Here is a 57,671-nt window from a genome sequence, read left to right as displayed (position 1 = left end):
GCCAGAAACCCGGGCGCTGCAAATAGTCGCCGGGATTGCCGATGGCTTGGGCTTCCGCGCCTTCGAACAACACTTCGACGCTGCCGGTGGCGCCCATGCCCACGGCATGCCAGCCGTCAGCGGTGATGTTCACCCCCGGTTGATCCAGCGCCACCGCCACCAATTGCTGGCGGTCCTGACCATCCCACGCGGTAAGCAACGCATGGCTGAGCACGGCTGCGCCGGAGCACCAGGCCTTGCGTCCATTGAGCAACACCATGTGCCCCGAAGGGCTGACCCGAACCTTGGCCTGCGGCGGTTCGGCGGCCCACATGCCCCAGGTGCTGGCGGGCGTTGGCGAGCCGCCGAGTTGCTGGATGATCGCCAGCGCGTCGGTGTGCCCTTCGTATAATTTGCACAACCCGAGGTCGTGACCACCGACCTCGGCCAGGCGCTGGAAACGTTCCAGCGTCTCGCCGCTGCCGGGCAGCGGAAGCCGGTCGAGACCAGCCTCCACCAGCGCCCGCAGGCATCGGCCTAACGCCTGAGTGTCGGCGTAGTCCGTGGGTTGCTGTTGCAGAAACGTCTGAAGGTCCATCTCACTCGTCTTCCTCATGCTGCAATTCGAACAGCAGCAGCGAGCGGCCGGTGACCGAATATTCGTGACCGAACTCGAAGCGTTCCTGGCCGCGAATCGACGGCTGGTTGGTGTCGATCATGCAAGTCCAGTGACCGCCGTCCGGCACTTCCGGCAAGGTGAAGTTGACGATGTCGTGGTGGGCGTTGACCACCAGCAGCAGCGTCGCATCGCCACCCTTGCGGCGGATACCGGTTTCCTGGGCGCGACCGTCGAGCAACATGCCCAGGCAACGACCGTGGGCTTCCTGCCATTGTTCGGTGCTCATCTCGCTGCCGTCCGGGGCCAGCCAGGTGACGTCCTTGACGCCGATGTCTTCGTTGTAATTGCCGACCAGGAAGCGACCGCGACGCAGGATCGGGTAGGCCAGACGCAACTTGATCAGGCGTTTGACGAACTTGAGCAGGGCCTTGCCGTCTTCGCTGAGGTCCCAATTGACCCAGCCGATGTCGCTGTCCTGGCAGTAGGCGTTGTTGTTGCCGTCCTGGGTGCGGGCGAACTCGTCACCGGCCACCAGCATCGGCGTCCCCTGGGATAGCAGCAATGTGGCGAAGAAGTTGCGCATCTGGCGCTGGCGCAGTTCGTTGATCTCGGGATCGTCGGTCGGGCCTTCGACACCATGGTTCCAGGACAGGTTGTTGTTGCTGCCGTCCTGATTGTTTTCGTCGTTGGCTTCGTTGTGCTTGTCGTTGTACGACACCAGGTCGTTGAGGGTGAAACCGTCGTGGGCGGTGATGAAGTTCACCGACGCATACGGCCGCCGTCCACGCTGGTTGAACATTTCGCCGGACGCGGTCATGCGGCTGGCAAAATCCGCCAGTTGGTTGTCATCGCCTTTCCAGAAGGCGCGCACGGTGTCGCGGAACTTGTCGTTCCACTCGACCCAGCCCGGCGGGAAGCCACCGACCTGATAACCACCGGGGCCGCAATCCCAAGGCTCGGCGATCATTTTCACCTGGCGCAACACCGGATCCTGGCGGCAAGCAACGAGGAAGCTGTGGCGCTCGTCGAAACCGTCGTGGTAGCGCCCGAGAATGGTCGCGAGGTCGAAGCGGAAACCGTCCACGTGCATTTCCGTGGCCCAGTAGCGCAAAGAGTCGGTGACCATTTGCAGTACGCACGGGTGACTCAAATCCAGGGTGTTGCCGGTGCCGGAATCGTTGATGTAGTAGCGTTTGTCATCGGGCATCAAGCGGTAGTACGAGGCGTTGTCGATACCGCGCATCGACAGGGTCGGGCCTTGTTCGTTGCCCTCGGCGGTGTGGTTGTAGACCACGTCGAGGATCACTTCCAGATTCGCTTCATGCAGGTGCGCAACCATCTCCTTGAACTCGGCGATCTTGCCGCTGGCCAGGTAGCGCGGGTCCGGGGCGAAGAACGCGATGCTGTTGTAGCCCCAGTAATTGGTCATGCCTTTGTGCAACAAGTGCTGGTCGTTGACGAACGCGTGGATCGGCAGCAATTCCACGGTCGAGACGCCGAGCTTGCGGATGTGTTCGAGTACGTCATCGACCATCAACCCGCCGAAGGTGCCACGCAGATTCTCGGGGACGGAAGGGTGACGCATGCTGATGCCGCGCACGTGAGTCTCATAAATGATCGTCTTGTCCCACGGCACGCTGACCCGATGGTCGTTGCCCCAGGTGTGCGCCGGGTCGATGACTTTGCATTTCGGCACGAACGGTGCGCTGTCGCGTTCATCGAAGCTGAGGTCGGCGTCGGGGTGGCCGATGGTGTAGCCGAACAGCGCTTCAGACCATTTCAACTCGCCAACCAATTGTTTGGCATACGGGTCGATCAGCAATTTGTTGTGGTTGAAACGATGGCCGTTGGCCGGGTCGTAGGCACCGTAGACGCGGTAACCGTAGATCAGCCCCGGATGGGCGTCGGGCAGGTAGCCGTGGTAGATCTCGTCGGTGTATTCCGGAAGCTCGATGCGTTCCAGTTCGACTTCGCCGGCGTCGTCGAAGATGCACAGTTCAACCTTGGTGGCGTTGGCGGAAAACAGTGCGAAGTTAACCCCCAAACCATCCCAGGTCGCGCCTAGCGGGAAGGGCAAGCCTTCACGGATTCGCGAGGCCTCGGCTTGAGGTTCTGGCGCGGCTTTCTTTGGATTGGTCATAGATGCTCCTGCAAAAAAGGGGTACGAGTACGGTGATGTCAGTCGGTCTGGTGCAGACCCTGTGGGAGCGAGCCTGCTCGCGAAAGCGGTATGTCAGCACCATCAATGCCGGCTGACAGGTCGCTTTCCCGAGCAGGCTCGCTCCCACAGGGATTGCAGTGTTTCGGTTCACGAAGCTCTTTATTCCGGGCGAATGCGCCCACAGTGGCGAGCGAACTCGCCACGAGATCAATCAGGACAAGGCGTGAAGCGTTAAACCGTTGGCGGTTTTTTCGCGGCGCGAGGTTTTTTCTCGGGGGCCTTTTCACCCGGCGGGGTGACTTTGGCGGCCGCAGCAGGTTTGGCCTTGGCTTTCGACGCCGCAGCCTTGCCATCGGCCTGACCATTGAGTTTGCTGTCAGCCTTGACGGCAGCCGGTTTGGCCGCAGCACCCTTGCTGCCGGCAGCTTTCGGCGATTTTTTCGGCGCCAGGGCTTCGGCTTCGGCCAGCTTGCGCGCCATCTCCCAGTGGCGTTCTTCCTGGCCTTCGGGTTTCCCTTCCGACTCCCAGATTTGATAGGCAAATTCGCGAACGCGTTTATCTTCGGTACTCATCGCAATGCTCCTGAACTGAACTCAAGTGTCGATAGTTTGGATAAAGAGATTGACCGGGAAGTCCCCCAGCGCGGCGCTGATTTCCAGCTCCATGTTTTTTGTGACTGCGGCGTTTGAAAAAAGTCCCTTCAGGTTTTCGTTCGGGGTGGTGAACGGTAATTTCACCCGCGTATCGCCCCATCGCGGCGCGTCGACTTGAGGCGTGGCACTGTTTTCCAGCAAACCTGCACAGCGTATCGGGACGATCACGATGGCGCGTTCTCCTTCCAGCGAGCGGGTAAACGCCAACACGCGATGAGCCTCACTGCCGACCACTTCAAGGGCCTCATAGGTCCCTTGGCGAAACAGCTCGGCGTGCTCGGCCCGACGGTTCAACGTGTGGGCGATCAGCCGTTGCTTGATGCGCCCGTCACGCCAGTTCTCCAGCAGCCCGGACAGGTCGAGTGGCGCCTGCAAAGCCTGTTGTCGAGCGGCGTAATCCACCGGCCGGCGGTTGTCCGGATCGACCAGGGTAAAGTCCCAGAAGTCGTTGCCCTGATACAGATCCGGCACCCCCGGCACCGTCATGCGCAGCAAGGTTTGCGCCAAGCCATTCAACGCGCCGGGCGCGGCAATCGACTGCGCTGCTTCGCCAAGGGCGGAACGCAAGGGCAGACCTTCGGGGTCCAGCAGCAAGCGATTGAGAAAGGCTTCAGTGGCCTGTTCGTAAGCGTCGTTCGGCGCGCTCCAGCTACTTTGCAACTTGGCTTCGCGCAGCGCTTTTTGCTGCCATTGCCACAGGCGTTTGGCGTAGTCCTCCAGCGCCGGTTGATCGTCGCTGCGCAGGTCCAGTGGCCAACTGCCGAGGATCGCTTGATAGAGAATCAGCTCATCACCCGCCGATGGCGAGAGGTCGTCAGTGCGCAGTTCCCGCGCCAGGTTTCGCCAGTGCTCGACCTGTTCGGCGTACCAGCCGCCGCGTTCGCTCAACACCGCGAGCCGCGCCCGAGTGTCTTCGCCGCGCTTGTGGTCGTGGGTCGCGGTGGCCAGCAGGTTGTTGGGGAACGCTTCCAGGCGTTGCAGGCAGGCGTCGTGGAAATCGCTGACCGGCGCGCTGAACTGTTCAGTGCTGAAGCCCACGTCATTGCGCGACAACAACACCGCCGAGCGATAGAACGCCGTGTCTTCAACAGCCTTGGCCGCCGCCGGTGACGTCAGTTGCTGAAAGCGTACGCAGGCATGCTTGAGGATCTTGCGCTGACGGCCCACCGGGCGTTTGCGCCAGGGTTCGCCACCGAGCCAGCCGGCCAGGCAATCGAGCACCGGCCAGTCGGCCTCGCCCAAGGTCTGCCGCGCACCCTCCATGGCCTGTTGGAAAAACACGTCGTCTTCCGCCGAGCGCCCACGGGGGCTGATGTAGGTGCGGTACACCGGGAAGTGCACGATCAATTCCTGCAACGCACGGCGGATCGCGCCGAGGGTCAGGTCGCGGGTCATCACGTCATCCCGGGCCACTTGCAGCAGGGCCTGGGCGACGCTTTCGAAATCCCCGGCCAGCGAACCGTTGAGGATCTGCTGGCGCGCCAGTTGCGCTTCCTGGATGAACTCGGCGGGGCGTTCGCTGTGACGATTCCACAGTTCACCGAGGGTTTCGGCGCCGGCGGGATCGTGTTGCAGCAACGACAACTGGTTCATGAATTCGTAACCGGTGGTGCCATCCACCGACCAGTCGCGGTGCAGGGTTTCACCTTCGCCGAGAATCTTCTCGACGTAGATCGGCAGGTGCCGCTGCGGTGACAGGCTATCGACCCGGCGCCGCAGTTTGCGGCAGTAACCCCGAGGGTCGGCGAGGCCGTCGATATGGTCGATGCGCAAGCCGTCCACCAGACCTTCGGAAATCAGTTCGAAGATCTTCGCGTGGGTTTCCTCGAACACCGCCGGGCGTTCAACCCTCAGACCGCCGAGTTCATTCACATCGAAGAAGCGCCGCCAGTTGATGTCGTCCGCCGCCGTGCGCCAACTGGCCAGCCGATAACTCTGGCGTTCCAGCAGGTTGTGCAGGTTTTGAAAGCCTGCTGTCGTCAGCGAGTCATAACTGCTGATTTGCTGTTGGATGGCGTGCAGAACGGCCGGGTCGCACGCCAGCTCACGCAATTCCTCTTGCAGGGGAATCGCCAGGCTGTGGGCGTCGGTCTGGTAGCTCAGGGCCGCAAAACGATCCGCGAGAAACTTCAGTTGCTCGGTTTGTTCGGCATTCAGTCGATCATCGGGCTTGAGCAGATCGCCGTAACCGGTCGGGCAGATTGGAAAGTGATGGTCGTAGTGCTGGACATAAAACCCACCGTGGGCGGCATCGAAGTGCAGGGGCAGGGTGCCGTCCTGCAACGCCACGCCGTAGTCACTGCCCAAAAACGGCAGCAGCAACTGGCCTTCCATCAACGGGTCGGGGGAATGCCACTGGATGTCGAAGAACTCGCCGTAAGGACTCAGGCGTCCCCATTCCAGCAAGTCCAGCCACCATGGGTTATCGCCGCCGCCAACCGCCATGTGGTTGGAGACGATGTCGAGGATCAGCCCCATTTTCTGCTGGCGCAACGCATCGACCAGACGGCGCAGTGCCGCTTCGCCGCCGAGTTCCGGGTTGACCGTGGTCGGGTCCACCACGTCGTAGCCGTGCATCGAACCGGCGCGGGCGCTGAGCAGCGGCGACGCATAGACATGGCTGATGCCCAGGCTGGCGAAGTACGGCACCAGCGGCACCGCGTCGTCGAGGGTAAAGCCTTTATGAAATTGCAGCCGCAGGGTTGCCCGCAGCGGTTGGATCAAGGCCTGGTTCATTGGTCACGCTCGGCCGCCTGGAGTCGCGCACAGGCGAGCAGTTCAAGACGTCGAGCGGCATCCAGGTCATCGAGCAAGGCTTCACTGTCACCGGGCAGGCGCCGGGACCAGTTGGGGTGGGTGTCGATGGTGCCGGGCAGGTTGGCTTGCTGTTCGATGCCCAGGGCATCTTCCATCGGCAGCAACACCAGCGGCGCACGGGTATGACCGAGGAAACGGATCGCGGCGTCGAGCACCTGATCGGATTCGTGGGACTCTTCGCGGAAGTTCTGCGGGTCCTCGCTCAACACCCGACGAAGGCCTTCGCGCTCACGTTCGCGGTGATGGCGCCAGTCGATCTCGCCATTCGCATCCACCAGCCCGAGCCGGGCATTCCAGTCGATATCGTGACCATGCCACCAGCCGTTGAGCGTGGGCAGGTCATGGGTGCTGGTGGTTGCCAGGGCGTTGTCCGGCCATTCAAGTGTCGACTTGAAGTGGCTGTTGTCCTGTTCGAACAGCAAAACGCGCATGCCGAGGATGGAACGGGCGATGAGTTTTTCCCGCAGGCCGTCGGCCACGGTGCCCAGGTCTTCGCCGAGGACGATGGCTTGATGTCGATGGGATTCGAGGGCCAGCAAACGCAGCATGTCGTCCACCGGGTAATACAGATAAGCGCCGTCGGCCGGCGGTGCATCGTTGGGGATCACCCACAAGCGTTGCAGGCCCATCACATGGTCGATGCGCAGGCCACCGGCGTGGGCGAAGTTGGCCCGCAGCATTTCAATGAATGCACGGAAACCGTTACGCACCAGACCTTCCGGGGAGAATGCGGAAATCCCCCAGCCCTGACCGGAACGGTTAAGGATGTCGGGTGGTGCACCGACGGTCAGGGACGCGAGCAATTCGTCCTGGCGACTCCAGGCCTGGCTGCCACCGCCATCGGCGCCGACGGCCAGGTCAGCCACCAGCCCAATGCCCATGCCAGCACCCAGCGCGGCGCTTTGCGCCCGGGCCAGGCAGCGGTCGATCAGCCATTGGCAGAAGGCGAAGAAGCCGATGCGTCCGGCGTTTTCTTCGGCGAAGTCGGCGAGGGCGGCGCTGCGCGGGTCTTGCCATTGTTCCGGCCAGTGACGCCAGTCCAGGTCTTCATCGCGAGCGGCGCGGGCTTCCTGGATGGCTTCGAAGCGACAGTGGTTTTCCAGGGCTTCGCCGCCGGCATGGCGGAAGCTGCTGAAGTCTTCATGCAAGGGATGTTCACCCTGGACGAAACCTTCGTAGAGCGCCTGCAACAGCCGATGTTTGGCTTCGGCCGCGACCGGCCAGTTGATCAGCGGCAGGGCTTCCAATTTTTGCAGTTGCTCGGCCAGCCCGGTGGCGTCAATCGCATCGCGCAAGGCGCGCTCGCCAAGGATCGCTCCCGGCGCGGCGTAGAGGCTGTTGAGGAACAAGCGGCTGGACGGCGAATACGGGCTGTAGCGGTGGGTGTCGCTGCTGAACATCGCGTGCATCGGGCTGATCGCCAGCGCCTCGGCACCGCGTTCACCGGCCACCCGCGCCAGGTCTTCCAGGGCTTGGGTATCGCCGAAGCCGCCGTCACCGGGGCGCCGCAGGGAATACAACTGCACGCTCAAACCCCAGGTGCGCGGGATCGGACTGTCCACGGCGTCGCCGACGCTGTAGCAGCGCTCGGGGGCCACGGCCAGCGTGAAGGATTGGCCGTCGATGCTGACGTGTTGATAGCCGACCGGAATGATGCCGGGCAGGATCGAGTGGGCATCGAGTTTCAGGTGCAGGCGTGAACCGTCTTCGAGGTGCACCTCGCACGGGGTTTCAGGCTCGAAGTAACGCGTCAGGTCGAGGCCCTTGCCCACGTCGGCGGTGATCAGCGGCGGCAGGTGGCGGGTCTGTTGCACTTGCTGCAATTGCAGCAGGCTGGCGTCGATTTCCTGAGTCGTGCTGGCCGGGTGGCCGAGCCCGATCAGCACCGCGCGCAGCACGGCCGGGGCGACTTTCTGTGGGCGTCCGTTGGCATCGATCCAGTCGACTGCCAGGCCAGCACGGCTGGCCAGTATTTCCAGTTGCGCATCGCTCATAGGCGCTCTCCATCAGGTAGCAAAGGGTTTGCAGCCGTGAGGCTGACGAGCACGCAAAACGGGGCGAGGCTGCTCTGGTTCAACAGGCCGGACGCGGGTGGGTGTTCGAACAACAACGAAGCATCGGCCTGTGGAGGGTGGACCACGGGCGTGTCGCTGAGGTTCAGGTCAATACGCAGCAGGTTGCCGTTGCCGAGCCGCCAGCGCGCGCTCACCGCGCCTTCGGCCAGCACTTCGGCACCCAGGGCCTGGGCGCCGGGCAGGTGCGGGATGATGTGCTCGTGACGCAGTTTCAGCAGTTGCCGATACAGGTCGTGAATCGCCTGCTGCGCCGGTTCGCCGGCAAGTTTGGGCTGCGACGCTTCGAAGGTTTGCGGCGCATTCGGGTCGGGAATCTTCTCGCGTTTGTGCGGATCCTTGAACGCGCTGAAGGCTTTGAATTCATTACGTCGGCCTTCGCGCACCAGCTCTGCCAGTTCGCCGTGGTGGCTGGTGAAAAACAGGAAAGGTTGCTCGGCGGCGAACTCGTCGCCCATGAACATCAGCGGAATCATCGGCGACAACAGCAACAGCGCAGTCGCCGCTTTCAACGCGTCCGTCGGGGCCAGTTGATGCAGGCGTTCGCCAAAGGCGCGATTGCCGATCTGGTCGTGGTTTTGCAGAAACAGCACAAACGAACTGGGCGGCAGGTGACCGCTGGGCTCGCCCCGTGACTCGCCGTGGCGATTGATATGGCCCTGAAACACAAAACCTTCGCTCAGGCAGCGCGCCAGTTGTTCGGTGGGGTTCTCGGCATAATCGGCGTAGTAAGCGTCGGTTTCGCCGGTCAGCAGCACGTGCAGGGCGTTATGCCCGTCGTCGTTCCACTGCGCATCGAAACCTTGCTCCAGCAGGCTGGCCTGGTTGTGCTCGTTTTCCACGTTCAGCCACACGTGACGGTCCGGCGCGGTCTGCCGGCGTACCCGTTGTGCCAGTTCCTGGAGGAAGTCCGGGTCTTCGATGGCGTGCACCGCGTCCAGGCGCAAACCGTCGAAGCGGTATTCCAGCAACCACATCAAGGCGTTTTCGATAAAGAAGTCCCGCACCTCGCGGCGGCGGAAGTCGATGGCCGCACCCCATGGGGTGTGTTTGTCTTCGCGAAAGAAGCCCTTGGCGTAGCGATGCAGGTAGTTGCCGTCGGGGCCGAAGTGGTTGTAGACCACGTCGAGAATCACCGCCAGGCCATGGCCGTGGGCGGTGTCGATCAGGTGTTTGAGTTGGTCGGGCGAGCCGTAGGAGGCTTGGGGCGCGTAGGGCAGGACCCCGTCGTAGCCCCAATTGCGTTCGCCGGGGAATTGCGCCAGGGGCATCAGTTCGATCGCGGTGATGCCCAATTCAACCAGACGCGCCAGGTGCTGCTCGACTTCACTGAAACCGCCGAGGGTGCCGACGTGCAATTCGTAAATCACCGCTTCATTCCACGGCCGCCCTTGCCAGGCGTTGTGTTGCCACTGATAGGCGAGGGGGTCGACCACCACGCTGTGGCGATCGAGGTCCCCGGCCTGGGCGCGGGAGGCCGGGTCTGGCACCTGCAGTTCGGCGTCGATGTTGTAGCGGTATCGCGTGCCGGCCGGGCAGCGGGTCTTGATCACAAACCAGCCGTCGGCCTGGGGCAGTAGCGGTATTGATTGTCCATCATCCAGTTCGAGACTGACGTTTAACGCATCTGGCGCCCACAAGGCAAAACGCGTGTGTTCAGCGTCCAGCATGATTGCGCCGTGGGGCCAGGTCTCAAGGGTCCGTAACGGCATTGTTGAAAGCCTCTGATTTATTTGTGGCCCGATTTGCCCAAGGCTTTGCCCACCAGTTTTTCGTAGAGTTCGGCGTAGGGTTCGACCGCCTTGCACCAGTTGAACGGTGCGGCCATCGCGCGGCAGCGCATTGCGTTAAGCAGATCGGGGAAAGCAAAAACCTTGAACGCGCGGCTCAAGGCTTCGCGGTAGCTTTCGACGGTGGATTCGTCGAACAGGAAACCCGTCACACCGTTTTCAATGGTGTCGGCCAGGCCCCCGGTATTGCGTGCCACCGGCAACGAGCCGAAGCGCTGGGCGTACATCTGGCTCAGGCCGCAGGGTTCGTAACGCGAAGGCATCAGCAGGAAATCACTGCCGGCGAACATGCGCCGGGCATCGGTTTCGTTGAAGCCGATGCGTACGCCCACCTGGCCCGGGAAACGCAGGGCCAGTTCGCGCATGGCTTGTTCTTCTTCCGGTTCGCCACGGCCGATGATTGCAATCTGGCCGCCGTGCTCAACGATGAATTCAGCCACGGCTTCGGTGAGGTCCAGGCCTTTCTGGTAGACCAGACGCGAGACCACGGCGAACAGCGGGCCTTCGGACTCTTCAAGGCAGAACAGTTCACGGACATGGGCGGCGTTGACCGCTTTACCGTCCCAGTCACCAATGGTGAATGGGCAGAACAGGTGCGGGTCGGTGGCCGCGTCCCAGCTCTCGTCGATGCCGTTGGGAATCCCGCTGAGCAGGCCTTGCTGGGTCTTGGCGGCGAGGAAGCCGTCGAGGCCGCAGCCGAAGTCCGGGGTGGTGATTTCCTGGGCGTAGGTGGCGCTGACTGTGGTGATGTGGCTCGAATAGGCCATGCCGGCCTTGAGGAACGACATCTTGCCGTAGAACTCCATGCCTTCCTGTTGCAGCGCGTGCATCGGAATGCCCAGCTCCGGGCAAGAGCCGAGACTGGTCACGCCTTGATAGGCGAGGTTATGGATGGTGAACAGAGTCGGGGTGCGCTGCCCACGCCAGTGCATGTAGGCAGGGGCCAGGCCCGCTGGCCAGTCATGGGCGTGCACCAGGTCCGGGCACCAGTGGATCTGTGCGAGGTTGGCGGCGATGTCGGCAGCGGCCAGGCCCAGGCGGGCGAAACGAATATGGTTGTCCGGCCAGTCGCGACCGTTGTTGGCGCCGTAGGGTGAACCTTCGCGCTCGTAGAGTTCGGGGCAGATCAACACGTAAATGACCAGGCCATCCGGCATGTCCATGCGCCCGATCTTGCAGGGCGGCAAGGCAGCATGACCGCCGAGTTCACCAATAATGTGGATCGGGTTTTCGCTGTGCAGCACTTGCGGATAACCGGGGATCAGCACACGCACGTCGTGCAGGTGGGCCATGGCCCGTGGCAGGGCTGCGGAGACGTCACCCAGACCGCCGGTCTTTACCAGGTCGGCGATTTCCGAAGTGACGAATAAAACCTTCTTCCGGTTGGGGTTCTGACTGGCGACCGGTGCCAGCGTCTTGGTGCCGGGGACGCTGATTGTCTTGCTGCTCGGGGCATTCACGGCGCTCGATTCGCCGACCTGCTGATGAGCACGTTCTCCCTGAATATCTAAAGCCGCACTGATCATATGAATCTCCCGTGTTGTTGATCTAATTCTAGGCCTGGCACAAACGGTGTTCGTGGCCAAATCCTGTGGCCGGGCGCAAACGCGCTACGCATCGGTGAGCAATGGCTGCCCAATACGCTAAAGCACAAAGGGTGACGCGGCTCATACAAGGGCTGTTGCAAGGATTGCACCAGTCGGAACGCACCTGTCTAAGAGAGGACTCTGCACAAGAGGTAAAAGTTTCGAGTTTTTTCCCGCTTTGTGACCGACCGGTTTCGACCCGCGAAAATCAGTCTAGGCCAGAAGTTAGAGCGGCACAGACCAAATGGCAAAATTGTTCGACAATCGGTTTAAAGAGGTACGGACGTGCAAATACGGGGGGCAAACGCACCGACGAAGGGCATGTTTTTTTGAAATGACGGGCCAAAATGTCACGGGGGAGTCACATGGATGTGCGAGGGGGAAAGGGGTTTTGCACTGTTGTGGTGCGCTATGTTTTGAAGAGGTTGTTGTTGCGGAGGGCCTCTTCGCGAGCAAGCCCGCTCCCACAATGGATTGTGAATACCACAGATCCAATGTGGGAGCGGGCTTGCTCGCGAAGAACGATAACGCGGTATTAGCTCAACAACCGAACCGGAGCCCTCGCTGCCCAAGCCTGGATGTCTTCGATCATCTGGGAAAAGAACTGCTGGTAATTCTGCCGGCTGACGTACCCGACATGCGGTGTCGCCAGCACATTGTCCAGGGTACGGAACGGATGAAGTTCGGGCAGCGGCTCTTCATCGAACACATCCAGCGCCACCCCTGCCAGACGATTTTTTTGCAACGCCTTGATCAGCGCTGCTTCATCGACAATCGGCCCGCGAGCGGTGTTGACCAGCAGGGCGGTGGGTTTCATCCAGTCCAGCGCCTGGGCGTCGACGATCCCGCGACTGCGGTCGCTGAGCACCAGGTGCACCGAGAGCACGTCGGCCTGTTCGAACAATTCCTGTTTGCTGACGTACGTCACGCCGACTGCAGCGGCGCGTTCGGCGGTGAGGTTTTCGCTCCAGGCGATTACGCGCATGCCGAACACCTGACCGAATTGCGCCACGCGCTGGCCGATGCTGCCCAGGCCGAGGATCGCCAGAGTCTTGCCATGCAGGTCGCCGCCCAGGCTTTGTTGCCATTGGCCGGCGCGCAACGCGTTGGCTTCGGCCACCAGGTTGCGGGTCGCGGCCATGATCAGTGCCCAGGTCAGTTCCGGCGCCGCGTGTTTGTAGCTGTCGGTGCCGCTGACTTGGATGCCCAGCGCTGCGGCGGCTTTCAAATCCAGGGCGGCGTTGCGCATGCCGCCGGTCACCAGCAGTTTCAGTTTCGGCAAGCGACGCAGCAGGTCTTCGTCGAACCGTGTGCGTTCGCGCATCACGCAGATCACCTCGAACCCGGCCAGGCGCTCGGCCAGCGTGTCGTTGTCCGCCGGGTAGTCATGCAGAAAACTCACCTCGCCGATGCTTTCCAGCACCGACCAATCCACCACACCGCTGGCCACGTCCTGCCAGTCATCGATCACCGCAATCTGCACTGCCATCAGCCTTACCTCATCCGCGAACAGGGTTGTATTGAGTCAGCCAGCCAAGCAAGGCCTGGTGGAATTTTGCCGGTTCTTCCATCTGTGGCGCATGGCCCAGGCCTGGAAATTCGATCAGCGTCGATTGTGGAACGAGCTGGGCAACCTGCTTGCCGAGCACTTCGTAATGACCAATCTTCGCCTTGACCGCCGGTGGCGCGATGTCCTTGCCGATGGCCGTGGTGTCGGAGGTGCCGATCAGCAACAGCGTCGGCACTTTCAAGTCCTTGAACTCGTAGTACACCGGTTGGGTGAAGATCATGTCGTAGATCAACGCCGAGTTCCATGCCACCTGAGTCTTGCCCGGACCTTTGCTGAGCCCCGCGAGCATGTCGACCCAACGGTCGAACTCAGGCTTCCAGTGCCCGGCGTAATAGGTGCTGCGTTCGTATTCGCGGATGCCGTCGGCGCTGACTTTCAGCTCTCGTTCATACCATTGATCGACGGTGCGGTACGGCACGCCGAGAGCTTTCCAGTCTTCCAGGCCGATGGGATTGACCAGCGCCAGTTGCTCGACTTGTTCCGGGTATTGCAACGCATAACGGGTGGCGAGCATGCCGCCGGTGGAGTGCCCGAGCAACGTGGCTTTCTGGATGCCCAGGGCCTTGAGCAACTGCTGGGTATTGGTCGCCAGTTGCTGGAAGCTGTACTGATAGTTGTCCGGTTTGCTGGAAGTACAGAAGCCGATCTGGTCCGGGGCGATCACCCGGTAACCGGCCTCACTCAGGGCCTTGATCGAACTGTCCCAGGTGGCGCCGCAGAAATTCTTGCCATGCATCAGCACCACGCTGCGCCCGTTGGCCTTGCCATGGGCGGCGACGTCCATGTAACCCATTTGCAGGGATTTACCCTGGGACTGGAAGGCAAAATGCTTGACCGTGTAGGGATAGTCGAAACCCTGGAGCTCCGGGCCGTACTCCGGACCTTCGGCGTGAGCCAGCAGGGGCAGGGCGGCGGTCAACAGCAGGCTGGGCAGCCAGCGGGTAGGGGACATAGGTGGACTCCATGGGAAATTCGTCGATGCTGGATGGGCATGATTAGGGCGAGATTAAATACAACCAATGCAATCCATGTGGGAGCGGGCTTGCTCGCGAAGGCGGTGTGTCAGTCAATATAAATGCTGAATGACACTCCGCTTTCGCGAGCAAGCCCGCTCCCACAGGTTTCACTCAACTTATCCAGCCGAGTGTTATGAGGGCCAACACCGCATAACGCGCGCCTTTGGCCAGGCTGACAATCAACAGAAATCGCCCCAGCGGTTCGCGCATGACCCCGGCCACCAGGGTCAGCGGATCACCGATCACCGGCACCCAACTGAGCAGCAACGACCAGTGACCATAGCGCTGATAATGTTTTCGCGCCGTTTCCAGATGCCGGGGCTTGACCGGAAACCAGCGCCGCTCACGAAAGCGTTCGATGCCGCGTCCCAGCCACCAGTTCACCAGCGAGCCAAGGACATTGCCCACAGTCGCGACCGCCAGCAGCGACCACAGCCAATCACGATTGCTGAGCAACAGCCCGACCAGCACCGCTTCGGACTGCAACGGCAATAACGTCGCGGCACCGAACGCCGCCAGAAACAGCCCGATCAATGCGCCGGACATCAATGGGCGGGATAGTCCGCCACCACCGTGTCAGTCCCGTCCTTTTTCAGGCCGATCACTTGATAGGCATCGCTCATGCCATCCATTTCCATGCCCGGCGAACCCATCGGCATGCCTGGCGCGGCCACCCCCAGCAGATCGTCACGTTTGCTCAGCGCCAGCACTTGCTCGGCCGGCACATGGCCTTCGACGAACTTGCCGTTGATCAGTGCTGTATGGCAGGACGCCAGGCGTGGCGGCACGCCGTGCTGTTGCTTGAACTGGCTCATGTCGGCTTCGACGTGGTCCTCGACCTTGAAGCCGTTGGCTTCCAGGTGGCTGATCCATTTTTTGCAGCAGCCGCAGTTGGCGTCACGGTGGACTTCGATGGGGATCGGGGCGGCAGCCTGGGCCAGGGAGGAGAGGAACAGGGCGCTCAGGGCGACCAGACGCAGGTGGGTTCGCATGGCAGGATCTCGACTCGGGTGGCGGTCAAAAAAAGAGGCATTTTGACGACTTTAGCCGACCGCGCGGGGCGAGAGTGTTTCCAGGTAATACGAGAACGACACGAAACCTATGTGGGAGCGGGCTTGCTCACGAATGAGGGAGTGCCAGTCGCCATTAATGTCGACTGATACACCGCATTCGCGAGCAAGCCCGCTCCCACAGGGGATCTCTCACAAGGCGAGGGTTTGGATCAGCGAACCTTGAACCGCCCCATGATCGCGCTCACCCGGCTATTCGCTTCCAGCAGTTGCTGGGTATTGAGTTCGCTGGCATGACCGCTTTTCACCAGCTCATCCACCATATGGCGGATCTGCACCATGCTGCGGTTGATCTCTTCGGTCACTGCGCTTTGCTGTTCGGCAGCAGTGGCAATCTGCGTGCTGAGGCTGTTGATGTGGCTGACGGAGCCGGCCATTTCATCCAGGCCGGAGTTGACCCGCGCGGTCGCATCAGCGGCGGACTGGCAACTGGCCTGGGTGTTTTCCATCGCAGCCACCGAGGAACTCACGCCCTGGGTCAGGCGCTTGAGCATTTCGTTGATTTCCGAGGTGCTGGCCTGGGTCCGGGCGGCGAGGGCGCGGACTTCATCAGCCACCACCGCAAAGCCACGACCCTGTTCACCGGCACGCGCCGCTTCAATCGCTGCGTTGAGCGCCAACAGGTTGGTTTGCCCGGCAATCGCACCGATCACGCCGAGAATCTCGGTAATCCGCTGCGCGTCCTGCTGCATGTTTTCGACTTTATGGGTGGCGCTGGCCACTTCTTCGATCAACGCCACCACACTGCTGGAGGCTTCACCGACCACTACTTGCGAGCGATCCGCGTGTTCGCTGGCACGCTGGGTGAACGACGCGGTTTCGGCGGCGTTCTGCGCCACGCTGTCGGCGGTGGAGCTCATTTCGGTGATGGCAGTGACGGTCTGATCGGTTTCCGAAGCGTGACGCACCAGGATTTGACTGGTGTGCGCCGAGGTCCGTTGCAGGTTGTCGAGGCTCGACGCCATGGCGCCGGTGGCTTGGGTCACTTCGCCGATCATGTTCTGCAAATAGATAATGAAGGCGTTGACCGAGTGGCCGATGGCCCCCAGTTCGTCCTCGGCGCGAATGGTGATGCGCTTGGTCAGGTCAGCGTCGCCAGCCGATAGCGCGTCGATGTTGCCCTTGAGGATTTTCATGCGGTGGATCAGTTGGCGGATCGCGTAGATCTGCAGCAGCACCAACAGGATCACCATCGGAATCTGCAACAGGCTCAAGGTGTTCAATACATCGTCACGCTGGGCGGTGATCAGTTTGGTCGGCAGGGCGGTGGCGAGGTACCACGGCGTGCCTTCGATCGGGCGCATGAAGAAGGTGCTGGCTTCGCCGTTGTTGTCGAATTCGACGCGCTGGGCCTTGTCGCGGTTTTGCAGGCCGGCCTTGACCTGGCTGGCGAATGGCGAGTTACCGGCCAGTTCGCTGATGTTCTTCAGCACCACCGGACCGCTGATGCGCGAACTGTTGCTGATGATTTTGCCGTCGGACTCGACGATCAGCATTTCGGCGCCGAGGTCTTTTTCCTTGCGCGCGATCAGGTCGTTGAAGAAGCCCAGGGTCACGTCGATGGTCGACACGCCGTAAGCCGCGCCATTTTTCTGGATGGCCATGGCGCAGTTGGTGCGCGGCTCGGCACTCGCGTCATCTTTATAGGCCGCAGCCCAAGCGCACTGGCCGCGTGGGGTGGCCATGCCGCCCTTGTACCAGGTCTGGTCGTAATAGTTGGGCGCCGCGTCGCTGTTCCAGAAGGTATTCACCGCCAGTTTGCCGGAGCTGTCGCGGTGCCAGAAGGTACTGAACTTGTTGCGGCCCGCTTCACGCTGGCCGGGCAATGGCCAGATCCCGCCACCGAACACCTTCAGCTCACCGTACTGGTCCACCAAACCGGGCAGCACCGTATCGATGGCGGCGCTGTCGAGCAGGGGAATCGTCTGGGTGATGCTGCGTTGCTGAGCTTGCACCTTGTTCAGTTCGCCCTGGATTTGCTCGGCGACTTCAGCGATGCGGTTGAGGGCCACCTGTTCTTCGGTGTGGCGCAGTTTCGGCGCGACCAACTGGCTGATGCCCACCACCGTGAGCACCGAAAGCAGCAGGATGAACAGGACCAGAAACAGCGTGTAGCGAGCCTGAATGGTACGGAATGCGGGCATGGGACCGGTCCTTGTGCTGCGTTTTTATTGTTGGTGTCTGGAAGTGGGGCTATCCAAGGCTTATCGGCCCGCTCGCGACGAGCTTTAGTACGGACGTACAAGAAAGAGGCCTGGGGGACAGACGGTCACACGAGCGTAAGTATCGCAACCGGTACAAACACACTGACTTTGTGAAAAGTGACAATCAGTGCAGCGCTTATACCAAGATTAAAAATTTCATATAGGCCAATGAAACCGGGCACTTGGCGATTTGTATCGAAAATGTACGAAATTTGTAAAAAGGCGAAATATTAGTAGGTGGAGCGTCGTTTCGCGCCGATACTTCCCCGCAATCATCTCGCTCAAAACAAGGATTTTTTATGTTCCAGTCGACAGGCGTGCGGTCATGACTATTGGTGTGGTCGGCAGCTGGACTGCTAAATCGGGCTTGCTGGTTCGCCAGGGTTCGCCCAATGCCAAGCCGGTTTCCCAGAGCGCCAAGGTGCGGGAAATCCTGACCATGGTCGGCACCAACCCGACGATCCTTGATCGGACTAAAATGGATAGCCTGCAGCTGTTCAAGCAGATCAAGGGCTTTGATCCGACGAACATCTCGGCCAAGCAACTGGGCAACATGAGCACCTTTCTCAAGCAGAACGGCATCATCGGCGATGTGACCGCGCTGACCTTGCTCAACGCTGGCGACAAGTTCGACAAGTTCGGCATCCCGAACGACCCCGAGGCCAAGTTCAATGCGCTGGATTACTTTGCCACGCAGCTGGACTCCATCCAGAACAACAACCTCAAGGGCAACAAGTACGCCAACTACCTGGTGCCCGAGTTCAAGAAAGCCATTTACGTGCTGCAGAACTTGAAGACCTACGGCGAAGGCAACGGCACCACGGTCAAGAAAAAGGACAAATGATGTTCTGCCCCGCTCACTACGCTGAGCGGGGCAGAGTTCGATGGATCAGCGGTCGAGCAGTTGCATCACCGCTTCCGGGTAACGCAGACCGGCGGTGGCGTCCGCCGGGAAGATCGCTTCCAGCGCCTGCAACTCGCCGGCGCTCAGCTTCACCTCCAGTGCAGCGACATTTTCCTCCAGGTATTTACGTTGCTTGGTCCCGGGAATCGGGATCAGGTAGTCGCCTTGCGCCAGCACCCAGGCCAGCGCCAGTTGCCCGGCGGTCACGCCCTTGTCGGCGGCCAGCGCCTGTACTTGCTGGACCAGCAGCAGGTTTTTCGCGAAATTCTCCCCTTGAAAACGCGGGCTGAAGCGGCGGTAATCGTCCGCGGCAAAGTCGTCCGGGTTTTTCAGTGCGCCGGTCAGAAAGCCACGGCCCAACGGGCTGTAAGGCACAAACGCGATACCCAGGCGCTGGCACGCCGCCAGGCAACCGTTGTCTTCCTGATCACGGCTCCACAGTGAGTATTCACTTTGCAGCGCGCTGATCGGATGCACCTTGTTCGCCCGTTCCAGCGTCGCCGCCGAAGCTTCGCTCAACCCCAGGTAACGCACCTTGCCGGCCTTCACCAGTTCGGCCATGGCGCCGACGGTTTCTTCGATGGCGACTTGCGGGTCGATCCGGTGCTGGTAGTACAAGTCCAGGGTGTCCACGCCGAGGCGCTTGAGGGTGCCGTCGATGGCCTCGCGGATGTATTCCGGACGGCCATTGACGCCCCGCGCGGTCGGGTTGGCCGGGTCGCGCACGATCCCGAATTTGCTGGCCAGGAACACCTGGTCACGCTTGCCGGCAATGGCTTTGCCGATCAGCTCTTCGTTGGTGTGCGGTCCGTACATGTCGGCGGTGTCGAGCAGGTTGATGCCCAGCTCCAGCGCGCGGTGCAGGGTGGCGGTGGCTTCGCGGGTATCGGTGCCGGTGGTGTAGAAATCGGTCATGCCCATGCAGCCCAAACCGATGGCGCTCACTGGTGGTCCGTTCTTGCCCAGTTGACGTGTTTGCATGAGTTCAGCTCCTTGAAAATGTGAGCCGCCATTGTTCTCCTCGACAGAAACAAGATAAACCGGCTAAAAATGCTATCAGTATTCGTAATATCTAAATAATCAGCAGGTATGGCAGAACCATGGACCGTCTCAACGCCATGCGCGTGTTTACCCGGATCGTCGAACTCGGCGGCTTTGCCAAGGCGGCGGACAGCCTGCAAATGCCCCGTGCCTCGGTGACCATTCTGATCAAGCAGCTGGAGGCGCACCTGGGTGTGCAACTGTTGCAGCGCACCACCCGGCACATCAGCCTGACCCTCGACGGTGCGGCCTATTACCCCCGATGCGTGCAATTGCTCGCGGACCTTGAGGAAACCGAAGCGGTGTTTTCTGCCGCCCGACACAATCCCAAGGGTTTGCTGCGGGTGGACATGCCGGCGGGAATCGGACGCTTGATCGTTATTCCGGCATTGCCGCAATTCACCGCCCACTACCCGCAGATCGAACTGGAAATCAGCTTGAACGACCGCACCGTGGACCTGATTCGCGAAGGCGTGGATTGCGTGTTGCGCGGTGGCTCGCCGCTGGATGATTCACTGGTGGCGCGACCGCTGGTGATGCTTGATCAGGTGACCTGCGCCAGCCCCGAGTACTTGCAGCGTCACGGCGTGCCCGAGCGTCCATCGGAGCTGCAGGGCCATCAGATGGTGGAGTATTTCTCCGCGACCACCGGCACGCGTTTCGGGCTTGAGTTTGTGGTGGAGGGGCAGGTGCAGGCGGTCAATCTGCCCAAGCAGGTGTCGGTCAACAGCGCCGACGGCTACATGGCTGCGTGCGAGGCCGGCTATGGTTTGGTCCAAGCACCGTATTATCACGTTGCGCGGCAACTGAGCGAAGGGCGTTTGTGCGAGGTGCTCACGAATGCGCCGCCACCGGGTATGCCGTTGACGGCGCTATACCCGCCACACCGCCAGTTATCCCGGCGGGTGAGGGTGTTTGTCGATTGGCTCGTGGAGTTATGTGCGAAGCCGGGGAATGACTTCTACCGGAAAAATGCAGGTGACTGATCGGGTACTACCGATGCTGGTAATAACCCGGTCCGCCACGATCGTAATGGTGGTCACCGTGCCAGCCGCCGTGGGGGAAAATGATACAGCCGCTCAGGGAAAGCAGAGCGATCAGGGGAATCAGCAGTGTGATTCGACGGAGCATTTCAAAATCCTCATGGTTAGCGCCGCAATGAAGCCAAATCTCTTCATCGGCTGTAACATGAGACTGCGTTTGCTGGCGTTTATCCCCGTCCGAAGGTAGGGGCTTGGCATGCAAACGGATACAAACCGGATACATTTCAAGATTCAGGAACCCGCAATGACCCAGTCGCAACGTTTGAAATACTCGATTCTGATCTCCCTCGTGGTCCTGGGGATCATGTTCGGCCTTTCGTATCTGCAAAACGCAGGGATCATCAGCGAGAAGCTGTTTCAGTACATCGCCATCGGCGTGGCCGTGATCGTCGTGGTCGTCAATGGCGTGATGCGCCGCAAGGTCAAGCCTTGAGCGACGCGCCCGAGGCTGATTCGCTGTAGAGAATGGCAATGGCCTGCGGATGCAGGCTGTAGCTTTTGTCCGGATTGAGCGTGATCACGCCCTCGCTGCATAACCGCTTCAACACCTCCCGCACACTCAGGAAGGACAGGGGAATATCCAGGTCCAGCAAATAGGTGTGCACGCCGCGCACGCCCAGGTTGCGCTCGCTTTCGGCGGCGTTCAGCAAGGCGTCGATGACTTTCAGGCGAATCAGGCTGGTGCGCAGGCCAAAGCTCTTGAGCAAGACCCTGATTCGTTCGTTTCCGTGGCGTTCAGCCTTTTGTTCAAAGATCCCGGCGCTCGGGCTCATGGAAATACCTTGTGGCGCACGGCTACCGTCCGTTGGCAGTTGCGAGTTGTACATGCAAAAACTCCTTTTCAGAGCCTGATCAGGAAAATAGTGATGGTGCTCTCAATCATTAAGACGAACGAGCACGGCAAATCATGAAGGCTTTGATGTAGAAAATTTGTCGATGGCATGTGATCGCCATGTGATTCAGCACCGGCAAACCGTTGCGCCGCCTAAATTTTCTGATGATTGTTTCGTTCCTGAGGACAGGCACATTCCGTGTAGAACGCGGGTGTGATTTTCCCAGGTCATGTCCATCAGGAGCGAGCGTGATTATTAGCAGGCAGTTAACCCGGTTGAGTCTTGCAGGTGTGTTGCTGGGGCTGAGTGTGACGGCAAGCGCCCGCAGTGCGCCGGAACCTTCGGCCGTGGATATTCGCCGCACCAGTTTCGGTGTGCCGCACATTCGCGCCGAAAACGAGCGCGGGCTCGGTTACGGCATCGGCTACGCCTACGCCCAGGACAACCTGTGCCTGATGGCCAACGAGATCGTGACCGTCAACGGCGAGCGCTCGCGGTATTTCGGCCCGGACCAGTTCACGATTGAAGAACGTGCCAACCCGGCCAGCGACCTGTTTTTCAACTGGTTGAATACGCCGCAAGCGGTGGCCGGTTTCTGGCAGGCGCAAACCCCGGAAGTGCGTGATCTGATCGATGGTTACGTGGCGGGCTACAACCGCTCGCTGGCCGAGCGTCAGGCCCAGGGTTTGCCGGCGCAGTGCCAGGGCGACTGGGTGCGCCCGATTGCCGCCGAAGATCTGGTGAAGCTCACACGGCGCCTGTTGGTCGAAGGCGGGGTCGGGCAGTTCGCCGAAGCCCTGGCCGGCGCCACGCCACCGGCGGCGGTCGCTCAAGCGGCGGACGGTGGGCAGTCGTTCCTGCTGGCCGCCGAACGTCAGCAACGCTTCGCGCTGGACCGTGGCAGCAACGCGGTGGCCATCGGCAGCGAGCGTTCGTTTAACGGTCGCGGCATGCTCCTGGCCAACCCGCATTTCCCTTGGGTCGGCGGGATGCGCTTCTATCAGATGCACCTGACCATTCCCGGCAAGCTGGATGTGATGGGCGCGGCGTTGCCCGGTCTGCCGATGATCAACATCGGTTTCAACCAGCACCTGGCCTGGACCCACACGGTCGATTCATCCAAGCATTTCACTTTGTATCGCCTGCAACTCGACCCGAAGGACCCGACCCGCTACCTGCTGGATGGCAAGTCCTTGCCACTGGACAAGCAGACCCTGATCGTGCAGGTGAAACAGCCAGATGGCCAGGTCAAACCGGTGTCCCACGTGGTCTACAGCTCGGTGTTCGGCCCGATCGTGCAATGGCCCGGCAAGCTCGATTGGGACAACCAGTTTGCCTACAGCCTGCGGGATGCCAACCTGGAAAACGACCGCGTCTTGCAGCAGTGGTACGCCATGAACCGCGCCACCAGCCTCAAGGATTTGCAAGCCTCGGTGCACAAGATCCAGGGCATTCCGTGGGTCAACACCCTGGCGGCGGATGATCAAGGGCAGACGCTCTACATGAACCTGTCGGTGGTGCCGAATGTGAATGCCGACAAGCTCGCCAAGTGCAGTGATCCGCGTATCGGGCTGAAGATGATCGTGCTCGACGGCTCCAACAGTGCCTGCGCCTGGGACATTGATCCGAACGCCGCGCAAAAGGGCATTTATGCCGCGGACCAGTTACCGCAATTGCTGCGCAAAGACTTCGTGCAGCATTCCAACGATTCCGCGTGGCTGGCCAACCCGGCGCAACCGCTCACCGGTTTCTCGCCGTTGATCAGTCAGGACAGCCAGCCGCTGGGTCTGCGTTCGCGGTTTGCCCTGGATCGCCTGGGTTCGCTGGCCAAGGCCGGGAAGCTGGGAGCCGCAGACCTGCAACACATGGTGATGGATGATCAGGTGTATCTGGCGGCGCAAGTACTGCCGGACTTGTTGAAGTTCTGCAGTGCCGATGCCGCGGCGCAGGCCTCGGTGTGTGCCAGCCTGAAGGCGTGGGATGGCCGGGCGAATCTGGACAGCGGTCCGGGCCTGGTGCATTTCCAGAATGTGATGCAGACGTTGCAGCAATCGCCGGACATCTGGCGCGTGGCTTTCGACCCGAAAGATGCACAAAACACCCCGAGCGGCCTGGCGTTCGAGCGGCCAGAGGTGGCCAAAGCCATACGCGAAGCGATGCTCGCGTCGGCTGAATTGACCACGAAAATGGGGCTCAAGCCGGACAGCCGCTGGGGCGACATTCAGGTGGTCAGCAGCGGCGGCCAGCAAACGGCGATCCACGGTGGGCCGGGTCCGCTGGGGATCTACAACGCGATCCAGAGCGTGCCGAGAACCGACGGCAAGCTTGAAGTGGTCAGCGGCACCAGCTATCTGCAAATCGTGACCTTTGATGAAAAAGGTCCGCACGCCCAAGGCTTGCTGGCGTTCTCGTTGTCCAGTGATCCGGCGTCGAAGTACGCCCGGGACCAGACGCTGGCGTTCTCGAAGAAGCAATTGAGCGTGTTGCCGTTCACTGAGCAGCAGATCAAGGCTGATCCGCAGTATCAAGTGCTGACCATTCGCGAGTCGGATGAGAAAACCGGGAAGGTGGCGGCGCAGTAAAACGCCGCTCTATCTGCAACAAACATGAAGGCCGCATACCTCGGGGTAGCGGCCTTCAGCTTTTTGGCGCTTGCTTGGGGATCGAATTGAGCACCGGGTTGCCGTTCTCGTTGCGGGTCAGGTAGACCGGCAACACCCGGGGCAGGTTCGCCACCAGGTTGTTGAGTTCCTTGATGTTGTAGACGCCGCCGAGGCGGATCGAAGCGGTGTTGTTATCGGCGACCATCACCGGCTTGGCCAGGTAGCGATTGATCAGTGGCAAGGCGTCGCTCAGCGGCAGGTCATCAAGCACCAGTTTGCCGCTGCGCCAAGAGAGGGAGCTGTCGTTGGCGTAGGTCTCGCTGATCTGCGGCATAAAGTCGCCGTGGCGGAAGCGTGCCTGCATCGACGGGCCCAGGCGCAAGCCGTCGCCGTTCAGGGCGTCGTTGCTGGTCACCAGCACCGAGCCTTCGATCAGGTTGACCCGCACCTGGTCTTCATACAACCAGACGTTGAACTTGGTCCCGGTCACCCGGATCCGGCCTTCGGCTGCCTTGACGATGAAGGGGTGCTTCATGTCGTGGCTGACGCTGAAGAAGGCTTCGCCTTTTTTCAGGGTGACCCGACGTTCATCCTTGTAATTGCTGAAGGTCATTTCACTGCCCAGGTTCAGCTCCACCTGGCTGCCGTCGCTCAGGGTGACCTGGCGCACGTTGTCAGTGGTTTCGAAATGCTGATAGGCATTCGGCAGCCAGCCAAGGTTCCAGCCGGTGTACGCCGCCAGCGGCAGCGCCAGGGCACAGACTGCGGCGCTGATGCCGAAGGTTCGCCAGGACGTCGAAGGCTTGGCGGGCAAGGGCGGTACGGCGGCAGACTCCGGACGCGGCAAATCCCCGGCAACATCCCAGATCTCCAGCATGGCTTCGTATTCGAATGCATGCAGCGGATGAGCATCACGCCATTGCTCGAACGCCTGGCGCTCTTCGGCGGTGCAGTCGATGGCGTGCAGACGCATGCACCAATGCGCAGCGGCATCGGTGACGGCGTCGTATTCGGCTTCCGAGAAGGTGTGTTCGGTCATTGACTCATCCTGATTTGCTGCATTCTAACCTTGAGGGCAACGTGGCGAGAACATCCGTCATGGCAATTACCCATCAAAGTGGAACTTATTTTTCCCCGCAAGGCCCTAAAAACAGGACCTCAATACACAGTATCCACAAATGGAGTGAAAAAATGATCAAGAAAACCTTTGCTGCCGTCATTGCCGCTGCAACCATGTTGAGCGCTGGCGCAGCCATGGCTGACCGTCCCGGTGCCGGCTGGATCTCGATCGAGAAGGCCATTGAAACGGCGAAGACCAAGGCAGGTTATGTCGAGGTCTATGAAGTAGAAGCCGATAACAATGGTTATTGGAAAGGCGAGGGCCGCAAGGCTGACGGCGTGGTTTATGAATTCCGCATCGACGGCGCTTCCGGAAATATCCTGCGCGATCAGAAGGACTAAAAAGAAATCCCTGTGGGAGCGAGCTTGCTCGCGAAAGCGGCGGATCAGTCAGTATCAATGTTGACTGTGCCACTGTCTTCGCGAGCAAGTCGAGTCGTCGCACCGCCGCTCCCACATGTACAGTGTGTTAGTTCGGGCTGTCAGGGTATGCGGGTGTGCAGCTGGCGCCCCAATTGGCTGATCAGCCAGGACACCGAATCGGCATTGCCCAACTGCACCGCCAATCTCAGTGTTGCATCTTCCCTGAAGGCTGTCCTGGCCTCGTCCAGGGTGTCTTTGCCGGTTAATCTCAAAACGTGGGCCAGCGCCCGGTCGGTGTATTCAAACGTTGTTTCGCCAAAGTCTTCCCAGGTCTCGTCTTCGGGGTTGAAGACGGCGAACAGTTCTTCCGGGAGTGTCCGATTCGATAACGCTTTACTCTGAATATCCGTCAGCGTGTCCTTCAGCGCGATGGCGCGCAAGGTGGTGGTTTCGATCAGGTCGGCAAAGGGGCGCGACGAGTCCAGGTACGCAATATCCTCGGTCTTGCAGACAATGTGCGAAAGCTCATGGATCAGCGTGACCGCCCGGGTATGGGTGTTGATCGGGAACGAGGCATCCTTCATGTAATTACGGTAGTGATCGAATTTGGGGAAAAAGAACTTCTCGGCCAGATAGATCTTGTTCCTGTCATCCGCCGGGATCGCAAATGCAAGGATGTGTTCCGCCTCTTCCTTGGCCCTGCCGATGACAAATCGCGTGGACTTCTCTCGCCTGAGCGTCGGGTCGAGCAGTCCCCCCAGGATCTCTTGCACGACCTTTTCAATCATTGTCACATGCTCGGGCAGCACCTGCGGCACATCCAGAAAGTCCCTGATCAGCAACTGAACCGGCGTCGTTCGAGAGGACGTGGTCTTCAAAAGCTGCAGATTGCGAAAGCTGTTCCATGCATAGGTGGTCGCCAGGTCTAGACCTTCATCGATCAGTCGGGCCCTGACTGGAAACAACTGGCGAATCTCCGACATGCCGTCCGCCTCGACGTTCATCCCGTGACTGACCGTATTCCAGGTCTTCAGTCGCTGCAGCAGGTTGTATCGCGGCGTCGGCACATCTGCGTCGAGCACCCATTTTTTCGTGGCGTTTTGCAGCGCATAAGGGCCATCGAGCTTGTCGCTGCGGATGATCCAGCGGCTGCCGCGTTTCTGGATCGGATAGACCTTGCCGTCGATCGGTGCGTAATGTTGCTTGGTGGCAGCGTTCGTGTAGAGCCCCAGTTTGCTGTCCAGGGCGAGGCTGCCAAGGTCCACGTCAGTGCTTTCGTGACGCTGCAAACGCGTGCGCTCGGGGGCGGTGATGTCGATCCGTTCACAGGCCGTGGCGGTGTCGACGGCGAGGGGCGAAGGCTCGCGGGTGTCCATTGATTCGCGCAACATCGCCAGTTGCGCCATGCCGCGGACAAAGGCTTTCGTTGCGGCGCCCCATTTGTGTTCCTGCAAGTCTTCGACCGAATCCTTGATGTCGCGATAGCTGCGCCAGACGGTGACCGGGTAGGCAAGCTTGCCGGAAACGAAGGTCAACGCCTGGTCCACGTCTTCGCCCAAGACATGTTTGATCGTCGCCCATTCGCTTTGCCCATCCTTGTCCGATTGGCAGCCCAGCAACCGGGCCAGCAGCTCGGCGTTGTCTTTGAACAACTGCTGGAACAGCGAGCCTTTGATTGGACTGGACGCCAGACTGGCCGGTGTGCCGGTGGCGGCCAGCCGGGTTTTGCACAGGGTCCGGTCTGCCGGGGACAGGCTGTTGAGCACCCAACGCTGCAACGCGCCGGTTGTTTTCAGCTCGGTCAGCAGCGTGCTTTCGTTTTCATACTCTTTGACGCCGTGTTCCGGGCTGTAGGGTGCGAGCAGGACCTGAGGTCCGTCCGCGTCTTTTTTAGGCCCGATCAGATAGACCCCGGGCACTTTGATAGCCGTTTCACTGTTGGCACCTGACAGCTCAAGCGGACGGATAATCGCGTTGCTGCCTTCCACCGCGTCACGGGCAATCGCATCTGGCATGTCGATGACTTGCCGAATCAGGTCAAACCCGGTGGGGCTCAAACGTTCCTGGAGTTTCTCGGCATGGGCGTAATGCAGTAGCTGCCAGGGCAACTGCTTGGCGAAGCGTTGTTTGCGGGTCGCAGCATCGGCATGGGATTCGGCGAACGCCTGGGTCAGCTCGGCGCGCTGATGCTCCCCGGGCTTGAGGTTGCGGATCAGGTTCTTGATATAGGTTTCATCGAGCCCGGCAGGCAGCGCCGTGTTGGTCCGCGAGGCTGGTTTGAAGCTGAGCGTGTCCAGGTCGTGCAGGTGAATCAAGGCAAAGGCTGGCAAGGTCTGGGTTCGAGCATCGGACGTCGCGCGGGGGCTGATGCGGATTTCTACCGTGTCCGGGTCGACGTTGTGCTTGTCGGCCTTGAGCTGTTTGTGCAGCTCATGATGAGTCGTACGCTCCAGGGAGCGGATACCGCTCAGGTAATCCTTGTCGTCCGTGACGTTGTTCAGGTACTGCGCCAGCAGCTCGGTGTGCAGGATCTGATCTTCCAACGACGCATTGGCCAGCCAAGCCGGGATTTTTTGCCGGGTGATCAGGGACTGGGCAATGTCCGTCGCCCGTTGCAGGCCGGTCTTCGGTATGGCCAGTGCGGTCAGGCTCAGCAGGTCCGCGCGATGCCGGGTGGGGAGGCTGGAGGCCAGTGCGCGCTCGACCAAGGTTTTATCCAATTGAACATAGGGCTTTTGCAGGTGCTCAAGAAAATCCTCATGAATCAGTTGCAGTGGCGCGAGGGTAAAGATCCGGCCGGGGACGCGTTCGCTTCGCTGCAGATTCTCCAGCAACCCGTGGCGCTCAAAATCACTGAGCAGGCGGCGGTTGAGTTCGGCCCGCATCGGTGTCAGTGACGGGAAAGCTTCAAACCCCAGGCCCGGCGTCCACAGGACGGTTTTGCCGGAATGCTCCGGATCCAGGCCTCCACGTTCGGTAAGCACGAAACAACTGGCGAGCTTCAACGGGTCAGCACCGTCGGCCTTTAGCGCCAGGCCAAACACGTCCGGCAGGAAACCGTTCAAGGCGCTGCGCTTGATCCGCACCGGTGTATCGAGCACGGCCTGCACCATCGTTTGCTCCACGCTGCCCAGCGTGCGGCTCAGGCCGCGCAGCTTGAGTTCGCTGCGTAACGCCGTCGATAGCGTGTGGGCAAACTTGGGTTTGAGTAGCTCCAGCGAAGCGCGAACCCCGTCTTCAGCCTGCGCAAGCGTGGTGACGGCACTGGAAATGGCCGGGTGTATTTGCAGTTGCTGTTGCAGGGAGTTTTCGACGCTGGCCAGCAGCGCCAGTTGTTGTTTGGCCGAGTCCGCGCGCATGGTGGCCGGTTGCGCGCTCCAGCGTTGGTCGGCGCGGGTGCTCCAGCGGCCGTTGGCGTCGACGGGTAGCAACCGTTTATCGATCAGGGCTCGCACGTCCAGGGCGTTGTCGAGCAGTGCATGCGGGTCGAGAACGCCCGCGCTTTCGCGGTAACGGCTCAAGGCGTAGGTCAGGTTCTGTCGCTGCTTGGCCATAACGTCCGCCATCAAGTACGCAAACACCGGACCGCTGATCGGCGCACCGAGAATCACCCGTTGCTGTTCTTCAAGGGACAGAAACAGGCCGCGGTCTTCAAGGCTCAGGAAGTTGAACAGGTTGTCATCGTGGCCCTCGCTTTTCAGCATGCCCAGCAAGGTGTTCTTGATCTGGCCCAGGCTGCCGCTGGTTTCGACGCCTCTGGCTTGGGTGTACAGAAACGCGCTGCTCTTGTCGGTGCCGATCATCAAGGTGCAGGCCGGTTCGACGTAATGCTTGAGCGGTGCGCTGATCCGGACTTTTTCAATCCGCACCGGATCGTTGGAGGCAGGCAAGTCGTCGGTGCCCGCCAGGGTGACGTCCATCAACCTCAGATATTCTTCGCTGGTCAGGATGCCTTGCTGGCGTTTGAGCAGGAGGTCCACGCAGTAGGTATCGGCCAGGCTTTGCGCGAAAAACTCCGAGCGGGCCAGGCCGTTGCCCATGGGGCTGTTCCAGAAGGTGTCGAGCAAACTGCGCAGGTGCGGCGTGAGGCTTTGCGCGATCTCCTTGATCGCCACTTCCCAGGTCAGGTTATCGGCGTCGCTGCTGACGGCACGGGCCGGATGGATGAACCCCCGGGTGTCGCCATCCGGCCACTGGTTGTTCAGGTAGTAATGCAGCACAGCCTCGCTCAGCGACAGCGAGGACAGTTGGCGTTTGGGGGCAGTGCCGGCAAAGCTGTCCAGGCGCGTGCGGCGCTGGTCCAGCCCCGGAAAACGCCGGGCCAGGGCGTTCTTGAGCACTTCGTCGAGCATGGAACGCAAGGTTGGGGATTTGATCAGTTCCGCCAGCATCGTCGTGATGTTGTGGTTTTGATTGGCCTCAATAATGGTTTCCTGATCCTGGAAAACCGCACCGTCAATCGATTGGGTGGAGACGCTCAGGGTGCTGGCGGCCAGGACGGTGCAGCGCTGTTCGATGGACAGATAGCGCAGCAATTCGCGCTTGCCTGCCGATTCGCCGAGCCATCGGTTCACGGTGCTTTTGAGGTCGTTGATGTCGGCATATTTGATCAGGCCTTTCCACGGGGTGTAGAGCATGGCCTCGCCATGGTTGGGCCGGCTCATGGAAAAAGCCCCGGCCAGAGGGATCGCCGTTCCGTTGTCCGGGGTCAGCAACAGGCGATGGACCTGCATGCCTGGCTTATGGGCGACGCGAGCCGTGTCGGTGGCCAGGTAAATCGCTTTCAGCCACTTGAGGTCGTCGATGCTGAAGTTCAGGGCTTTTTCGCGATCGCCGGGTTGCCGGGCAATGGCTGCCGTTTCGGCCTCGTCAAAAAAATAGGGGAGCGGGGGTGCTGTCATGGTTTTTCCTCGGTTAAGTTGAGGAAAAACAGTAAGGCGGGCGCGAAGCCTTGGTGCGGTACATATTGCTTGAGTCGATCCTGTTGTCGAGGCTTGACAGGACACCTCCAGAACAGCGCTTAATCGCCGATATATGAGCGGGTTGGCGCACAACCCCGTTTCAGCCTGTAGCCCGAACTCAATAATAAAACTGGAGCCTCAGATGACCGCAACACCCGTCAGTTCGAACACCGAACCTCTCGATTTCGATTCACTCGTTGTGTTGCTCGAACAAGTCTTCCTGCGCCATGGCACCTCGGCCGACGTCGCCAGGACCCTGGCCCTCAACTGCGCCGGCGCCGAACGCGACGGTGCCCACAGCCACGGCGTGTTCCGCATTCCCGGTTATGTGTCGACGCTGAAAAGCGGCTGGGTCAATGGTCAGGCCGTGCCGGTGGTCGAGGACGTCGCCTCGGGGTTTGTCCGGGTCGATGCCGCCAACGGTTTTGCCCAACCGGCGCTGGCCGCCGCCCGCACCTTGCTGGTGGAAAAGGCCCGCAGCGCCGGGATTGCCGTGCTGGCGATCCGCAACTCCCATCACTTCGCCGCGCTCTGGCCGGATGTCGAACCTTTCGCCTATGAAGGCCTGGTGGCCCTGAGCGTGGTCAACAGCATGACCTGCGTGGTGCCCCATGGCGCCGATCGTCCGCTGTTCGGCACCAACCCGATCGCCTTCGCCGCGCCACGGGCCGACGGTGATCCGATTGTCTTCGACCTGGCCACCAGCGCCATCGCCCATGGCGACGTGCAGATTGCCGCGCGCAAGGGCGAACGCCTGCCGCCGGGCATGGGTGTAGACAGCCTCGGCCAGCCGACCCAGGACCCGAAAGCGATTCTGGAAGGTGGCGCGTTGCTGCCGTTCGGCGGGCACAAGGGTTCGGCGTTGTCGATGATGGTGGAGTTGCTGGCAGCGGCGTTGACCGGCGGCAATTTCTCCTTCGAGTTCGATTGGTCGAACCATCCAGGCGCGAAGACGCCGTGGACCGGGCAACTGCTGATCGTGATCGACCCGAGCAAGGCCGCCGGGCAAAGCTTCGCCGAGCGCAGCCAAGAGCTGGTGCGGCAGATGCACGGGGTGGGGTTGAAGCGGTTGCCGGGGGATCGGCGGCATCACCAGCGCGCTAAATCGGCGGCGGAGGGGATTCGGTTGGAACCGGAAGTGTTGGCGAATTTGCGGGAATTGGCGGGTCTCTAAAAGTCGCCTCAACCCCATGTGGGAGCGGGCTTGCTCGCGAAAGCGGTGTGTCAGTCAACATTTGCATCGACTGACCCGACGCCTTCGCGAGCAAGCCCGCTCCCACAGGGGAAGTGTGTTTTAGCGACGACCGAGCAGCAAGCCAACCACCAGGCCGAAACCGGCGGAGATCGCTACGGTCTGCCACGGGTGGCCACCGATGTAAGTTTCAGTGGCGTCGACCGCAGGCTTGGTGCGCTCGCGCACACTGGTCACGGATTCAAGCGCCTGTTGCAGCTTCTGTGCGACTTGCCCACGCAACGTATCGGCTTCTTCACCCACCAGCGACGCGCTGCTTTTGAGCAGTTTGTCCGATTCTTCGATCAGCGACTGAAGTTCACTGAATGCCTGGTCCTTGATTTGGTCGGCTGCGGTCTGTACGGCTGTTTTGCGGGCCATTGAGTAACTCCTTGCGGGTAAGTGGGCAGTGAACAATGGAGTCTGCGGCGATTGAAAAAGTTGCAGTAAATTTGCGCGCAGACTCAACCCCGGCGAAAAATCCAGGGTCGGAGGAATCCTCCTACAGTGTAAGATGTCGCCTATTTACGCCGCAGGTATTTCCCATGAGCTTCAATCTGGCCGACAAACCCCTTGCCGAGCGCGCTGCGCTTGAAGACGAAAAATCCCGTCTGTTCGACCTCTGGCAAAGCAACCTGGGCAAGTCCAAGGGCGAAGCCGCGCGGTTGTTCGGTGAACGGGCCAAGCGCAAAGGCAAATGGGCCGAATGGGTCCGCTCCGAGCTCGACCTTCTGTCACCGCCCGAATACGCCAACATGGTGCGCAGTGAAGTGAATCGCTTGATGGCCGCCAAGTAACGCGGATTACGCAAATATCGCGACAATCGCCTCGCGCACTTTCAGCACCACCGGATCGAGCTGGGTGCTGGTGCGCCAGCCCAGTTCGATCGGGTAACGCGGCAATGCCAGCGGGCAGGGCAGCAGCGCCAGACCCGTCAGCGCCGCGATGCTTTGCGCGGCGTGGGCCGGAATGGTCGCCACCGCGCGGCTGCCCTTGAGCAGGTGCGGTAACGCCGCAAAATGCGTGGTCGAGGCGCAGACCCGCCGACTCAAGCCCAGCGCCGCCAGCCCTTCATCGGTGATCCCGATAAAACCGCCAGACGACACCAGAATGTGTTCCCGCGCGACGAACTCTTCCAGGCTGATGTCTTGCTGTCCCTCAGCCAGACTGAGCGAATCCGCCAAACACAAATAACCCCCTTCACCCAACACCTGACGGCTGAGCAAACGCTCGGCAAAGCCGCCGGCGGTGATTGCCAGGTCGATGCTGCGATCCAGCAACGCGTGGGCGACGATCTGGCTGTGGGTCTGGCGGAAAATCAGTCGCAGCTTCGGTGCGCGGCGGGCGATTTCCTCCATCAGCCGCCGCCCGTAGGCAATCTCGAAATCATCCGAGAGGCCCACGGTCACCGAACGTCCCTCGTAGTGCTGAGCCGCCGGATCGATCATCGCCAGACTTTGCCGGCATTTGTTCAGCGCATCGCTGACCACCGGTTTCAACTGATTGGCCCTTAGGGTTGGGGCCAAGCCCCGGCCGGTACGTACAAACAACTGATCGCCATACAACTCCCGCAACCGCCGCAACGCCGCGCTGACCGCCGATTGCGTGACGCCCAGGCGCAGGGCGGCGCGGCTGGCGCTGGATTCTTCGTGCAGGGCTTCGAAGACTTTGAGCAGGTTGAGGTCGACGGTAGCAATATTCATGGTGTTCATATCATTCAGCAGCGAATGGGGCTTTATTCATGATCCGGCGCGGGCGGAAAATCAGCAACACCTCATTGCCGTCGGAGTTACAGAGATGTCCAAGTCAATCGTTGCCGCCCTGCAAATCGGCGCCTTGCCCGGTGGCAAGGGCGAAACACTGGAACAGATTCTTTCCTGGGAAAACGCGATCATCGAGTCCGGCGCCGGGCTGGTGGTGATGCCGGAAGCGTTGCTCGGCGGCTATCCCAAGGGCGAGGCATTTGGCACGCAACTGGGTTACCGCTTGCCCGAGGGGCGCGAAGCGTTTGCACGGTACTTCGCCAATGCGATCGACGTTCCGGGCGTTGAAACCGAAGCGTTGGCCGGGTTGTCGGCGCGCACCGGGGCCAACCTGGTGATTGGCGTGATCGAGCGCGCGGGCAGCACATTGCATTGCACCGCGTTGTACTTCGATCCGCAGGCCGGGCTGGTCGCCAAGCACCGCAAACTGATGCCCACCGGCACCGAGCGACTGATCTGGGGTAAGGGCGATGGTTCGACGTTGCCAGTGATCGACAGCCAGGTCGGGCGCCTCGCGGCGGTGGTGTGTTGGGAAAACATGATGCCACTGCTGCGCACCGCGATGTACGCCAAAGGCGTGGAAGTCTGGTGCGCGCCGACCGTGGATGAGCGCGAGATGTGGCAAGTCAGCATGCGCCACATCGCCCATGAAGGACGGTGCTTTGTGGTCAGCGCGTGCCAGGTGCAGGAATCGCCGCAAGCCTTGGGATTAGAGATCGCCAACTGGCCGGCGGATCGGCCGTTGATTGCTGGCGGGAGTGTGATTGTCGGGCCGATGGGGGATGTGTTGGCCGGGCCGTTGCGGGGTGGGGCGGGTTTACTGACAGCGGAAATCGATACCGACGAGTTGATTCGTGCGCGCTACGACTTCGACGTGGTCGGGCACTATGCGCGGCCGGATGTGTTTGAGCTGAGTGTGGATGAGCGGGCCAAACCGGGTGTGCGCTTCACCGCATAACCCCCCACCCCTGTGGGAGCGGGCTTGCTCGCGAAATCGGTGTGTCAGTCGACATTTACATCGAATGACACCCCGCTTTCGCGAGCAAGCCCGCTCCCACATTTTTGATTGGGTTGGCACTACCAGGTCGCCGCGTTCGGCCCCGGCAACCGGAGCTTCCCGGTATCCACAAACCGCATCGTGCCAAACAACCCGCCTGCCAGTTTGCCCCGCAGCACGTAGGGCAGGTTGTCGAGGCTCTGGGTCTGGCTCAGGCCGAGGGTCTGGCGCAGGACCGAGAACGCCGAGACGCTCACCGGCACGGTCAACACGGTTTCGGAAAACCGCTGGATCGTCCCCGATTGATCGCTGACACCGGACGCCAGTGGCTGGCCGTTGACTTCCAGGTCCAGCGCCACGCCGTTGTAGTCGATCGCGGTTTCATTCGGGTTTTGCACGCGGATCTTCACCGCGAAGCGCACTTCCAGGTCCTGGCTTTGCAGCGGTTCGATGCCGACCACGTTGATGTTCAGCGGATCGCGATTCGGGAACAGCGCGCAGGCGCTCAGGGAGAGCAACAGCAGGGAAAGGGACAGGGCAAGAAGTCTGCGCATGAAGGGCTCTCGACAGAAAAAGGGACTGAACCGCCATCATGCAAACGCCGGCGGTTCACCTGTGCGACCACGCTCACTGTGAGGGGTTCGCCCGAGGCTGTCACTTGTTCATGATTGCCGAAGGTTTCAGCGGCCCTTGATCGGGGTCGGCAAGGTCACGAGGTTGACGTAGCCGTCCCAGAATTTCTGCTGGTCGATGGCGAACACCACGTTGGCTTTTTGCGTGCCCACCGGCGGGCTTTTCTTGTAGCCCAGGGCCCGGCCGTAATCGGCGCCGAACTGTGCGTCCACATCCACCCACAAATCCCGGGATTCGGTGACGATGTCCGGCTGCACCAGAAACAACGCGGGCAGGCTGTCCCAGGTGAAGCTGTGATACGCCGGATCCTTGTCGAACAACGGGCCGAATTCGTGCTTGTACAGATCAGCAATGGGGCCCGGTTTCGCGATCACCCGCTTGTACACCACGGCATCGAAGGTGACTTTCTCGCAGACATCGTTGGGGAAGATCACATGTTCGATGGGCGAGCGCAGGACGATCTTCGCCGCCTCGGGGTCGAACCACCAGTTGAACTCGGCGGCCGGGGTGGTATTACCCGGAATCTCCAGGGCGCCGCCCATGTACACAATGCGTTTGATCAGCGGCACGATGTCCGGCGCGGAACGGATCGCCAGCGCAATGTTGGTCAGCGGCCCGACTGCCAGCAGTGTCACTTCATGGGGATTGGCGCGCACGCTGTCGACGATGAACTGCGCGGCGGTTTCCTTGCGCAGCTTGGTGTGGGTGGCGAGGCCATCCGGCGGGGCGACCAGTTGCGCGGAGGAGGTCGGGCGCGGCGCCTTGAACGCCCCCGGCCAACCTGCGCCGAACAGCGCTTGTTCCTGCGGATAGGTGGCGAAGTCATGCAACAGCGGATACGCCGCGCCGGAATACACCCCGATGTCCTTTTCCACGCCCATGCGTTCCACAGCCTTGAGCGCATCGACCTGCTCCTGATCGACCCAGGCGTTGCCGCTGACCAGAGTCATGCCGAGCAAATCAATGCGCTTCTGCGCGTGCAACTGAGCGAGCATGATGAAGGCCTGGCCGTCATCGTTGAGCACGTTGAAATCGGTATCGAAGATGACCTTTTCCGCGGCTTGCAAAGAACCGGCGCACAGGCCGGCGGCGACAAGCAGGGCACAGCGTTTGATCAAACCTTGCATGGATACTCACCTGAGTAAATGGAATGTCGACTACCGAAAGATAGACACCAATCCCCTGTGGGAGCGGGCTTGCTCGCGAATGTGGTGTGTCAGTTGACAGAAATACTGACTGACACGACGCCTTCGCGAGCAAGCCCGCTCCCACATGGGGATCGTGTGGTGTCAGCGGTTAACCAGTTTGGCCGGCAGGGCGATCACCAGGAAACTGCTGAGGATCAGGCACCCGGCAAAGAACCACAACGCCCCGGCGCTGCTGCCCGTGACATCAATCGCCACGCCCATCAACGAGTTGCTGACCAGCCCGGCAATGTTCGCCAGCGAGCAGGCCAAAGCAAACCCGGTAGCCGCTGCCGTGCCTTTAAGGAAGGTCGCCGGCAGGCTGAAGAACACCGGGACTGCGCCGATGATCGCCGCCGAAGCGATGGCGAACAGCGCCACGGTCGCCACCACGTTGTGCACGAAGAACGGCGCAGTGGCCATGGCCGCCGCGCCGACCAGGAACGGCACGATGATGTGCCAGCGGCGTTCGCGGTGTTTGTCCGAACTGGCGCCGATCAGCAGCATGCCCAGCAACGCGGCGACGCTCGGCAATGCGGTGAGAATGCCGATGTGGAAGGTGTCGACGATCCCGGCGTTGCGGATAAAGGTCGGCATCCAGAAGCCCATGGCGTAGGCGCTGAGCAGGATCGAGAAATCGATGCCGCCGAGCATCCACACTTTGAGGTTGAAGAACCCGTCGCGGAAGCTGTGTTTGCTGTCGCCGGCACTCGCTTCGTCGGCGCGCAGTTCCTGTTCCAGCAGGGCTTTCTCGTCATTGTTGAGCCACTTGGCTTGCTGGTAGCTGTTCGGCAGTGCCCAGAAGGTCAACACGCCAAGCAACACGCTCGGCACTGCTTCGATCAGGAACAGCCACTGCCAGCCACGCAAACCGCCGAGGCTGTCGAAATGGCTCATCACCCAGCCAGACAGTGGCCCGCCAATCACGCTGGACAGCGGCAAACCGATCATGAACAGCGCGATGATGCGACCACGGCGATAGGTCGGGAACCAGGTGGTCAGGTAATACAGAACGCCCGGCAGGAAACCCGCTTCGGCGGCGCCAAGCAAGAAACGCAGGACGTAGAACTGGGTGGTGGAGGTGACCAGCATGGTGCAGGCCGAGAGCAGGCCCCAGGTGATCATGATCCGGGCGATCCAGATTTTCGCGCCGACCTTTTCCAGCACCAGGTTGCTAGGGACTTCGAACAGGATGTAGCCGACAAAGAACAGCCCGGCGCCGAGGCCGAATGCGGTTTCGCTGAAGTGCAGTTGATCGAGCATCTGCAGTTTGGCGAAGCCGATGTTGATCCGGTCGAGGTACGCGGCCAGGTAGCAGAAGCACAGGAACGGAATCAGCTTCCAGGTGATCTTGTGGTACAGCGCTTGAATCGGGTCGGCGACCGTGGTCGCGGGTGCTGCGTTCGCAATGGGCATCGGATGTCTCCTGGCGGTGACTTATGGTTTTTATACAGCCGCTTTTTCCAGCGCTCTGGCGCGCTGCAAAAGCGACGTCCAAAGGCAGTGTCAGAAGACTGGGCGCTCGCTCGTGGGCGAGTTGGGCTCAGTTTTTTCGTTTGGGTTTGTCAGACCGGCGCCAGGCAGTTGAAGACGATCTTCAGTCATGCACTGCTGTTGTGGCGAGGGAGCTTGCTCCCGCTCGAGTGCGCAGCACTCGCAAAATAGGTGTGTCCCCCCCCATTTTGGGGCCGCTTCGCAGCCCAGCGCGAGCAAGCTCGCTCGCCACAGGACAGTGTTCGACTCGAAGTCTTTACTGAGTGGCTATCGTCCCTTCAAACCCGACAAGACCAACGCTCTAAATGGCGCGGTTCTTGTGGCACGCATCACATTTTTTCGAAGTGGGCGATGGCCTCCTGTTTGCTGATGACATCGCCGTACTTGCTGTCGATGTCGAACAGGTTGGCTTCGTGGGGCGCCGGATGCCGGTCGCCGACGCACTCGCGCACGACGATGGTGCGGAAACCGTGTTGCACCGCGTCCACTGCCGTCGCCCGGATGCAGCCGCTGGTCGAGCAACCGGCCAGCACCACGGTGTCGATGCCTTGGGCGTGCAGCATCGAGGCCAGGCTGCTGCCGAAAAACGCACTGGCGTACTGCTTGCTGATCACCACTTCATTTTTCTGAGGCAGTACCTCTTCGCAAAACGCCGCCAAGGGATTGCCCTCGACCATGTCCTTCATCACCGGGGCTTTTTTCACCCAGATCCCGCCATCGGCGAAATGGCCGGGATGGTAGCGGATATTGGTGTGCACCACCGGGATGCCAACGCGCCGTGCGCTGGCCAGCAACTCGACGCTTTCAGCCACGGCACTGACCACGCCCGGCGCAAACAACGGCGCGCCTTCGGTGGTGTAGCCACGCATGAAATCGATCATCAGCAACGCGGCTTTCTGGCCGAACCCGATGCGCTGGCCCCACACGCCTTGGTAGTTATCGTTGGCGGTTTGTTCGCTCATGTCGCGCACCTCTTAATAAGCGCCGGAGAGCAGGGCGCCGGCGCCGGGAACGATCGGTTCCAGGTCCAGGGCCTTGAGCATGGCGTAGGTGGTGGCGATGGCGGCGGTTAGCACTGGTTTGCCGGTTTGCGCTTCGACTTGCGCCACCACCGGCAGCGACTGCATCTGCACGCAGGCCGACAACACAATCACATCCACCCCTTCCAGATTCATGCCAGCCACGATGCCGGGCAGGTTCGCCGGGTCGTGCCGGGCCACGGCGAGGTTGTCAGGAATCTCCAGCGCCCGCCAATCCACCACTTCAAAGCCTTCTTCGCGGATGTAATCCACCACCAGTTCGGTCAGCGGCTTCATGTACGGCGCGACGATAGCGATGCGTTTGGCGCCCATCACTTTCAGACCCTCGATCAAGGCACCGGCACTGGTGATCACTGGCGCGTTCGCATCGTTGTCGGCGGTCGCCTTGCGCAGCCGCTGTTCGGACTGGCGATGATAACCGAGCCCCATGGCCATGATCGCCACCAGGCACGCATAACCCAGCACATCGACCTTGGCGTCGGACAGTTCCACGGCACAACGATCGGACTCACCGTCCATCGCCGCGAGTTCTTCCTTGCGCACCTGCTTCATGCGCATGCGGCTGGAGTGAAAGGTGAAGCGTTCCGGGCGGATCAACTGGCGCGCGGTGAGCATCGCCGGGATCTCGGTTTCCATGGTGGTGTTGGAGCTCGGCACAATCTGGCCGATGCGGTAAGGCTTGAGCATAAATGTCTCCGAATTCGTTTAAATGAGGCGTGGGCCGAGGAAATCACCGAATGCCGCGAAGAAACCGTCGAGGTCATCCCACGGAATCATGTGCCCGGCGTTTGCGACGTGGACGCTGCGAATGTTCGGTTGCAGGTCGAGGATTTCCGCTTCGTCCTCGGGCTGAATCACACCACCACGGCCGGCGATCATCAGCAGCGCGGGTTGTTGAAGTTTTGGTAGGTCCTGATGGAAATCCACGTCATGGAAATCGTTGAAGGCGCGCACGATCGCCGGTTCGTAGCAGGTGTGCAGCCATTCGGCGCGCAGCTGCAATTGTTCGTCGGTCCAGGTGGCGCAGAAGGCGCGCATCGCTTCGGCATCCATCCCGATCAACGACTGGCGGATCGAATCGACGTACCACGGCAATTTGCTCGGGTACTCACGGCGACCGGGGCCGGACACGGGCGGGTCGATCAACACCAGACGGTTCACGCCGACGGGATGCTTGACGGCGCTGCGCACCGCAAACCGAGCGCCCATGGAGTGGCCGACCAAGTGATAACGGTCGAGCTGCATCGCTTGGGCAAACGCGCCGATATCGTCGGCGCAGGTGTCGGCGCTGTAATCCAGGTCCGGGCCGGTGGAGGAGAGGCCGCGACCGCGCACGTCGAGCACATAGGTGTCGAAATGCTCGCCGAGGCGTTCCGCAACAAAGCCCCAGGTGATCGCCGGGCTGGTAATGCCGGGAATCAGCACCAGTGCCGGGCCTTTGCCGCCGTAGCGCAAGTAGTGCTGGCGGATGCCGTTGGCCTGGACGTTGCCGCCATGGACGAAAGTACTCACGCGGCCACCCCCGATTTCAGCGGTTGGGCGTACAGGTCATAACCGTAGACCCAGGCTGGATCTTCCTGGGTGCGCAGCCAGGTGTTGGCGTTGGACACGGACTGCACGCGGGAGGCGCGTTCCTTGCGGTTGGCTTCATACAGTTCGAATGCGGTGCGGTAGTCGCCCAGGCCGGTTTCCTGCAAGCAGCGAGTCAGCATCGCCGCGTCTTCGATGGCCATGCCGGCGCCTTGGGCCATGTGCGGTTTCATCGGGTGGCAGGCGTCGCCGAGCAACACCAGGCGGCCCCGGCTCCACAGCGGCAACGGGTTGCGGTTGCGCAGCGGCCATTTGGTCACGCTTTCGGTGGATTCGATCAGCGCCTGGACGGTCGGGTGATAACCCTGGAACGCTTCGAACATTTCTTCGCGGCTGCTATCGACGAACGCACCCTGGAAATCCCACTCCGGGTGCGGCACGCCGGTGACGTAGTAGTACTCGTCGCGCTTGCCGGTGGTGTAGTAGACCATCATGTGCCGGTCCTCGGTCCACCACTTGATGCAGTCCTCGAACTTCAAATCGTACTTGGCCAGTTGATCGCCACGGATCAATGCGCGGTGCGCGACCCAGCCGCTGTACAGCGGTTTTTCCGCGCCGAGCAGCTCTTCACGAATCTTCGAATTGATCCCGTCGGCACCGATGACGATGTCGGCGTAGGTGACTTCGCCGTCGCTGAAAGTCAGGCGCACCTGGCTGTCGGTTTCTTCGAGGGTTTCCAGGCGTTTGTTGAAGTGCACGGTGCCCGGTTTGATCGTCGACATCTGCAAGGCGTGCAGGTCGCCGCGGTGCACGGTGACGTAGGACGCGCCGTATTCCTTGCGTGCGAAATCTCCCAGCGGGATGCGCGACAGGTAGTCGCCGCTCAAGCCATCACGGCTGAACCAGTGATCCGGGTGCGAGCCCATCAGGTCGAGCTGCTGCTCGATGCCCATGCGCCGGAAGATTTTCATGATGTTCGGGCCCATGTGGATCCCGGCGCCGAGGCGGGAGAACTCTGGGGCCTGTTCGTAGATGTCCACCTGGAACCCGGCTTGTTGCAACAACGTCGCGGCGGCTGCACCGCCAAGACCTGCACCGACGATGGCGATTTTTTGCGTATTGGCCATGGGGCTTGTTCCTCTTCTTCGAATGGTCGCTGGCTGGGTCGCCGCAAGGTTTTTAAAGTGTATACGCTGTATTTTTCAAAAAGAAAGAGCCGCCGGTAAAAATTAATTTTCAGCAGTATTTGGCGAATGACACCGAATGTAACCTTTGTTTGTTGGGTTTGTGTGAGTTGGTAACGTTATGGTCCAGCGCTTGCAGTCCGCTCTCATTTGATGTCTTATCGATAACAAATGGCGTACACGCTATAAAAATGCACTAGGGTGAGGCAGGGCGCCTCGACTTGGTGCGCAGCAGACGATTGAGGAGACAGGAAAATGCCGGTAAGCGATTGCGAACTGACCCAGATGTTCGAACACGTGTTGAAGCTGTCGAAGGTCGACCCGACCCAGAGCGTCGCCGTGCTCAAGAGCCACTATTCCGACCCACGCACCGTGCGCGCCGCGATGGACGCCGCGCAGCGCCTGGGGGCCAAGGTCTACGCGGTGGAATTGCCGTCGTTCAACCACCCGACGGCCATGGGCAACGACATGACCGCCTACTGCGGCGACACCGCGCTGACCGGCAATATCGCGGCGCAACGGGCCCTGGAAGCGGCGGACCTGATCGTCGACACGATGATGCTGCTGCATTCGCCGGAACAGGAACAGATCCTCAAGACCGGCACGCGGATTCTATTGGCCGTGGAGCCCCCGGAAGTGCTGGCGCGGATGCTGCCGACCGAAGCCGACAAGGTGCGAGTGATGGCGGCGGAGAAGCTGCTGACACAGGCGCGTTCGATCCACGTCACGTCCCGCGCCGGCAGCGACTTCCGTGCGGCGCTGGGGCAATATCCGGCGGTCACCGAGTACGGTTTCGCCGATGAACCGGGGCGCTGGGATCACTGGCCCAGCGGTTTCCTGTTCTCCTGGCCCAACGAAGAAACCGCCGAAGGCGTACTGGTACTGGACATCGGCGACATCGTGCTGCCGTTCAAGACCTACACCCGGGAGAAGATCACCCTGGAGATCGAGAAGGGCTTTATCACCTCGATCCACGGTGGTTTCGAGGCCGAATACCTGCGCGACTACATGAAGTATTTCAACGACCCGGAGGTGTACGGCATCTCCCATATCGGCTGGGGCCTGCAGCCAAAAGCCCAGTGGACCGCCATGGGCCTGCACGACAAGAACGACGGCATGTGCATGGACGCCCGGGCGTTCTACGGCAACTTCCTGTTCTCCACCGGGCCGAACACCGAAGTCGGCGGCAAGCGCAAAACCCCGTGCCATTTGGACATTCCGTTGCGCAATTGCGATGTATACCTGGATGACCAGGCGGTGGTGATTGGCGGGGATGTGGTGGCGCCGGAGGCTTCGCGAGTTCGCTGAGTTCCTCACAGCCACAGGAGATCCAATGTGGGAGCGGGCTTGTTCGCGAAGGCGGTGTGTCAGTCAACATTTTTATCGACTGACACACTGCTTTCGCGAGCAAGCCCGCTCCCACAAGGGGTTTGTGCAGTCTCATAAAGGGTTTGTGCAGTCTGTTAAGACTGACTTCACCCTTGAGTCCGCCCACCAACCTGTCCATCATGCCTCCCCACCACTCATCGTCTTTCGAGTCCGCCGTGCCTGAAACTCCTGATGCTTCCTACGTTTTCTCCGAACAAGTCGGGCATTTGCTGCGCAAGGCCTATCAGCGGCACATGGCGATTTTTCAGCAGAATGTCGGTGATTCGCAGCTCACGGCGGTGCAATTCGTGACCCTGTGCGCCGTGCGCGATCACGGTCCCAGCTCCCTGACGGAACTGGTCAAGGCCACCGCCGTGGACCAGGCGACCATTCGCGGCATCGTCGAACGCCTCAAGGCCCGGGAACTGATCACCCTTGAGCCCGACCCGCAAGACCGGCGCAAAGTCATCGTCGGCCTGTCCGAAGCGGGCGATCGTCTGGTGCAGCAAACCGTGCCCTACGCCGGGAAAATCACCGAACTGACCCTGAGCAACCTCAACCCGGCAGAGCGGGTTGCGGTGCTGTTCCTGCTGCGCAAAATGATTGACGATCCGCAGGACTGATGTGGGAGCGAGCAGGCTCGCTCCCACAGGGTTTTGCTCCCACAGGTTTTCTGTGTCTGGCATCGTTTTTGCTCCTGTTTCATGTAGTAGCCACTTCACCAGTCGAGTGTGTCGCGACGCCACAATGCAATCCGGCCCGCGACGTTTTTTTCGACCTTTTGGTGTAGTAGCCACTTCATCAAACGAAGCAGGCGAAGCGAATGAGCAGCCAGGAAATCACCGTAGCGCTTGAGGTCAACGGCCTCACCACCACCGTCACCGCCATGGCGGACACGCCGTTATTGCTGATCTTGCGCAATGACCTGCACCTCAACGGCCCCAAGTATGGCTGCGGCCTGGGCGAGTGCGGCGCGTGCACGGTGATCATCGACGGGGTGGCGGCGCGCTCTTGCGTATTTCCGCTGGCCGGCGCGGTGGATCGGCAAATCGTCACCCTCGAAGGCCTCGGCACCCGCGCCGATCCGCACCCGGTGCAACAAGCGTTTATCGACGAGCAAGCGGCGCAATGCGGCTATTGCCTGAACGGCATGATCATGACGACCAAGGCCTTGCTCGACCGCATCCCGCACCCCAGCGAAACCCAGATCCGCAGCGAGCTCTCGGCCAACCTCTGCCGTTGCGGCACCCACATCGAAATCCTCCGCGCGGTGCTGCGTGCCGCCCGCCAAATGCCTTGAAGGTGGATCAATGACCATGACTGACTCCATCCCGCCCTCCATCCCGACCCGCGACCAACTGCTGGCCAAGACCGGCGTGCTGCTGATCGTCGACGACATCCTGCCGCCATCCGGCCCGGTGGCGAAGGGCGGTACGCCGCTGATCAAGCCCAAGGAATTGGGGCTGTTCATTGCCATCAGCGACGACGGGCGCGTGTACGCGTTCAACGGTCACGTTGACCTCGGCACCGGCATCCGCACCTCATTGGCGCAGATCGTGGCCGAAGAACTCGACCTTCAATTGGAGCAAGTGTGCATGGTGCTCGGCGACACCGAGCGCGCGCCGAATCAGGGCGCGACGATTGCCAGTGCGACGCTGCAGATTTCCGCGATTCCGCTGCGCAATGCAGCTGCCGAAGCGCGGCGCTATCTGCTGGAAACGGCGGCTGAGCGGTGGGCTGTGCAACCCGAACTTCTGAAAATCGAAGCGGGCGTGATTCTCACGCCCGACGGTCGAACCGCGACTTATGCCGAGCTGGTCAACGGTGAACACGTTGAACTGCGCATCTCCGGCACCGCACCACTGAAACCCGCCGCCGACTATCGACTGGTGGGCAAGGGCGCCGCACGGGTGGACATCCCGGCCAAAGCCACCGGCGAACTGACCTACGTCCACGACATGCGCGTGCCGGACATGCTCCACGGCCGGGTGATTCGTCCGCCGTATGCAGGGCTGGATTGCGGCGACTTTGTCGGCAACAGCCTGCTGGAAGTCGATGAGTCCTCCATTGCGCATATCGCCGGGATCGTCGCCGTGGTGGTGATCCGCGATTTCGTCGGCGTCGTCGCGCTGCGCGAAGAACAGGCGATCAAGGCTGCCCAGGCGTTGAAAATCACCTGGAAAGCCTGGAACCAAGGGCTGCCGGATCTGAACAATGTCGAGCAGGCCATCCGCGACAACCCCCGCGTGCAACGGGTGGTGCTCGATCAGGGCAGTGTCGACGAAGCCCTGGCCAACGCCAGTCAGCGCATGCCACGCACTTATATGTGGCCGTATCAGATGCACGGTTCGATTGGCCCGTCCTGCGGAGTAGCGGACTATCAACCGTCGGGCTCTCGCGTGTGGTCCGGCAGCCAGAATCCGCATTTGCTGCGCGCCGATCTCGCCTGGCTGCTGGAGTGCGAAGAAGAAGCCATCGAGATCATTCGTATGGAAGCGTCCGGCTGTTACGGGCGCAACTGTGCGGACGACGTGTGCGCCGATGCGTTGCTGTTGTCCCGCGCCGTGGGCAAACCGGTGCGGGTGCAACTGACTCGCGAACAGGAACATCTGTGGGAACCCAAGGGCACCGCGCAACTGATGGACGTCGATGGCGGCTTGAACGCCGATGGCAGCGTCGCCGCGTATGACTTCCAGACCAGTTACCCGTCCAACGGCGCGCCGACCCTGGCCTTGCTGCTGACCAGGCGGGTCGAGCCGGTGGCGACGATGTTCGAAATGGGCGACCGCACCTCGATCCCGCCGTATGACTTTGAACATATGCGCGTGACCATCAACGACATGGCGCCGATTGTCCGCGCCTCGTGGATGCGCGGGGTGTCAGCGCTACCGAACACTTTTGCCCACGAGTCGTACATCGATGAGCTGGCCTTTGCGGCGGGCGTCGATCCGGTGGAATACCGTTTGCGCTATCTGCACGACGAGCGCGCCATCGACCTGGTGAAATCCACCGCCGAACGCGCAGCCTGGACCCCACGCACCAAGCCGATGCAAACCCCGAACGACGATCAACTGTTGCGCGGTCGCGGCTTTGCCTACGCGCGCTACATCCACAGCAAATTCCCCGGTTTCGGTGCGGCGTGGGCGGCGTGGGTGGCGGACGTGGCGATTGACCGCACGACCGGCGATGTGTCGGTCACGCGGGTGGTGATCGGCCATGACTCGGGGATGATGATCAACCCGGCGGGCGTGCAGCATCAGATTCACGGCAACGTTATCCAATCCACCAGCCGCGTGCTCAAGGAGCGCGTGACGTTCGAAGAATCCACGGTGGCGAGCAAGGAGTGGGGCGGTTACCCGATCCTGACCTTTCCGGAAGTGCCGCAGATCGACGTGCTGATGATGCCGCGCCAGGACCAACCGCCGATGGGCGCTGGTGAATCGGCTTCGGTGCCCAGCGCGGCGGCGATTGCCAATGCGATCTACGACGCCACCGGGATTCGTTTCCGCGAACTGCCGATCACCCCGGAACGGGTCCTGGCCGCGCTGAATGCCGGCACCTGCGATGAACCGCCGAAGTCCCCGAGCAAGCGTTCGAAATGGCTGTTTGGTTCACTGTTTGCCGCATTCGGCGCGGTGCTCGGCATGGCCGCGACGGCGTGGCCATTCCACGGTGAAATCGCGCCGATTGCCCCGCCGAGTGCCGGCACCTGGTCAGCCGCGACCCTGGAACGCGGGCGCTTGCTGGCGGCGGTCGGCGATTGCGCGGTGTGCCACACCGCGCCCGGTGGCGCGACCAATGCCGGTGGCCTGGCGATGCAGACGCCGTTCGGCACGCTGTACAGCAGCAACATCACCCCGGACGTGAAAACCGGGATTGGCAGTTGGTCCTATCCGGCGTTCGAACGGGCGATGCGCGACGGCATCGGTCGCGACGGGCGCAACCTGTATCCGGCATTTCCTTACACGGCGTTTCGCAACATCAACGATGCGGACATGCAGGCGTTGTACGCCTACCTGATGTCGCAAGCGCCGGTCAGCCAAGCGGCGAAAGTCAACGACATGCGCTTCCCGTTCAACCTGCGGCCATTGATGGCGGGGTGGAATGCGTTGTTTCTGCGCAAGGGCGAAATCAGCGTGCAACCGGAGCGCAGTGAGCAGTGGAATCGCGGCGCGTATCTGGTCAACGGTTTGGGCCACTGTGCGGCGTGCCATTCGCCGCGCAATGTGATGGGAGCGGAGAAGGGTGGTGCGTCGTTCCTCGCGGGCGGGATGGTTGATGGCTGGGAGGCGCCAGCGCTGAACGGGTTGTCCAAGTCGCCGACGCCCTGGACCGAGGATCAGTTGTTCGGGTACCTGAGCACCGGTTATTCCGCCGAACATGGCGTGGCAACCGGGCCGATGGGGCCGGTGGTCAGCGAGTTGGCGAAACTGCCTACGGCGGATATCCGCGCGATGGCGGTGTACCTGGCGTCACTCAATGGTGCGCGGGCGGAAGCGCAAGTGGTGGAGAAAGCCACGCGACCGGCGCCCGGTTTGTCGTTGAGCAATGGCCAGCGAGTGTTCGAAGGTTCGTGCAAGGCCTGTCATGCCGATGGCCTGGGACCAAAGCTGTTTGGCGTGAGCCCGTCGCTGGCGACCAACACCAATGTGCACAGTGATCTGCCGGACAATCTGATCAAGGTGATCTTGCAGGGTATCGATACCCCGGCGACCAAGGATCTGGGTTATATGCCGGCGTTCAAGGACAGTTTGTCGAATACTCAAGTGGCGGAATTGGCGGCGTATTTGAGGAGCCGGTTTGCGGGGAATGCGCCGGGGTGGGAAGGGTTGGAACAGAAGGTCGCGTATCTCAGGGCTAATCCGGGGAGTCATTAAGAGCTTCGCGAGCAAGCCCGCTCCCACACTTGGAATGCATTCCCCTGTGGGAGCGGGCTTGCTCGCGAAGGGGCCGGCCCAATCACCGCAAATCCGGCTCGGGCAACCTCATCACCCCGCGCACCACCAAATCCTGAATAAACCCCAACCAATCCTGCTGCTGCCCCTTGTCCGCCAAATCCTCGCCGAGGAACGAACTGAGGGTATGCCGGTTGGAGTTATAGAAATAACAAAGCGAGGCAATCATCAAATACACATGCTTGATGTCCAGCACCTCGCGAAACAAGCCCTGGGCCTGACCCGCCTCGATGATCGGCTTTAGCACCCCGACCGCCTCGCCAGACAACCGCCGCAACTCGCTGGACTGCTGCGCATGCTTGCCGTTGTGCAAATTCTCATTGCTCAGGATCGCGACGAATTCCGGGTGCTTGACGTAGTAATGCCAGACGAACGCCACCAAATCCTGCAACGCCACCAACGGCTGGCTCAGGTCCAGTTTGAGGCGGCTTTCGGCTTTGTTGAACTGCTCGTAAGTGTGTTCCAGCACGCAGATAAACAGCTGCTCTTTACTGCCGAAGTAGTAATAGAGCATGCGGTCGTTGGATTCGGCTTCCCGGGAAATACTCTCGACCCGCCCCCCGGAATAGCCGTCGCGGGTGAACACTTTCACCGCCGCTTCGAGGATCCGTGTGCGGGTCTGCTGGGCCTGGGCGGCCCGGATACCGGTTTTCTTGTTCAACGTGCGGTCAACCTTGTGCCAGACGGAGTCGCATCGAATGTAGCACGGTCCTTTCAGCGGTTCAGGCTTGGAGCCGATTCGCTGGCGGGCGGGTTTTCCATGACTTGCAGGATCGAGGCTTCCGGGTCGAAATCATCCTCTTCCAGCTCCATGAATTCCTCGGGCAGGAACACGTTGAGGATGATCGCGCACAGCGCGCCGACGGTGATCGGCGATTCGAAAATGTTGTGCAGCGCCAGCGGCAACTCGCGCAACACTTCCGGCACCGCCGCGATCCCGAGGCCCATGCCCAGGGAAATCGACACGATCAGCATGTTGCGTCGATGCAGGCCGGCTTCGGCGAGGATCTTGATCCCCGCCACCGCGACGGTGCCGAACATCACCAGCTCCGCACCGCCGAGCACCGGTTTTGGCATCAGTTGCAGCACCGCGCCGATCATCGGGAACAGTCCCAGTAGCACCAACAGGCCTGCAATAAAGAACGCCACGTAACGACTGGCCACGCCGGTGAGCTGAATCACGCCGTTGTTCTGCGCGAAGGTCACCATCGGCATGCTGTTGAACACGGCGGCCATGGCCGAGTTGAGGCCATCGGCGAGTAGGCCGGACTTGATCCGGCGAATGTAGATCGGGCCTTTGACCGGTTGTCTGGAAATCATCGAGTTGGCCGTCAGGTCGCCCGCAGCTTCCAGCGGCGACACCAGGAAAATCACCGCCACCGGCACAAACGCCACCCAATCGAAGTTGAAGCCGTACTTGAACGGCACCGGCACGCTCACCAGCGGCACGGCGGGCAGACTGGCGAAATTGACATCGCCCATCAGCCAGGCGACGACATAACCGATGGTCAGGCCAATCACGATCGCGCCGAGGCGCAGGAACGGCACATCGACGCGGTTCAGCACGACGATGGTGCCCAAGACCAACGCGGCCAACAGCAGATGATGGCTGGCGCCGAGGTCCGCCACGCCGAAGCCGCCGGCGATGTCGGTCATCGCGACTTTGATCAACGACAGGCCCATCAGCGTGATGATCGTCCCGGTGACCACAGGCGTGATCAGCATCCGCAGTTTGCCGATGAACTGGCTCAACACCACTTCGATAAACGCGGCGAAAAAGCACACGCCGAAGATCGTCGACAAAATCTCATCGGTGCCGCCACCCCGGGCCTTGACCATGAACCCGGCGCTGAGGATCACGCTGATAAAGGAAAAACTGGTGCCCTGCAGGCACAGCAACCCGGAACCCACCGGCCCGAAGCGCCGCGCCTGAACGAACGTGCCCAGGCCGGAAACAAACAACGCCATGCTGATCAGGTACGGGATTTCGCTTTGCAGCCCCAGCGCGCCGCCCATGATCAGGGTCGGGGTGATGATGCCGACGAAACTGGCCAGCACATGTTGCAGCGCAGCGAACACCGTGGCGGTCAGGTGAGGGCGGTCGTTGAGGCCGTAGATCAGGTCGGAGCGGGGCTGGGGTTTTGCGTGTTCAGATGGGGTCACGAGGAAAGCGCCAGGGGCCAGGTCAGAAAATGGAGGCGCAGGATGCCAGAAAACTTACAACCTGACACAAATCCATGGGGGAACCCCCTGTTCATGATCGTTCCCACGCTCTGCGTGGGAATACCTCACTGGACGCTCTGCGTCCGCTCTTGGGACGCGGAGCGCCCCTGGCTGCATTCCCACGCGGAGCATGGGAACGATCAGGCAACCTGACACAAATCCCTGTGGGAGCGGGCTTGCTCGCGAAGGCGGTGTGCCAGTCGACATCTCTATCGACTGACACGGCCTTTTCGCGAGCAAGCCCGCTCCCACAGCAGATTTGTGGTGTGCTCAAACAAACGCCGCCAGCAAATCCTCTTCAAATGCCTTCTGCGCATCCCCCGGCACTTGCGCCCGGTGCCGGGCCAGGTGAAATCCCACGTCAAAACTCATTTCTCCTACACGCACCGCCCGCAGCAACCCTTTGTCCTCCCAGCTACGGGCGAAGTGGCTCGGCAGATAACCCACATGTTTCCCGGACAGAATAAAGGCCAGGGTGCCTTCGACCTGTTCCGAGCGCGCCGAACACAACTTGCCCTGAAACGGCTCATCACTGCGCAAAAACCGATACGGATGATCCACCCGGTCGCTCGCCTGCAACGCCCGATCATCCGGCGCCTCATCGCTGAACAGCGGATGCCCCGGCGCGCAATATAAATGCTGGGTTTCGCTGAACAACTCCCGGTAGTCAAAAGCGCTTTGCACCTGTGAGAAATAGCCGATCGCCAGGTCCAGCCGCTGTTGCAGCATCAGCCGTTCCATTTCCCCCGGCATGGCGCTGATCAACTCGATGCGCACCGATTCATCCCGCTCGCGAAAGCGCCGGATCGCGTCCGCCACCCGTTGCAGCACCGACTGATCGAGGGCTTCGGACAACCCCAAACGCACCTCGCCAATCAAACGTCCGGCGACGCCGTTGGATTGATGACGAAAGGTTTCGATGGATTCAAACAGGCCACGGATGGCGATCAACAGTTGCTCGCCCTTGGGCGTGATGCGAAAACCGCCCTTGCCGCGACTGCATAAACGATAACCGAGCCGGGTTTCCAGCTTGGCCATTTGCTGGCTAATGCTCGACTGACTCAAACCCAATTCACCCTGGGCAGCGCTGAAGCCGCCGCACTCGACCACGCTGACAAACAGCCGGAGCAATTGCAGGTCCAGATCGTGGAGTTGGCCGAGCATCACATTACTCCTGGATAAAGTCAGGTTAACAAACTTGATATTTCACCAATGTATCCGAGGGCGCACGCTGCAACCACTCCAACTGGTCAGGTGTTTGTCATGGCTCCTCTCTTTAAGCTGTGTTTTCCCGCGCTGTTACTCGCCATGGCCGTGTCCGCCCAGGCTGAGGAAAAAGTCGTCAACCTCTACAGTTGGGCCGACTACGTGGCGCCCGAAACCCTGCAGAAGTTCGAGCAGGAAACCGGTATTCACGTGCGCTACGACACCTTCGATGCGTCGGAAGTGCTGGAAACCAAATTGCTCACCGGCGGCAGCGGTTATGACGTGGTGGTGCCGTCCTCCAGCGTCCTGGCCCGTGGTTTGGCGGCGGGTGCGCTGAAGGCGATTCCCCACGAAGGACTGAAGGGCTACGCCAACCTCGACCCGGACTTGCTGGAAAAACTCGCGGCGGTCGATCCCGGCAATCGATACGGCGTGCCGTACACCTGGGGCACGTTGGGCCTTGGGATGAATGTCGAAGCGGTGAAACAACGCTTGCCCGGCGTACCGCTCAACAGTCTGGACCTGCTGTTCAAGCCCGAGTACGCCAGCAAGTTGAAAGACTGCGGGATTGCGATCATCGATTCACCGCAGGAAGTGATTGGACTGGCGCTGCACTATCTCGGTAAAGATCCCTACAGCACCGATCAGAAGGATCTGTCAGCCGCCGAGGCGTTGCTGCATCAGCTTCAGCCGAATGTGCTGTACGTCGCCAGTGGTCGGCAGATCAATGACCTGGCCAACGGCAGCGTGTGCCTGGCCCTGACCTACAACGGTGACGCGAGCATGGCCGCTGATCAGGCGCGCAAGGCCAACAAGCCTTACGAGGTGGCCTACCGAATTCCCAAGGAAGGCACGCTGGTGTGGCAGGACAACCTGGCGATCCCCAAGGATGCGCCGCACCCCGAAGCCGCCCGCCAGTTCATTGAATTCATGCTGCGCCCCGAGTCCGTCGCCGCGCTGACCAACACGCTGTTTTTCGCCACGGCCAACACCGCGGCGACGCCGCTGGTGGATGAAGCCGTGCGCACCGATCCGGATATCTACCCGCTGGCCGACGTTCGCGACCGTTTGTATGCCGATCGCAGCATGAGCCTCAAGGACATGCGTCAGCGCACCCGTCTCTGGACCACTTTCCGTAGCCGCCAATAATAAGGAACTCACCATGGATGTCCCTGTGCAAAACGATCAGGCCATGACCCGCGACAGCCTCTACGGGACTGCCGCCGAAAGCACCTACGCCGGTATCACCAGTTTCATGCGCCGGCGCTACAGCCGCGACTTGCGCGGGGTCGATGTGGCCGTCAGCGGCGTGCCGTTCGACACCGCTACCAGCAACCGCCCCGGCGCGCGTTTCGGACCGCGCGGGATTCGTGCGGCGTCCACCGGGATTGCCTGGGAACGCCACTGGCCGTGGACCTTCGACCCGTTCGATCACTTGGCGGTGATTGATTACGGCGATTGCGACTTCGACTACGGCACGCCGCAGTCGGTGCCGGAAAGCATCGAAGCCCACGCCGAGCACATTCTGAATGCCGGCAGCGCGATGCTCACGTTCGGTGGCGATCACTTCATCACCTATCCGCTGCTCAAGGCCCATGCGCGCAAACATGGCGCGTTGTCGCTGGTCCACTTCGACGCCCACAGCGACACGTGGCCGGACGAGGAGGGTAAGCGCGTCGACCACGGCACGATGTTCTGGCACGCGGCGAAGGAGGGGCTGGTGGATCCGTCGCGTTCGGTGCAGATCGGCTTGCGCACCACCAACGACGATCACTTGGGGTTTCAGGTGCTCGACGCGCGGCAGGTGCATCGCCAGGGTTGCGAGGCGATTGTCGAAGCGATTCGGGCGCGGGTTGGCGATAACCCGGTGTACCTGACGTTTGATATCGATTGCCTGGACCCTGCGTTCGCTCCGGGCACCGGAACCCCGGTGTGCGGCGGTTTGAGCACGGTGCAGGCGCTGGAAATCCTTGGCGGTTTGCGCGGGATCAACCTGGTGGGAATGGACGTGGTGGAAGTGGCGCCGGCCTATGACAGCGCGGACATAACGTCACTGGCCGCGGCAACGTTGGCGATGGAAATGTTGTGCCTGTATGCGGCGAAGCACAAAGTCGACCGGTAGTACGCGGTTCAAAAATGTGGGAGCGGGCTTGCTCGCGAAAGCGGTAGTTCAGTCAATACTGATATCGACTGACACGACGCCTTCGCGAGCAAGCCCGCTCCCACATTTGTTTTATGTATGGCTGATCAGGCCACCGGAATCTTCGGCAAATCCAGGGTTTCAACCCCGGTATACCGCGCCGCCGACCCGGCAATCATCGCGTGTGGCACACCCACTTCCACAGCGCTGGAACCATCCAGCCGCGCCAGTTGCTCATCACTCAACGCCACCTCCAACGCTCCCAGCGTCGCATCCAGTTGCTCACGGGTCCGCGACCCCAGGATCGGAATCAGCGCTGTAGTCGAACGCTTGGCTTTCTCCCGCAACCAGGCAATCGCCACATGCGTAGGAGTCGATTCCAGTTCTGCTGCGACCGCCAGCAAGGTATCGAGCAGGGCGGTTTCCCGGGCGCTTTTCTCGGCGTGGATCAGCATGCCGAGTTTGGCCGCGCGGTTGTTTTCGTCGTTGGTGCGGTATTTACCGGTGAGAAAGCCGCCGCCCAGCGGTGACCACAAGGTTGCGGCCAAGCCGAGGGCTTCGGCCATCGGCAGCAATTCACGTTCAGCGGTGCGTTCGGCCAGGCTGTATTCGGTCTGGATCGCGGCAATCGGCGAGAAGCCGCGCACTTCGGCCAGCACATCAGCGCGAGCGATGCGCCAGGCCGGGAAGTTCGACAGCCCGGCGTAGTGGATCTTGCCGGCGCGCACCAGGTCGTCAAAGCCACGGAGGATTTCTTCCATCGGCGTGACGCCGTCGGTGATGTGCGCCCAGAACAGATCAATGTGATCGGTTTTAAGCCGTTTCAGGCTCTCTTCCACGGAGCGCACCATGTTCTTGCGGTTATTGCCGGTGAAGGAAATGCCGGCCACCCGATCCGTCCCCATCGTGTATTTGGTGGCGATGACCAGGCGATCCCGTTCCGCTGCGATGAATTCGCTGAGCATCACCTCGGACTGGCCATTCTGATAACCGTTGGCGGTGTCGATGAAGTTGCCGCCGGCCTCCAGGTAGCCGTCGAAAATCCGCTTGGCTTCATCGCGCTCGGCGCCGTGGCCCCAACCGGTGCCGAAGTTGCCGGCTCCCAACGCCAGTTCCGAAACCCGCAGGCCGGTTTTGCGACCGAAAACTTTGTAATGCATGGGATGACTCCTGAGGAAATACGCTTGGGTTAAATATAAATGTTAGGCGACATGTATTTAATATGATGCGAGTAATATCCGACGTCAAGACGCTTTTTCAGGGAGTGACCATCGGCGGTTTTACTCCTGCCAGTTTCTGACAGCAGCCTTTGTTAAGCTGCGAGCACTTTTCCGCACTGAGTGCCGATCGTGTCGCGAACCACTCGATTACTGACCTTGCTCCAAGTGCTGCGGGGTAAAAGCCGCCCGGCGACCGCCGCGACCCTGGCCAGCGAACTGGAGATTTCCGAACGCACGCTGTACCGCGACATCGCGGAACTCACGGCCCTCGGCGCGCCGATTTATGGCGAGGCGGGGATTGGCTACGTGTTGCGTAGCGGTCTGTTCCTACCGCCATTGATGCTCAACGCCGACGAAACCGAGGCCATCGTGCTCGGTTTGCGTTATGTCGATCAGCGTGGGGATGAGGTGCTGAGCAAAGCGGCGGCGGATGCGCTGGCGAAGATCGCGGCAGTGTTGGCGCCCGAGGCGCTGGACGCCTTGCACAACCCGACAGTCTTGCCCGGCCCGCCGGGATTCGGCTTCGCGCAAAACGCCGTGCCGTTGAATGTGTTTCGCCAGGCGATTCGCAACCAGGCCAAGCTGCACATTGATTATGCGGATGCCAATCAGGTGCCGACCCAACGCCTGATCTGGCCGCTGGCCCTGGGGTTTCTCAACGAGGTGCGGATCATCGTTGCCTGGTGCGAGTTACGCAGTGCCTACCGGACCTTTCGCACCGACCGGATCTCCGCTGCCAGCGAGCAGGGCGACCGTTATCCGGGGCGTCGCAGCGATTTGCTGCGCACCTGGCGCAAGCAGATGCAACTGGACGAAAACGGCCGATTCACTCCTGACAAGAATTGACACAGCGCTGTCATAACATGGCTCCAGAATCAAACAACAAGGAGCCTTCACCATGTCTAATCCAGCCTCTTCACTGGCACCGGCCATCGCCGATTACATCGCCGCCGCCAACGCCCGTGACACCTCGCGGGTTGCCAGTTTTTTCGCTGAGGATGCCAACGTCTTCGATGAAGGCGAACATCAGGTCGGCACCCAGGCTATCGCCCAATGGATGCAGGACACCGCGCAACGCTACCAGCCACAGGTCGAGGTGCTCGACGTGCAACTGCGCACCGGCAAGGTGCTGGTGCACAACCTGATTTCCGGGACATTTCCCGGTAGTCCGCTGGAACTGCGCTACACCTTTCGCCTGAACGAACAGGGCAAGATCGCCCGGCTGGACATCTCCCTCTGACACCACCCCGGATCAAGGTGGGAGCAGGCTTGCTCGCGACTGCAGCGATGCGGTTTTAGATCATCAAGGCAAATTCGCATCACTGCCCTATGCTCAGCAAGCCAGCCATTCACAGGAGTGACCCATGCGCGTTCTAGCCGCCAACCCTCAGGACGATTTCCGCGTCAAAGCCTACGCCGGCACCAACGGCGTGCTGTTGGCCATGGACCTGGCCGAGTCCCGCCGCAAAGGCTTGCTGGGTTTTGCCATCGAAAAACAGTCAGGTACTAAACCCTGGCTGTTTCTGTTCAACAGCCTGACGTTCCCCGGCAAGGTTCACACCTTCCCGCAATACCACGCCACCCCGAGCGATATCGCGCCGCTGCAGAAATTTCGCTGGGCCGATTACGCGGTCAATCCGGGGACGACCCTGCATTACCGCGTTCACCTGGCTTACGGCACACCCGATGCGCCGCAACTGGGTGAGTTTCTGGAACTGACCATCACGTCCGACGATGGTCTGCCGCACAACCAGAGCGTGATCTTCAACCGCGCAGTGGCGGCGAGTCAGGCGTTCCAGCGCAAGTTTCCCGACCTCGATGCGCAGATCAGCGCCAACAAAGGCTTGCCCATCGAGGCCTGGCCGATCGCGGCGCAGCAATGGCTGGAAAACGGTCTGCTCGGACGTTTGCTCGGGTTTATCCAACGCGCCGTGGACGACCAATGGGCGCTGGACATCGCCATCTACGAATACCAATTAGAGTCGATCGTCGATGCGGTGAACGCCGCGTTCGCCCGTGGGGTCAAGGTGCGGGTGCTGTATCACGCGCAACCGAATGACGAAGACACCACCCTGAATGAGGCCAGCCTGGAAAAAATCCCGGCGGCGAACAAGCGCGGGCGGGTCACTCACAACATCTTTCACGACAAATTCATCGTCCTGAGCAAACTGGAGGGCGGGGAGCATCGGCCGCAAGCGGTGCTTTGCGGCAGCACCAACTTCACGCCCAACGGCGTCTACCGCCAGGCCAACGTGGTGCATGTGCTGGACGATGCGCGGGTCGGCGCCAGTTACTTGCAGACTTTCGAGGAGGTGTGGGCGAACCCGGCGGACGTCGGTGCGACGCGCACCTGGCTGACCAAGAACAATCCCATGGACCCGGCGCAACCGCTGTTCGCCGGGTTCTCACCGCGTACCGGCCAGGGCGACTTGCACGAATTTGTCGAGATCATCAACGGCGCGAAAAAGGACATCCTGTTCGTTACGGCGTTTGCTTTGCCCAACGACATCCTCAACGCCTTGCTCGGCCAGCCCCACGACGACATCCTGCGCTACGGCCTGCAAAACACCGTCAGCCGCATCACCGGTTTTCACGCCGACCGCACCGCCGAATTCGCCGCCACGGCGCTGCTCAACACCGGGCTGGAAGGCTGGCTCAAGGAAAACATGAAAGGCCAGAAGGGCAACTTGCTGGTGCACACTAAAGCCATCGTCACCGACTTCACCACCGATACGCCGACCATCATCAGCGGCAGCCACAACCTGAGTGCGGCGGCCAGCAATGGCAATGATGAGAATTACCTGATCATTCGGGGCGATACCAATCTGGCGGATCGGTATGGGTTGGAATTGCTGCGGTTTTATGAGCATTACCGGTTTCGGTATTTTGCGAAGAAACTGGCATTGAAAGAGGTCTCGCCGTTGGCGGCGGATGACCGTTGGACCAATGATTATTATGTGGCGGGGGATTTGCGGGAGTTGTCGAGGTTGCGGTTTTCCGGTCGATAGAATTCCCCCTGTGGGAGCGGGCTTGCTCGCGAAGGCGTCGTGTCAGTCAGCATTTATGTCAACTGACCCACCGCTTTCGCGAGCAAGCCC

At 61.0% G+C, this 57,671-nt stretch carries 46 protein-coding genes and 2 pseudogenes (1 of these 48 cut by a window edge); 17 read left to right on the top strand and 31 right to left on the bottom strand.

The annotated features are described in order from the left end of the window. From ACIQY3_RS10175 to ACIQY3_RS10115, 13 genes and pseudogenes are all read right to left on the bottom strand, one after another. A protein-coding gene (locus ACIQY3_RS10175) for an acyl-CoA dehydrogenase (RefSeq protein ID WP_403019024.1) crosses the window boundary here: on the bottom strand, window positions 1–577 show its 5' portion. The gene continues 413 nt to the left of window position 1, outside the view; 577 of the gene's 990 nt are visible here — the first part of the coding sequence; the start codon lies at window positions 575–577; its stop codon lies beyond the left edge, outside the window. Between the two features lies 1 nt (window position 578). After that, entirely contained in the window at window positions 579–2,738 is a 2,160-nt protein-coding gene (gene glgX, locus ACIQY3_RS10170) for a glycogen debranching protein GlgX (protein WP_403019022.1), read from the bottom strand. 252 nt (window positions 2,739–2,990) lie between these two features. After that, window positions 2,991–3,332: a DUF2934 domain-containing protein gene (locus ACIQY3_RS10165; protein ID WP_403019021.1), complete on the bottom strand. Its 342-nt coding sequence runs from the start codon at window positions 3,330–3,332 to the stop codon at window positions 2,991–2,993. 21 nt (window positions 3,333–3,353) lie between these two features. Further along, window positions 3,354–6,149, bottom strand: coding sequence for a malto-oligosyltrehalose synthase (locus tag ACIQY3_RS10160; RefSeq protein WP_403019019.1), 2,796 nt, complete (start codon window positions 6,147–6,149; stop codon window positions 3,354–3,356). Next, window positions 6,146–8,224, bottom strand: coding sequence for a 4-alpha-glucanotransferase (malQ, locus tag ACIQY3_RS10155; RefSeq protein ID WP_403019018.1), 2,079 nt, complete (start codon window positions 8,222–8,224; stop codon window positions 6,146–6,148). The genes ACIQY3_RS10160 and malQ overlap by 4 nt, the downstream gene beginning before the upstream one ends. Continuing rightward, window positions 8,221–10,014, bottom strand: a complete 1,794-nt coding sequence (gene treZ, locus ACIQY3_RS10150) for a malto-oligosyltrehalose trehalohydrolase (protein WP_403019017.1) — start codon at window positions 10,012–10,014, stop codon at window positions 8,221–8,223. The genes malQ and treZ overlap by 4 nt, the downstream gene beginning before the upstream one ends. 17 nt (window positions 10,015–10,031) lie before the next feature. Next, window positions 10,032–11,618, bottom strand: coding sequence for a glycogen synthase GlgA (glgA, locus tag ACIQY3_RS10145; protein WP_403019016.1), 1,587 nt, complete (start codon window positions 11,616–11,618; stop codon window positions 10,032–10,034). A 595-nt stretch (window positions 11,619–12,213) separates the two neighbouring features. Then, window positions 12,214–13,167 carry a D-2-hydroxyacid dehydrogenase family protein gene (locus ACIQY3_RS10140; RefSeq protein ID WP_403019015.1) on the bottom strand — a complete coding sequence of 318 codons (954 nt, stop codon included), beginning with the start codon at window positions 13,165–13,167 and terminating at the stop codon, window positions 12,214–12,216. 10 nt (window positions 13,168–13,177) lie between these two features. Next, window positions 13,178–14,200 (bottom strand): alpha/beta fold hydrolase, encoded by a 1,023-nt coding sequence (locus ACIQY3_RS10135; protein ID WP_403019014.1) that lies wholly within the window; start codon window positions 14,198–14,200, stop codon window positions 13,178–13,180. 175 nt (window positions 14,201–14,375) lie between these two features. Continuing rightward, window positions 14,376–14,810 carry a YqaA family protein gene (locus tag ACIQY3_RS10130; protein ID WP_403019013.1) on the bottom strand — a complete coding sequence of 145 codons (435 nt, stop codon included), beginning with the start codon at window positions 14,808–14,810 and terminating at the stop codon, window positions 14,376–14,378. Continuing rightward, on the bottom strand, window positions 14,810–15,256 hold the full coding sequence (locus ACIQY3_RS10125) for a DUF411 domain-containing protein (RefSeq protein ID WP_403019012.1): 447 nt from the start codon (window positions 15,254–15,256) through the stop codon (window positions 14,810–14,812). Before ACIQY3_RS10125 ends, ACIQY3_RS10130 begins: the two co-directional genes overlap by 1 nt. A 230-nt stretch (window positions 15,257–15,486) precedes the next feature. After that, window positions 15,487–16,014: pseudogene (locus ACIQY3_RS10120) on the bottom strand (methyl-accepting chemotaxis protein); the annotation flags it as partial. 336 nt (window positions 16,015–16,350) lie between these two features. Next, a pseudogene (locus ACIQY3_RS10115) lies at window positions 16,351–17,478 on the bottom strand (cache domain-containing protein); the annotation flags it as partial. Between the two features lie 385 nt (window positions 17,479–17,863). On the opposite strand from ACIQY3_RS10115, the gene ACIQY3_RS10110 reads away from it, so the two are divergent. Beyond that, window positions 17,864–18,382 (top strand): hypothetical protein, encoded by a 519-nt coding sequence (locus tag ACIQY3_RS10110; RefSeq protein ID WP_403019011.1) that lies wholly within the window; start codon window positions 17,864–17,866, stop codon window positions 18,380–18,382. 45 nt (window positions 18,383–18,427) lie between these two features. On the opposite strand, the gene ACIQY3_RS10105 is transcribed toward ACIQY3_RS10110, so the two are convergent. Continuing rightward, the gene (locus ACIQY3_RS10105) at window positions 18,428–19,423 is read right to left on the bottom strand and encodes an aldo/keto reductase (RefSeq protein ID WP_403019010.1); all 996 of its coding nucleotides are present in this window, start codon (window positions 19,421–19,423) and stop codon (window positions 18,428–18,430) included. A 119-nt stretch (window positions 19,424–19,542) separates the two neighbouring features. Here ACIQY3_RS10105 and ACIQY3_RS10100 point away from each other — a divergent pair, with 119 nt between their 5' ends. Then, window positions 19,543–20,469, top strand: a complete 927-nt coding sequence (locus tag ACIQY3_RS10100) for a LysR family transcriptional regulator (RefSeq protein WP_403019008.1) — start codon at window positions 19,543–19,545, stop codon at window positions 20,467–20,469. Window positions 20,470–20,476: 7 nt separating this feature from the next. On the opposite strand, the gene ACIQY3_RS10095 is transcribed toward ACIQY3_RS10100, so the two are convergent. Beyond that, window positions 20,477–20,614, bottom strand: a complete 138-nt coding sequence (locus ACIQY3_RS10095; RefSeq protein WP_213938875.1) for a hypothetical protein — start codon at window positions 20,612–20,614, stop codon at window positions 20,477–20,479. A 156-nt stretch (window positions 20,615–20,770) separates the two neighbouring features. On the opposite strand from ACIQY3_RS10095, the gene ACIQY3_RS10090 reads away from it, so the two are divergent. Beyond that, a complete protein-coding gene (locus ACIQY3_RS10090; protein WP_054046397.1) occupies window positions 20,771–20,959 on the top strand; it encodes a hypothetical protein in 189 nt (62 codons plus the stop codon). On the opposite strand, the gene ACIQY3_RS10085 is transcribed toward ACIQY3_RS10090, so the two are convergent. Continuing rightward, entirely contained in the window at window positions 20,949–21,353 is a 405-nt protein-coding gene (locus tag ACIQY3_RS10085) for a fe2+ zn2+ uptake regulation protein (RefSeq protein WP_403019006.1), read from the bottom strand. The two genes, ACIQY3_RS10090 and ACIQY3_RS10085, sit on opposite strands and share 11 nt — an antisense overlap. 254 nt (window positions 21,354–21,607) lie before the next feature. Between ACIQY3_RS10085 and ACIQY3_RS10080 the strand changes: the two genes are divergently transcribed. Continuing rightward, complete coding sequence (locus ACIQY3_RS10080; RefSeq protein ID WP_403019004.1) at window positions 21,608–23,941, top strand: acylase; 2,334 nt, start codon at window positions 21,608–21,610, stop codon at window positions 23,939–23,941. 55 nt (window positions 23,942–23,996) lie between these two features. Here ACIQY3_RS10080 and ACIQY3_RS10075 read toward each other — a convergent pair whose 3' ends face one another. After that, the gene (locus ACIQY3_RS10075; protein WP_403019002.1) at window positions 23,997–25,001 is read right to left on the bottom strand and encodes a FecR family protein; all 1,005 of its coding nucleotides are present in this window, start codon (window positions 24,999–25,001) and stop codon (window positions 23,997–23,999) included. Between the two features lie 152 nt (window positions 25,002–25,153). On the opposite strand from ACIQY3_RS10075, the gene ACIQY3_RS10070 reads away from it, so the two are divergent. Continuing rightward, window positions 25,154–25,423, top strand: a complete 270-nt coding sequence (locus ACIQY3_RS10070) for a PepSY domain-containing protein (RefSeq protein ID WP_403019000.1) — start codon at window positions 25,154–25,156, stop codon at window positions 25,421–25,423. A gap of 140 nt (window positions 25,424–25,563) precedes the next feature. On the opposite strand, the gene ACIQY3_RS10065 is transcribed toward ACIQY3_RS10070, so the two are convergent. Then, window positions 25,564–30,345 carry a dermonecrotic toxin domain-containing protein gene (locus ACIQY3_RS10065; RefSeq protein ID WP_403018998.1) on the bottom strand — a complete coding sequence of 1,594 codons (4,782 nt, stop codon included), beginning with the start codon at window positions 30,343–30,345 and terminating at the stop codon, window positions 25,564–25,566. Window positions 30,346–30,547: 202 nt separating this feature from the next. Here ACIQY3_RS10065 and ACIQY3_RS10060 point away from each other — a divergent pair, with 202 nt between their 5' ends. Then, window positions 30,548–31,579 carry an Ldh family oxidoreductase gene (locus tag ACIQY3_RS10060; RefSeq protein WP_403018997.1) on the top strand — a complete coding sequence of 344 codons (1,032 nt, stop codon included), beginning with the start codon at window positions 30,548–30,550 and terminating at the stop codon, window positions 31,577–31,579. A 120-nt stretch (window positions 31,580–31,699) separates the two neighbouring features. On the opposite strand, the gene ACIQY3_RS10055 is transcribed toward ACIQY3_RS10060, so the two are convergent. Then, window positions 31,700–32,017, bottom strand: a complete 318-nt coding sequence (locus tag ACIQY3_RS10055) for a YqjD family protein (protein WP_403018996.1) — start codon at window positions 32,015–32,017, stop codon at window positions 31,700–31,702. Window positions 32,018–32,181: 164 nt separating this feature from the next. Here ACIQY3_RS10055 and ACIQY3_RS10050 point away from each other — a divergent pair, with 164 nt between their 5' ends. Beyond that, window positions 32,182–32,433 carry a hypothetical protein gene (locus ACIQY3_RS10050; protein WP_054046380.1) on the top strand — a complete coding sequence of 84 codons (252 nt, stop codon included), beginning with the start codon at window positions 32,182–32,184 and terminating at the stop codon, window positions 32,431–32,433. A gap of 6 nt (window positions 32,434–32,439) precedes the next feature. Here the strand turns inward: ACIQY3_RS10050 and ACIQY3_RS10045 are convergent, their stop codons facing one another. Then, window positions 32,440–33,348: a LysR substrate-binding domain-containing protein gene (locus tag ACIQY3_RS10045; protein WP_403018994.1), complete on the bottom strand. Its 909-nt coding sequence runs from the start codon at window positions 33,346–33,348 to the stop codon at window positions 32,440–32,442. A gap of 85 nt (window positions 33,349–33,433) precedes the next feature. Here ACIQY3_RS10045 and ACIQY3_RS10040 point away from each other — a divergent pair, with 85 nt between their 5' ends. Continuing rightward, window positions 33,434–34,357 carry a carbon-nitrogen hydrolase family protein gene (locus ACIQY3_RS10040; RefSeq protein WP_403018992.1) on the top strand — a complete coding sequence of 308 codons (924 nt, stop codon included), beginning with the start codon at window positions 33,434–33,436 and terminating at the stop codon, window positions 34,355–34,357. A gap of 119 nt (window positions 34,358–34,476) precedes the next feature. Here the strand turns inward: ACIQY3_RS10040 and ACIQY3_RS10035 are convergent, their stop codons facing one another. The 7 genes from ACIQY3_RS10035 to ACIQY3_RS10005 form a co-directional block, all read right to left on the bottom strand. Next, complete coding sequence (locus ACIQY3_RS10035; RefSeq protein WP_403018991.1) at window positions 34,477–34,950, bottom strand: LEA type 2 family protein; 474 nt, start codon at window positions 34,948–34,950, stop codon at window positions 34,477–34,479. A gap of 126 nt (window positions 34,951–35,076) precedes the next feature. Then, entirely contained in the window at window positions 35,077–36,156 is a 1,080-nt protein-coding gene (locus ACIQY3_RS10030; protein ID WP_403018989.1) for a nucleoside hydrolase, read from the bottom strand. Between the two features lie 162 nt (window positions 36,157–36,318). Then, the gene (locus ACIQY3_RS10025) at window positions 36,319–37,629 is read right to left on the bottom strand and encodes an MFS transporter (protein ID WP_403018988.1); all 1,311 of its coding nucleotides are present in this window, start codon (window positions 37,627–37,629) and stop codon (window positions 36,319–36,321) included. Window positions 37,630–38,036: 407 nt separating this feature from the next. Further along, complete coding sequence (locus tag ACIQY3_RS10020) at window positions 38,037–38,669, bottom strand: N-carbamoylsarcosine amidohydrolase (RefSeq protein ID WP_403018986.1); 633 nt, start codon at window positions 38,667–38,669, stop codon at window positions 38,037–38,039. Window positions 38,670–38,681: 12 nt separating this feature from the next. Continuing rightward, window positions 38,682–39,434 (bottom strand): Asp/Glu racemase, encoded by a 753-nt coding sequence (locus ACIQY3_RS10015; RefSeq protein ID WP_213938894.1) that lies wholly within the window; start codon window positions 39,432–39,434, stop codon window positions 38,682–38,684. Between the two features lie 18 nt (window positions 39,435–39,452). Next, window positions 39,453–40,259: an alpha/beta fold hydrolase gene (locus ACIQY3_RS10010; RefSeq protein WP_403018983.1), complete on the bottom strand. Its 807-nt coding sequence runs from the start codon at window positions 40,257–40,259 to the stop codon at window positions 39,453–39,455. Beyond that, window positions 40,256–41,404, bottom strand: a complete 1,149-nt coding sequence (locus ACIQY3_RS10005) for an FAD-dependent monooxygenase (RefSeq protein WP_403018981.1) — start codon at window positions 41,402–41,404, stop codon at window positions 40,256–40,258. Before ACIQY3_RS10005 ends, ACIQY3_RS10010 begins: the two co-directional genes overlap by 4 nt. 312 nt (window positions 41,405–41,716) lie before the next feature. On the opposite strand from ACIQY3_RS10005, the gene ACIQY3_RS10000 reads away from it, so the two are divergent. From ACIQY3_RS10000 to ACIQY3_RS09985, 4 genes are all read left to right on the top strand, one after another. Beyond that, window positions 41,717–42,769, top strand: a complete 1,053-nt coding sequence (locus tag ACIQY3_RS10000) for a 2,5-dihydroxypyridine 5,6-dioxygenase (protein WP_403018980.1) — start codon at window positions 41,717–41,719, stop codon at window positions 42,767–42,769. A gap of 200 nt (window positions 42,770–42,969) precedes the next feature. Then, on the top strand, window positions 42,970–43,452 hold the full coding sequence (locus ACIQY3_RS09995; protein ID WP_403019144.1) for a MarR family winged helix-turn-helix transcriptional regulator: 483 nt from the start codon (window positions 42,970–42,972) through the stop codon (window positions 43,450–43,452). 200 nt (window positions 43,453–43,652) lie between these two features. After that, the gene (locus ACIQY3_RS09990) at window positions 43,653–44,129 is read left to right on the top strand and encodes a (2Fe-2S)-binding protein (protein WP_403018978.1); all 477 of its coding nucleotides are present in this window, start codon (window positions 43,653–43,655) and stop codon (window positions 44,127–44,129) included. 10 nt (window positions 44,130–44,139) lie between these two features. After that, window positions 44,140–47,706, top strand: a complete 3,567-nt coding sequence (locus ACIQY3_RS09985) for a molybdopterin cofactor-binding domain-containing protein (RefSeq protein WP_403018976.1) — start codon at window positions 44,140–44,142, stop codon at window positions 47,704–47,706. An 82-nt stretch (window positions 47,707–47,788) separates the two neighbouring features. Here ACIQY3_RS09985 and ACIQY3_RS09980 read toward each other — a convergent pair whose 3' ends face one another. From ACIQY3_RS09980 to ACIQY3_RS09970, 3 genes are all read right to left on the bottom strand, one after another. After that, window positions 47,789–48,445 carry a TetR family transcriptional regulator gene (locus ACIQY3_RS09980; RefSeq protein ID WP_403018974.1) on the bottom strand — a complete coding sequence of 219 codons (657 nt, stop codon included), beginning with the start codon at window positions 48,443–48,445 and terminating at the stop codon, window positions 47,789–47,791. A 53-nt stretch (window positions 48,446–48,498) separates the two neighbouring features. Beyond that, on the bottom strand, window positions 48,499–49,947 hold the full coding sequence (locus ACIQY3_RS09975) for a nucleobase:cation symporter-2 family protein (protein WP_403018972.1): 1,449 nt from the start codon (window positions 49,945–49,947) through the stop codon (window positions 48,499–48,501). 330 nt (window positions 49,948–50,277) lie between these two features. Beyond that, the gene (locus ACIQY3_RS09970; RefSeq protein WP_403018970.1) at window positions 50,278–51,171 is read right to left on the bottom strand and encodes a LysR family transcriptional regulator; all 894 of its coding nucleotides are present in this window, start codon (window positions 51,169–51,171) and stop codon (window positions 50,278–50,280) included. Between the two features lie 99 nt (window positions 51,172–51,270). On the opposite strand from ACIQY3_RS09970, the gene ACIQY3_RS09965 reads away from it, so the two are divergent. Both ACIQY3_RS09965 and speB read left to right on the top strand, forming a co-directional pair. Further along, entirely contained in the window at window positions 51,271–52,362 is a 1,092-nt protein-coding gene (locus tag ACIQY3_RS09965) for a polyamine ABC transporter substrate-binding protein (protein WP_403018968.1), read from the top strand. A gap of 13 nt (window positions 52,363–52,375) precedes the next feature. Continuing rightward, window positions 52,376–53,335 carry an agmatinase gene (gene speB / locus ACIQY3_RS09960; RefSeq protein WP_403018966.1) on the top strand — a complete coding sequence of 320 codons (960 nt, stop codon included), beginning with the start codon at window positions 52,376–52,378 and terminating at the stop codon, window positions 53,333–53,335. A gap of 125 nt (window positions 53,336–53,460) precedes the next feature. Here the strand turns inward: speB and ACIQY3_RS09955 are convergent, their stop codons facing one another. Beyond that, entirely contained in the window at window positions 53,461–54,513 is a 1,053-nt protein-coding gene (locus tag ACIQY3_RS09955; protein WP_054614866.1) for an aldo/keto reductase, read from the bottom strand. A gap of 189 nt (window positions 54,514–54,702) precedes the next feature. Here ACIQY3_RS09955 and ACIQY3_RS09950 point away from each other — a divergent pair, with 189 nt between their 5' ends. From ACIQY3_RS09950 to ACIQY3_RS09940, 3 genes are all read left to right on the top strand, one after another. Then, a complete protein-coding gene (locus ACIQY3_RS09950) occupies window positions 54,703–55,419 on the top strand; it encodes a helix-turn-helix transcriptional regulator (RefSeq protein WP_403018965.1) in 717 nt (238 codons plus the stop codon). A 52-nt stretch (window positions 55,420–55,471) separates the two neighbouring features. Next, window positions 55,472–55,813: a nuclear transport factor 2 family protein gene (locus ACIQY3_RS09945; RefSeq protein ID WP_403018964.1), complete on the top strand. Its 342-nt coding sequence runs from the start codon at window positions 55,472–55,474 to the stop codon at window positions 55,811–55,813. Between the two features lie 124 nt (window positions 55,814–55,937). Beyond that, window positions 55,938–57,581 carry a phospholipase D-like domain-containing protein gene (locus tag ACIQY3_RS09940; RefSeq protein WP_403018963.1) on the top strand — a complete coding sequence of 548 codons (1,644 nt, stop codon included), beginning with the start codon at window positions 55,938–55,940 and terminating at the stop codon, window positions 57,579–57,581. The last annotated feature ends 90 nt before the right edge of the window (window positions 57,582–57,671 follow it).

This window comes from Pseudomonas sp. NPDC096950 (genome assembly GCF_044762525.1).
GTDB lineage: Bacteria > Pseudomonadota > Gammaproteobacteria > Pseudomonadales > Pseudomonadaceae > Aquipseudomonas.
The sequence above is the reverse complement of the archived record's forward strand: the minus strand, read 5'-3'. Positions and strand labels throughout refer to the sequence as shown.

Bases quoted from the DNA above. Each gene is read 5' to 3' on its own strand.
- glgX (WP_403019022.1), bottom strand. From the start codon at position 2,738: ATGACCAATCCAAAGAAAGCCGCGCCAGAACCTCAAGCCGAGGCCTCG.
- ACIQY3_RS10165 (WP_403019021.1), bottom strand. From the start codon at position 3,332: ATGAGTACCGAAGATAAACGCGTTCGCGAATTTGCCTATCAAATCTGG.
- ACIQY3_RS10160 (WP_403019019.1), bottom strand. From the start codon at position 6,149: ATGAACCAGGCCTTGATCCAACCGCTGCGGGCAACCCTGCGGCTGCAA.
- malQ (WP_403019018.1), bottom strand. From the start codon at position 8,224: ATGAGCGATGCGCAACTGGAAATACTGGCCAGCCGTGCTGGCCTGGCA.
- treZ (WP_403019017.1), bottom strand. From the start codon at position 10,014: ATGCCGTTACGGACCCTTGAGACCTGGCCCCACGGCGCAATCATGCTG.
- glgA (WP_403019016.1), bottom strand. From the start codon at position 11,618: ATGATCAGTGCGGCTTTAGATATTCAGGGAGAACGTGCTCATCAGCAG.
- ACIQY3_RS10140 (WP_403019015.1), bottom strand. From the start codon at position 13,167: ATGGCAGTGCAGATTGCGGTGATCGATGACTGGCAGGACGTGGCCAGC.
- ACIQY3_RS10135 (WP_403019014.1), bottom strand. From the start codon at position 14,200: ATGTCCCCTACCCGCTGGCTGCCCAGCCTGCTGTTGACCGCCGCCCTG.
- ACIQY3_RS10130 (WP_403019013.1), bottom strand. From the start codon at position 14,810: ATGTCCGGCGCATTGATCGGGCTGTTTCTGGCGGCGTTCGGTGCCGCG.
- ACIQY3_RS10125 (WP_403019012.1), bottom strand. From the start codon at position 15,256: ATGCGAACCCACCTGCGTCTGGTCGCCCTGAGCGCCCTGTTCCTCTCC.
- ACIQY3_RS10110 (WP_403019011.1), top strand. From the start codon at position 17,864: ATGACTATTGGTGTGGTCGGCAGCTGGACTGCTAAATCGGGCTTGCTG.
- ACIQY3_RS10105 (WP_403019010.1), bottom strand. From the start codon at position 19,423: ATGCAAACACGTCAACTGGGCAAGAACGGACCACCAGTGAGCGCCATC.
- ACIQY3_RS10100 (WP_403019008.1), top strand. From the start codon at position 19,543: ATGGACCGTCTCAACGCCATGCGCGTGTTTACCCGGATCGTCGAACTC.
- ACIQY3_RS10095 (WP_213938875.1), bottom strand. From the start codon at position 20,614: ATGCTCCGTCGAATCACACTGCTGATTCCCCTGATCGCTCTGCTTTCC.
- ACIQY3_RS10090 (WP_054046397.1), top strand. From the start codon at position 20,771: ATGACCCAGTCGCAACGTTTGAAATACTCGATTCTGATCTCCCTCGTG.
- ACIQY3_RS10085 (WP_403019006.1), bottom strand. From the start codon at position 21,353: ATGTACAACTCGCAACTGCCAACGGACGGTAGCCGTGCGCCACAAGGT.
- ACIQY3_RS10075 (WP_403019002.1), bottom strand. From the start codon at position 25,001: ATGACCGAACACACCTTCTCGGAAGCCGAATACGACGCCGTCACCGAT.
- ACIQY3_RS10070 (WP_403019000.1), top strand. From the start codon at position 25,154: ATGATCAAGAAAACCTTTGCTGCCGTCATTGCCGCTGCAACCATGTTG.
- ACIQY3_RS10065 (WP_403018998.1), bottom strand. From the start codon at position 30,345: ATGACAGCACCCCCGCTCCCCTATTTTTTTGACGAGGCCGAAACGGCA.
- ACIQY3_RS10060 (WP_403018997.1), top strand. From the start codon at position 30,548: ATGACCGCAACACCCGTCAGTTCGAACACCGAACCTCTCGATTTCGAT.
- ACIQY3_RS10055 (WP_403018996.1), bottom strand. From the start codon at position 32,017: ATGGCCCGCAAAACAGCCGTACAGACCGCAGCCGACCAAATCAAGGAC.
- ACIQY3_RS10050 (WP_054046380.1), top strand. From the start codon at position 32,182: ATGAGCTTCAATCTGGCCGACAAACCCCTTGCCGAGCGCGCTGCGCTT.
- ACIQY3_RS10045 (WP_403018994.1), bottom strand. From the start codon at position 33,348: ATGAACACCATGAATATTGCTACCGTCGACCTCAACCTGCTCAAAGTC.
- ACIQY3_RS10040 (WP_403018992.1), top strand. From the start codon at position 33,434: ATGTCCAAGTCAATCGTTGCCGCCCTGCAAATCGGCGCCTTGCCCGGT.
- ACIQY3_RS10035 (WP_403018991.1), bottom strand. From the start codon at position 34,950: ATGCGCAGACTTCTTGCCCTGTCCCTTTCCCTGCTGTTGCTCTCCCTG.
- ACIQY3_RS10030 (WP_403018989.1), bottom strand. From the start codon at position 36,156: ATGCAAGGTTTGATCAAACGCTGTGCCCTGCTTGTCGCCGCCGGCCTG.
- ACIQY3_RS10025 (WP_403018988.1), bottom strand. From the start codon at position 37,629: ATGCCCATTGCGAACGCAGCACCCGCGACCACGGTCGCCGACCCGATT.
- ACIQY3_RS10020 (WP_403018986.1), bottom strand. From the start codon at position 38,669: ATGAGCGAACAAACCGCCAACGATAACTACCAAGGCGTGTGGGGCCAG.
- ACIQY3_RS10015 (WP_213938894.1), bottom strand. From the start codon at position 39,434: ATGCTCAAGCCTTACCGCATCGGCCAGATTGTGCCGAGCTCCAACACC.
- ACIQY3_RS10005 (WP_403018981.1), bottom strand. From the start codon at position 41,404: ATGGCCAATACGCAAAAAATCGCCATCGTCGGTGCAGGTCTTGGCGGT.
- ACIQY3_RS10000 (WP_403018980.1), top strand. From the start codon at position 41,717: ATGCCGGTAAGCGATTGCGAACTGACCCAGATGTTCGAACACGTGTTG.
- ACIQY3_RS09995 (WP_403019144.1), top strand. From the start codon at position 42,970: ATGCCTCCCCACCACTCATCGTCTTTCGAGTCCGCCGTGCCTGAAACT.
- ACIQY3_RS09990 (WP_403018978.1), top strand. From the start codon at position 43,653: ATGAGCAGCCAGGAAATCACCGTAGCGCTTGAGGTCAACGGCCTCACC.
- ACIQY3_RS09985 (WP_403018976.1), top strand. From the start codon at position 44,140: ATGACCATGACTGACTCCATCCCGCCCTCCATCCCGACCCGCGACCAA.
- ACIQY3_RS09970 (WP_403018970.1), bottom strand. From the start codon at position 51,171: ATGCTCGGCCAACTCCACGATCTGGACCTGCAATTGCTCCGGCTGTTT.
- ACIQY3_RS09965 (WP_403018968.1), top strand. From the start codon at position 51,271: ATGGCTCCTCTCTTTAAGCTGTGTTTTCCCGCGCTGTTACTCGCCATG.
- speB (WP_403018966.1), top strand. From the start codon at position 52,376: ATGGATGTCCCTGTGCAAAACGATCAGGCCATGACCCGCGACAGCCTC.
- ACIQY3_RS09955 (WP_054614866.1), bottom strand. From the start codon at position 54,513: ATGCATTACAAAGTTTTCGGTCGCAAAACCGGCCTGCGGGTTTCGGAA.
- ACIQY3_RS09945 (WP_403018964.1), top strand. From the start codon at position 55,472: ATGTCTAATCCAGCCTCTTCACTGGCACCGGCCATCGCCGATTACATC.
- ACIQY3_RS09940 (WP_403018963.1), top strand. From the start codon at position 55,938: ATGCGCGTTCTAGCCGCCAACCCTCAGGACGATTTCCGCGTCAAAGCC.